We start from the raw sequence: 54,843 nt of genomic DNA, 5'->3' as shown, positions 1-54,843 counted from the left end.
CATGTCCGTTACGGGCATCGCCGTGTCCACCACGCGTTGGTCAAGGCCGGTTGGCGGATCGCGAAGAAAACCGTGCTGAGTCTGATGCGAGGGCTCGGGTTGGTCTGCCGAGCCATCAGGCGGCGAGACCATGTGTCGATCGAGGTGACCCAGGCCAGATCGCCTCGAACCTGCTGTTCCAGAAATTCACCGCCGACGCGCCGAACCAGAAGTGGGTCGCTGACGTGACCGAGTTCCGCGTCGGAGACGACAAGCTCACCTTCAGTTAGCCAGTCCAACAACAGCGGACCAGTCCAGCCGGGGCGCCCCTCTTTTTCATTGTCCGGACCTACGAGCGGACCAGCCGCGCGATCGCGTCGGAGGCCTCGCGGACCTTCAGGTCGGCTTCCTCACCCCCGGCCGCGGCGGCCTGCACGACGCAGGTGGCCAGGTGCTCGTCGAGCAGTTCCAGCGAGAACGACTGCAGCGCCTTCGTGGCCGCCGACACCTGCGTGAGGATGTCGATGCAGTACTTGTCCTCCTCGACCATGCGCTGCAGGCCTCGGATCTGTCCCTCGATGCGGCGCAGACGCTTCAGATAGGCATCCCGCTCGTTGCCGTAGCCCGTCATCGCGCATCGTCCCCTTCGTTCGCACCTGTACGTCGTCCAGTATACCCACCCCACGTATCCGATACGGGGTATGCGTATTCACGCCCGGACGGCCACCGCGATGACGAGCCCGCCGACGTTCGTCGTGAAGTGGACCAGCACCGACGCCAGCACTCCCCGGCCGAAGTGCCGCCACGCGTGGAGGAAGACGCCCGCCGCCGCGGCCGCGACCATGGCGAGCACCTGCAGCAGCTGCGTCGGGATGCCGCCGAGCGCCGCGTGCACGGCCGCGTTGCGCCCGACGGCCAGCGCCGGCAGGAAGTGCCACAGCCCGAAGAACGCCGACGCCCCGAGGATCGGGCCCCACCGCCAGCGGTCGTCGCGCGCGCCGAGCAGCGCCGGCAGCACGCCGCGGAACGCGATCTCCTCGACGATCACCGTGCCGAACGTGATCCGCCCGAGCGTGAGCCACAGCAGTTGCGGCAGGTCGGGGTCGCCGACGCGCCCGTCGTCGTAGACGGTCCGCAACGCCGGCACCGCGGCCGCGATGCCGAAGACGACCAGGAACAACGCCGCCCCGATCAGCCCGGTGACGGCCGCCCGACCGAGCGTCGCGCGGCTGACGCCGAGGTCGGCCGGCGTGTACCCGGCACCGAACGCCAGCGCGAGCAGCACCGCCGCCGTCACGGCTCCGCAGACCGGGTACGCCCAGCCCGGCAAGACCCGGTTGGCGAGCGTGGTCGCCGTCGCCAGCACCACCACGCACACGACGACGAGCAGCAACCGCGTCGACGTCGTCCTCGGCCCGGTGATGGTCATGGCCCCAACTTAGGGGCGCGCGTGATCTCGGCGGGGCGCTCCACGCGGGGCCGGCGTGAAAAGCCGGGCCGGCGACCCCGTGTTCAGGCCGCTCGGCAGAAGTTGCAGGAGTGAGACAACCGCAGGTCAGCCGGTTGTGGTCGCCTCGGTGAGCGCCGGTTTGCGGCGCTGGACGGGTACGGCGGTGCTGGTGTCGTCGGGCCGCGGGTCCAGCGCGGCGGTCGCCGACGCCAGGAGCTCGCGGGTGCCGGTGAGCGCCGTTTTCAGGCGGTGGTGGATGGCTGTCAGCTCGGCGACGCGGTCGTCGGCCCGGGTGACGATGTCGTTGGCGTGCTCGGTCGCGCGGCGGACCCGGGTGTCGGCCTCCGTCTGCGCTTCCGCGGTCTGCGCGGCGAGTACCCGGTGGGTTTCCGTGCGCTGGTTCTCCAGGTCGCGCAGGGTCTCCGTGCGCTGGGCGGCCAGGTTGCGCAACGTCTCGGTGCGGTGGGCGTCGAGCTCGCGCAGCGTTTTCGTGCGTTGGATGTCCAGTTCGGTGATCGTCGCGGTGCGGCGCCGGTTCAGGGCCTCGGTGAGGTCTTCCTCCATGCGGCGGCGCCGCATCACGGCGGCCTCGTCGGCGGCGGCGCGTTCGGCGGCGGCGCGGCGCATGAACTCCTCGTGGGCGGCGTGCCCGCGGCGGCGATCTTCCTCGGTCGCGGCGACGAGCGCGCGTTCCTTCTCGGTGAGCCGCACGGCCTCGGCCTCCGCGTCGAGCCGCGTCTGCTCCGCTTTTTCCTTTGCCCGCGCGATGATTTCCGAAGCTTCTTCGCGAGTCAGCTCGATCATGCGCCGTGATCGTTCCTGGAGCGCGTCGGCTTCTATGGGCGTGCGGCTGATGCGGTCGATCGTCGCGTGCAGCTCGCGGTTGTGCTCCGCCAGCCGGGCCACGCGCCACATCGCCGCGTCGCGTTCGGCCGCCACCCGGCGGAGCTCTTCCTGGGCCCAGACCACGAATTCCTTGACCTGGCCTCGGTGAAAGCCGCGCCATGCCGGGTCGAAACGGGGCTCGACGGACATCAGGTCCTCGCCATCTTCGGGGGCCATGGCCTCACCTCCCATTTGGATGGTTTCTCCCCGGGCGCGATGTTTCCTTTGCCGCACCGAGGTTTCCGTGTGCCGTCCAGTGTGCCCGAAGACCGGGCCGCTGTGGGGGGCGGGCACTCGATCAATCTTCGAGCGGATCTTGCGCGCCCGTCGCGGTGCTCCGCACGCCGGGCAGTTCCGCAAGTTCGGCCGTCAATTCCGCAAGATCACCGCGGCCTTGCAACCGCAGCGTGACGACCGCGATCCGTTGCCCCTCTTCGGAAACCGTCTCCCTGTCGACCGCCACCTGGTGGACCACCCAGCCGCGTTCGGTACAGCCTGCGAGAACGTTTCGCAAAACTCCGTGCCCGTCGGAGTAACTCAGCCGCAGAATGGGTGGTTCGCGCCGATGCCGTGCCACGAACCGGGAAAGCGGCGGGAAACCGCGGGTGATCACGATCAGTCCCACGGTCGTCGCCACCGCGAGCACGGGCAGCCCCGCGCCGCATGCGACGCCGACCGCCGCCGCCAGCCACACCGTCGCGGCCGTCGTCAGCCCGCGCACGGCGTCGCGGCGCACGAAGATCAACCCGCCACCGACGAACCCGATGCCCGAGACGATCTGCGCCGCGATCCGCGACGGGTCGAGCGCCACGTGCTCGGTGTTCAGCAGGTCGGCGAACCCGTACTTCGACACGAGCATGAACACCGCCGACCCCACGCCGACCAGGGTGTGCGTGCGCAGGCCGGCCTGTTTGTTGCCGACCTCGCGTTCGAGGCCGATCGCCGTGCTCAGCACCAGCGCGAGCAGCACGGGGAGCAGCAGCGACCACTGTTCGTCCGTGGACCAAAGAGCGTGCACGTCGACACTTTGCCTCGCCGCTCGCTGGCGAGCCCGCCCGGCCCCCGAGGTGGATCACCCCTAAGCTCGCCGCATGGCCCGCTACTTCGACGTGCACCCGCAGAACCCGCAGCGGCGCTCGCTGGCCCAGGTCGTGGACCTGCTTCGCGAAGACGGGCTCATCGCGTACCCCACCGACTCCTGCTTCGCGCTCGGCTGCCGGCTCGGCAACCAGGAGGGCATGGAGCGGATCCGGGCGATCCGCAAGCTCGACCACCGGCACCACTTCACGCTCGTCTGCCAGGACTTCGCCCAGCTCGGGCAGTTCGTGCACGTGGACAACACGGTGTTCCGGGCGATCAAGGCCACCACACCCGGGCCGTACACGTTCATCCTCCCCGCGACCAAGGAAGTGCCGCGGCGGCTGATGCACGCGAAGAAGAAGACCGTCGGCGTGCGCATCCCGGAGCACGTGGTCACGCAGGCGTTGCTGGCCGAGCTGGGGGAGCCGATCCTGTCGAGCACGCTGCTGCTGCCCGATTCCGGCGAGCCACTCACCCAGGGCTGGGAGATCAAGGAAGAGCTCGATCACCAGCTCGACGCGGTGCTCGACTCGGGCGACTGCGGCGTCGAGCCGACCACGGTGGTCGACTTCTCGTCCGGCGAGGCGGAGATCGTCCGCTACGGCGCGGGCGACGCCACGCGGTTCGAGTGAGCTCAGTACCCCACGAGGTAGCGCTGCAGGGTCGGCCCGAGCCAGCGCACGGCCTCGTCCTCGGTCATCTGGGCGACCGGCGGTAGCCGCAGCACGAACCGGCACAGCGCCAGGCCCAGCACCTGCGACGAGATCAACCCGGCGCGCACCGGCGCCTCGGCGGGGTCCGGGCACACCTTCGCGACCTGCGGTCCGAGCTGGTCGGCGAAGATCGAGCGCATGCGTTCGGCCGCTGTCTCGTTCGTGACGCCCGCGCGCAGGAGCGCGAACAACGTCTCGTCCCCCGCCCAGCGCGCCAGCACGTGCCGAGCGAGCAGCGTGCCGGCTTCTTCGAGTGGCAGCTGTGTGAAGTCGGGCAGGCGCAGGTCGAAATGGGCTGCGGCCGCGAAGAGCTTCTCCTTGGAGCCGTAGTAGCGCATCACCATCGACGGATCGATGGCCGCGTCGGCCGCGATCGCGCGGATCGTCGCGCGCTCGTAGCCGTCCGCGGCGAAGCGCTCGCGGGCGGCGTCCAGGATCGCCGCGCGCGTCGCGTCGGAGCGGCGGGGTCGGGTCGAGGTCATGCCAACAACTGTAGGCCAACGAGTGTTGACATAGCTAGTACCAGGGCGTCTACTGGATGCCAACAGATGTTGGCAAACGAATGTTGACTTGGGGGTCGACATGGAATCGGAAGTGCTGGTCGTCGGAGCCGGACCCGTCGGGCTGCTGCTCGCGAGCGATCTCGCCGAAGCCGGCGTGGCCGTGACGGTGCTCGAACGGCGGACCACGGGATCGAACCTGACCAGGGCGTTCGGGGTCCACGCCCGCACGCTGGAGCACCTCGACGTGCGCGGCGTCGCCGACGAGCTGATCGCCACGGGCGCGCGGCTGGGCGAGCTGCGGCTGTTCGACCGGGTCGAGATCGATCTCGCGAAGCTGCCCTCGCGCTACGGCTACCTGCAGATCACGCCCCAGCCCCACACCGAGGAGATCCTGCGTTCGCGCGCCGAGCGGCTCGGCGCGAAGTTCGTGTGGGGCGCCGAGGTGCGCACGCTGGCCCAGGACCACGACGGCGTCGACGTCACCACCGCCGACGGCCAGCTCTACCGCGCCCGCTACCTCGTCGGCGCCGACGGGCTGCACAGCGTCGTGCGCCGGCAACTCGGCCTGCCGTTCCCCGGCCGTTCGGTACTGAAGTCGATCATGCTGGCCGACGTCCGGCTCGACTCGCCGCCCGAAGACCTCCTCATGGTCAACGGCGTCGGCGACGGCTTCGCGTTCGTCGCCCCCTTCGGCGACGGCTACTACCGCGTCTTCGCCTGGGACCGGCGCTCCCAGGTTCCGGACGACGCACCGCTCTCCCTCGACGAGGTCCGCGACATCACCCGCCGCTCCCTCGGCACCGACCTCGGCATGCACGACGCGCGCTGGCTCTCGCGCTTCCACAGCGACGAGCGCCAGGCCCCGCACTACCGCTCCGGCCACGTCTTCCTCGCCGGCGACGCCGCCCACGTCCACTCGCCCGCCGGCGGCCAGGGCATGAACACCGGTCTGCAGGACGCGGCCAACCTCAGCTGGAAGCTGGCCGAGGTGCTGGCCGGTCGAATGCCGGAGACCCTGCTCGACACCTACGAAGCCGAGCGCCACCCGGTCGGCCGCCTCGTCCTCCGCAGCAGCGGCGCGATCATCCGCCTGGCGATGATCAAGCCCCTCGTTCTCCGCGAAGCCCGCAACCGGCTCGTCGGCGCCGCCTTGTCCGCGGCTCCGCTCGCCCGCCGCGTCGCCGGCGTGATCTCGGGTGTCGGGATCCGCTATGCGCCGCCGGCTGGTGCTGACCGCCTTGTCGGCGCTCGTGCTGAGGACCGCGACCTCCCGCGCGGCCGGTTGTATGAACAGTTGCGGGGTGGCCGTTTCGTCTACGTCGGTGACCACCGTCCGGCCGGGTTGCCGGACCGGGTGGTGTTCGCGCGGGGTACGGGGGAGGTGCTGGTTCGGCCTGATGCGCATGTCGGCTGGGTGGGGGATCCGGTGGGGTACTTCGGGCGTTGAGTCCGGCTTGCCTGCTGGCCGCGTGCGCCGGCGGCCGCTGAGTCGGGCCGAGCGCGTCCCGGGTGAGTGATCACCCACCGACGGCCGCCGGTTGGCCGAGGATGCGGGCGCAGGCGTCGTCGAGGGGGGTGGTGCAGGACGAGTGCCATGCGACCACCGCGTCGGGGCGGAGGAGGAGGGCGCCGTCGGGTGTGAGGGCGACGGAGTCGAGCCAGGCGGGGTCGGGGACCGAAACAGTGCGGAGGCCGAGGTGGCGGGCCGTCGCTGTCCAGTGGGTGTCGCCGGGCGCGGTCAGGAGCGCGAAGTCCGGGCCGGCGAGGTCCACAGTGGACACCCCGGGCGAGACCCAGGCGTGGGGCACGCGGGTGCCGGGACGGCCGCCGGGGGCGTAGTGGTCGACGGGGGCGGAGCCGCGGTTGTCGGGGACGAAGGCGCCCTCGTCGTACTGCGCGCCGAACAACGCGGTGACCGGGTCGGCGGGGACCTCGCCGCTGGTCACGGACGCGATCATGGTGCCGAGGTGGCCGCTGACCCGGCTGGAGAACTCGGCCGTCGCGTAGCCGAGGGGGTGGCGTTCGGCGTGGTAGGTGTCGAGCTGTGCCGGTGACGCGGACCCGGCAAGCACGGCCGCGAGCTTCCACGTCAGGTTGTGGACGTCGCCGATCGCGGTGTTCGCGCCGGCCGCGGCCATGGGCGGCATGGCGTGCGCGGCGTCGCCGGCGAGGAAGACGCGGCCCTCGGCGTAGCGGTCGGCCACGTACATGCCCGACTCCCACGGCATCAGGCTCAGCACCTCCACGTCGAGGTCCGGCACGCCGACCGCGGCGCGCAGCAGGTCGCGCCAGCCGTCGTCGCCCAAGGTCCCGGAGCCGGGGAAGTCCGACGTGGAGAACAGCCAGCGGTCGGTGCCGTTCACCGACACGAACGCGCCCGACGCCGCCGGGTTCTCGATCTGGCACAGGTTGAACTTCTTGTCCCGCACCAGTTCCGTGAGGTCGGCGCGGAACGCGATGTCCAGGTTGTCCGCGAGGTGGCCGTAGCCGCTGCGCGGAATCCCCAGCGCCTCGCGGATCGGGCTGCGTGCCCCGTCGGCCGCGATCAGGTGGCGACGCCGAACACGACCCCGGCGAGCACTGCCAGAGCCGCCGTCGTTGCGCCACCGGTGGCCAGTTCCTTGATCCCCCACACCGCAGGCAGCACGGTGGCCAGCGAAAGTACAACGCTCGCCGGGTCGAGTTTCGCCCCATCAGCCCACCAGAGCCACCAGTGCCACCGGTCCCACGGTGCTCCGGAAGCACGAGCGGGCCGGCCACCAGCAGCAGGAGCATCACGGGCGCGCCGAGCAGGAACACCGAACCCCACCAGAAGTGCGCGAGCAGCACCCCGCCGAGTACCGGCCCCAGGGCCGCGCCGCCGAACTGGCACAACGCCCACAGCGAGATCGCCGTGCCGCGCTGCTTCACGTCGGGGAACAGGGTGCTGATCAAGGCGAGCGTCGAGTGCATCAACGTCGCGCCCGCGATGCCGAGCAACGCGCGGGTGACGATGAGCGTGCCGGCGTCGGGCGCGAACGCCGCCACGATCGACCGGGTGGCGGGCATTTCGGGTCCCCTTCCGAAAGGTGGTTTCGGGCGAGGGTCGGAGCCGCGAAGCGCTTCCGGACACGGTCGTTTCCGCTAGGTTGAGGCCGGTCAGGATCCGGCTCCTGGGGAGGACGACGTGAAGTTCCTGCTGACGATGCACATGAACCCCGAAGTCTGGGATGGACTTTCGAAGGAGACGAAGGACGCGGTGATGTCCGGGCACGGGGACTTCATCGCGAAGATCCGCGCGTCCGGGGAGATGATCAACACCCAGGCGCTCGGCGCGCCCGCGGACAGCGCCGTGGTGCGCGTGCGCGGCGGGGTTCCGGTCGTGACGGACGGGCCGTTCACCGAGTCGAAGGAGTTCCTCGCCGGCTTCTACCTCGTGGAGTGCGAGACCCGGGAACGCGCGCTCGCGGTCGCCGCGATGATCCCCGACGCCGGCATCGAAGGCCTCGGCATCGAGGTCCGCCCGGTCGCGTTCTTCGCCGGCGCCGAGGGCGACACCGAGCCCGGCTGATGGACGTGGACCTGCTCCGGTCGCTCGTGCCGCAGGTGCTCGGGGTACTGGTGCGCCGGTACGGCCAGTTCGAGGCCTGCGAGGACGCAGTGCAGGAGGCGCTGCTCGCGGCCGTCGAGCAGTGGGCCGACGGGGACGTGCCGGACAACCCGCGCGCGTGGCTGCTCACCGTCGCGGCCCGGCGGCTCACCGACCTGTGGCGCAGCGAGAGCGCTCGCCGCCGGCGCGAAGAGAACGTGGCCGTCCAGGAGGTCACACAGGCGGTGCCGGGGCCGGGGGAGGACCGCGCGCCGGAGCACGACGACACGTTGACGCTGCTGTTCCTCTGCTGCCACCCGGCGGTGACGCCGAGCTCGCAGGTCGCGTTGACGTTGCGCGCGGTCGGGGGCCTGACCACGGCGGAGATCGCGACGGCGTTCCTCGTGCCCGAGGCCACGATGACGCGGCGGATCACGCGCGCGAAGGAGAGCATCGCGGCCGCGGGGTCGACGTTCGCCGAGCCTTCGGCCGAGGACTGGCCTTCGCGGCTGCAGGTCGTGCTCCACGTGCTGTACCTGATCTTCAACGAGGGTTACACCGCGTCTTCGGGCGAGGAACTGCACCGCGTGGAGCTGACGGCGGAAGCGATCCGGCTGGCCCGCGCCGTGCACACGCTCCTGCCCGACGACGGTGAGGTCGCGGGCCTGCTCGCGCTGATGCTCCTCACCGACGCCCGCCGCCCCGCGCGGACGCACGAGGGCGCGCTGCTGCCCCTGGCCGACCAGGACCGTCGCTTGTGGACGGTGCCGCTGATCGTCGAGGGGGTCGAACTCGTGAGCCGCACGCTCGGGCGAGGACCCGTGGGCCCGTACCAGGTGCAGGCCGCGATCGCCGCGCTGCACGACCGCGCGGTGAGCACCGAGACCACCGACTGGCCGCAGATCGTCGAGCTCTACGACGTGCTGGCGGAGCTCGCGCCGAGCCCGGTCGTGACGCTCAACCGCGCGATCGCCGTCGCGATGGTCGACGGGCCGACCGCCGCGCTGGCCCTGCTCTCCACCGTCGAGGACGACAGCCGGCTCAAGCAGGGCCATCGCCTCGACGCCGTGCGGGCCCACCTGCTGGAGCTCGCGGGCGACACCGACGCGGCCCACACGCACTACCTTCGGGCGGCCAAACGGACGTCGAGCCTGCCCGAGCGCCGCTACCTGCAATCGCGAGCCGAAAAGTTTCTGCCGGCGCAGCGATGAGTTCCACGCGGCCAGCCGGTATGTCCCTGCGAAACCACTTCAGGGAAGGGACCACCACGATGACCACCACCGCCACCCCCGCCGAGATCCACGACCTGCTCACCAGCCTCTACGCCGCCTGGGCCGACAACGACGCCGACGCGTTCGCCGCGCTGTACACCGAGAACGCGACCGTGGTGATGCCAGGCGTCTTCCACCAGGGCCGCACCGCAGTGCGCGAGTACATGGGCGCCGCGTTCGCCGGCCCGCTCAAGGGTTCCCGCGGCGTCGACGAGCCGCAGGACGTGCGCGTCGACGGCGACACCGCGATCGTCGTCAGCCGCGCCGGGATCCTGTTCGCGGGCGAGGACTCGCTGCCCACCGAACGCGAGCGCATCGCCACCTGGGCCCTGAGCCGCGCCACCGGCTCGTGGTCGGTCGCCGCCTACAGCAACGCCCCGGCGCACTGACGTGCCCGACTTCGCGGCGAGCACCGGTCCGCACCGGGCCGAGCTGGTGGTGCACTGCTACCGCCTGCTCGGCTCGGTGCACGAGGCCGAGGACCTCGTGCAGGAGACGATGCTGCGCGCCTGGCGCGCGTGGGAACGCTACGACAGCACGCGCGCCTCGATCCGGACCTGGCTCTACCGCATCGCGACCAACGCGTGCCTCACCGCGCTCGAAGGCCGCGCCCGCCGTCCGCTGCCGACCGGGCTCGGCGGCCCGAGCGAAGATCCGCTGCAGCCGCTCGTGCCGGCGTTCGACGTGCCGTGGCTGCAGCCGCTGCCCGACGACCCGGCCGCCGTCACCGCCGCCCGCTCGGGCGTGCGGCTCGCGTTCGTCGCGGCGATGCAGCTGCTGCCCCCGCGTCAACGCGCGGTTCTCGTCTTGCGCGACGTGCTCGATTTCAGCGCCGCCGAGGTCGCGAACTTGCTCGGCACCACCACGGCCTCGGTGAACAGCGCTTTGCAACGCGCGCGAAGCGGGGTCGCCGGGGTGTCGGCCGACGAGCTCACCGAATCCGGCGAAGAGGTGATCGACGACTACGTCCGGGCTTTCGAGGAGGCGGACGTCGACGCGTTGGTGGCCTTGCTGACCGACGAGGTCGTGCTGGAGATGCCGCCCGTCCCGCTCTGGTACCGCGGCCGCGACGACTACGCCCGCTTCATGGCGCGCGTGTTCGAGATGCGCGGCACGCGCTGGCAGCTGCAGCGCACGCACGCCAACGGCCAGCCCGCCTTCGCCGCCTACTGCTGGGACGGCGCGGACTTCCGCCTGCACACGCTGCAGGTGTTCTCGATCGCGGACGGCCGCGTCGCGCACACCGTCGTGTTCCAGGACCCCGCGGTGTTCGAGGTGTTCGGCCTGGCGCCGGTGCTCACGCGCTGAGGCTCAGCCGCCGAGCAGCGGCCGGACCTCGACGCCGCCGTCGAGCACCGGGACGAAACGGCCGATCTCCACGGCGTGGTCGAGGTCGCGCGCGTCGACGATGAAGAAGCCGGCCATGGCCTCCGGGCTCACCGCGAAGGCGCCGGGGGCGACCGACGCGCCGCGAAGCGATCGCGTCATGGCCGAAGGCTGCGTGGCGTACCCGGCGATCAGCGTGCCGCCGGAAGCGGTGATGCGGTCCTCGACGCGGGCGTGCTCGTCGAGCAGCTCGGGCGGGAGATCCGCGACGCCGCCGGGTGTCTCGCGCTCGTAGATCAGGATCGCGTAGTGCGGCATCCGCCTCTCCTTCGCTCGGCCGAATGGCCCAAGCTACCGGGGCGAGAGGAGGAACACCCGGATTTCGCGATGGGCGGCGCGCACGGCGTAGGTGTCGTAGGCGGGCCAGTACCGGGCCACGGCGTCCCACATCTCCTGGCGCTCGTCGCCTTCGAGCAGCCGCGCGCGGACTGCAGTGGTGCGCCCGCGCATGCTGACGGTGGCGTCGGGCTGGGCGAGCAGGTTCGCCGACCACGCGGGTTGTTTCTCCCCGCCCCAGTTGGAGCCGATCACGACGTAGCCCCCGTCGCGTTCGACGTAGAGCAGCGGCACCTGGCGCGGCTCGCCGCTCGTGCGCCCGACCGTGGTCAGCAGCAGGGCCGGCAGTCCCAGCAGCGTGCCGACACCCAGGCGTCCGCCGGTCACGCGCAACATCACGCGGTCGGCCGGGACGAGGGCCCGCCCGAGCGCGGCGAACGCGGTGGTCTTGCCGAACCCGGTGAGGAGCTTTCGCAGTCCCATTTCGCGCACCCTACTGGGTGATCGCGAGGGTCTTGCGCAGTGCCGCCACGACGTCCGGAAGCCGTTCGGTGAGGTAGAAGTGGCCGCCGGCGTGGGTCGTGAAGTCGAAGCCGCCGGTGGTGTGGGCGGCCCAGGCGCGAACGTCTTCGGGGTCACGCGCGGGTCGTCGGCGCCGGCGTGCGCGTGGATCGGCGCGACCAGCGGCGGGGCGTCGGGGTGGGTGTGGGTTTCGACGGCGGTGTAGTCGGCGCGCAGCGCGGGGAGGACCACTGCGCGCAGTTCTTCGTCGGCGAGCACGCGCGGGTCGGTGCCGCTGAGATTCGCGACTTCGGCGAGCAGGGCGTTGTCGTCGAGCAGGTGTCGGGTGTCGTCGCCCGGGCGGGACGGGGCGCGGCGAGCCGAGACGACGACGGCGCGCGGCCCTGACCCGCGTGCTTCCAGCCGGAGGCCGACTTCGTACGCGAGAGTGGCGCCCATGCTGTGGCCGAAGAGCACCACGGGCACGTCGAGCCACGGCAGCAACGCCTGCGTGATCGCGTCGGCAAGGTCCGGGATCCGCGTGAGCGGGGGTTCGCCGAACCGGTCCTGCCGGCCGGGGTACTGCACGGCGAGCACATCGACGTCGGGCGAGAGCGCCTTCGAGAACGGGTGGAAGAACGACGCCGATCCGCCCGCGTGCGGGAGGAACACCAGCCGTGCCGGTGCGTCGTCCGCCGGGTGATAGCGCCGGATCCACCGGTCTTCGGTCATCGCCGTGCCCCCTTCTGCCCCGGCCCCGATCCTGCCGCACCCCCAGGCGCGGCAGGACCGAGGTGTGGGTCAGCGCACGTCGGTGAGCGGGATGCGCTGGAACACCACGCTTTCGTACGGGCCGGCGGTGCCCGTCTCGTAGAGCAGGCCGACGGTCGCCGGGTCGGCTTGCACGAGGTCGGAGTAGCCCGCCGGGTTGCTCGTCAGCGTGCGGCCCGCGCGCCACGTGCACCCGCCGTCGGAGCTGAGCCGCAGCTGCATCACCGCGCGGGTGGCCGGGTCGGCCGGGCCGGAGTACAGCAGCAGCCAGGGGATCGTGGTCTGCAGCACGCTGCCTTCCACCTTCGTGCCGGAGATCCCCGGCTGCACCTGGTACGGCCGCACGAGCGTCTTCCCGCCGTCGAAGCTGTAGCCGTCGACGCGGTGGTCGGCGGCGGAGCCCTGGTTGCGGCTGGTGAAGTACAGCGCGCCCGTGGGCAGCTCGGTCATCGACGTCTCGTTGGCGGCGATCACGCCGTCGGTGCGGTCGTCGGTGAAGCCGATGTGCCAGGTGCGACCGTTGTCGTCGCTGTAGAGGTCGTGGCCGCCGTAGTACTTCGCCTCCGTGCCGACGTCGGTGGAGCCGGCGGGCGGAGCGCTGGAGTGGTTGGCGGGCACCACGATCCGACCGGCGTGCGGGCCGTGGCGCAGCAGCGTGGCGTGCCCTGGACCGGTGGCGTACCAACGCCAGGTGGGCAGTTTGGTTTCGGAGGTGATGTCGCGGGCCGGCGTCCAGGTGCGGCCGTTGTCGCGGCTGCTGGACACGAACACGCGACGGGTGTCCTGGGCGGATGCGGTGCCGGACATGATCTGCGCTTCGCTGACCGGTCCGTTGTGGACGGTCAGCAGCACGAGCTCGCCGTCGCGCGCCACGGCCGGTGTGGGGTTGCCGGCGGTGTTGTCGCCGTTGGTGTCCACGACGGTCAACGGGCCCCAGGTGCAGCCGCCGTCGCGTGAGGTTTTCGACACGGTCTGGATGGCGCCGGAGTCTCCGGCCGAATCGCGCCGGCCTTCGGCGAACGCCACGAGTGACCCGTCGGCGGCCCGCACCACCGCGGGGATGCGGAAGGTGTCGTAGCCCTCGGAGCCGGAGGTGAAGGGCACCGACGACGTGCAGCCGTGGTGCGCGGGTGCGGCCGTGGCCGCGGGGGTGAACGACAGCCCGAGTGCGGCTGCCGCGAGAAGAGTCGTCCCGAACCTGCGGATCGGTGACACGTTCCGCCTCCTCGTCAGTGGGGATGGGGGAGAGACACAGGACGTGGGATGTCCGACGTCCTATGTCCGGACAACCTAGGGAGCGGTGCGGGGTTCGTCAAGGTGTTGTCGCTGCCTACACTCGCGTAGGGTTCCGGCCATGACGGAGGCGCGCACCAGCTACCACCACGGCAACCTGCGGGCGGTGCTGCTCGAGAACGCCGAGCGGGTGCTGGAGGAGTCGGGGCCGGACGAGCTGTCGCTGCGGCAGCTGGCGCGCGACGCGGGAGTGAGCCACGGTGCGCCGCGCCAGCACTTCGCGGACAAGCGGGCGTTGCTCGACGCGCTCGCGGAGCGGGGTTTCGAGCAGCTGGGGCACGAGCTCGAGGTGGCGCGCGCGGACGACGGCGCGCCGTTCGCCGCCGCGCTGCTGGCCTTCGCCCGTGCGTGGGTCGGGTTCGCGACGCGGCGGCCGGCACTGCTGGACCTGATGTTCGCGGCGAAGAACCGCGAGGACGCCCGTGAGCTGCAGGCGGTGGCAGATCGGACGTTCGCCACGACGTCGGCGATGATCGCTCGCGCGCAGGCGGACGGCGACGTGGTGGGGGGTGAGCACGTGGCGTTCGCGATCTTCGCGACGCTGCAGGGGCTCGCGTCCCTGGTGACCAGCGGCATGAGCGGGGCGCGGCCGGTGGCGCAGCTGGTGGACGAGACCATCGCGACACTCGTCGACGGGCTGCGGCCGCGCGGAGCTGTCGCTATTTGAGACCGCCGCGGCTCGTGGTGCGTGCCATCGTCCCGGGCGTGGACGTCGATCTCACGGTGACCGCCGGGAACTACCGCTTCGACGGGGTGTCGTTCGCCGTCGACACGAACATCTGGCTCCTCGGCGACGAGGAGGAGGTGCTGGTGGTCGACGCCGGGTTCGACGCGACTGCCATCGCCGCCGCGATCGACGGGCGCGACGTGCTGGGCATCCTGTGCACCCACGCGCACAACGACCACGCCGACGCCGCGCTCACCCTGGCCGACGCGACGGGTGCGCCCGTGCTGCTGCACCCGGGCGACGCCAAGCTGTGGGCCACGGTTTACCCCGGCCGCCGCCCCGACGCCGAGCTGGCCGACGGGCAGGTGCTCACCGTCGCCGGCTCACCGGTGGTCGTGCTGCACACCCCGGGTCACACAGCGGGTTCGGTGTGTTTGCACCTGCCCGACGAAGGCCTGCTCTTCAGCGGCGACACGCTCCTGTCCGGCGGCCCGGGCATGACCGGCGACGTGATGTCGAGCCGATCGACGCTGCACGATTCTGTGCGCCGGAAATTGCTCGTGCTGCCCGATGAAACGGTGGTGCACCCGGGTCACGGATACGACACCGACATCGGGACCGAGCGCGTGGAATCGTGGGCCGGAAACATTTGAGCGGGCGTGGTCAGATTCTTTCGCAGGCGATCGTGAGGTCCACGCCGTAGAGCACGTAGAAACACTCGTGCGACGCGTGCTCGGCGTCGGTTTCCGTACAGGCCAACGGGAAACCGAGCACGTCGATGGAACAGTAGGCGTAGAACCGGTCCGGGTTGCCCGGCACCTGGTCGGCCGCCGCGGGCAGGGCTGTGGCCACCAGTCCGCCGCACACGAGTGCGCCGGCCGTGGCCCAGGAAGTGATTCGGGTTTTCATCCTCGCCGTCCTTTCCTTCGAACGCGGGGTTTCCGCTATTCGGGAAATTCCCGGATTCCGGTGGTTCCACCCCTCGAGTCACCCCAACGTGTCATGGAGTCCGTGGTCGGGCTGTCGTGGGCGTCACGGTCGTCGACGGCGAAAAGATGATGGTCGTCATATATCATGGGGAGAGGTTTACTTAGGAGGACGCATGGGACGCGTGTCGCGAGCCGAGGCCGATCGGCACCGCAGTGAGGTTGTCACGGCAGCCGCGCGGCTGTTCCGCGAGCGGGGTGTCGGCGGCGTCAGTGTCGCCGAACTGATGGGCGAAGTGGGCCTCACGCAGGGCGGGTTCTACCGGCAGTTCGCCTCGAAGGAGGCGCTGGCCGGGGAGGCGGCGGCGGAGGCGTTCGAACAGCTCGCGGCGGAGCTGCGGCAGATCCCGGAGGCGTCGGTGAGCGAGCGTCGCGCGGAGCTGGCGGCTTCGTACATGTCGCAGGAATCCCGGGACGCGCCTGGTGAAGGCTGTCCCGCCACGGCGCTCGGCGGTGAGGCGGCGCGGGACGAGCAGGGGAGCCCGCTGCGCAAGTCGTATGCCGACGGCGTGCGGACGTTCCTCGACGTGCTCGCCGAGTTCGACGGTGAGTCCGCCACGCGGGAGGACCACATGGCGACGCTGGCGACGTTGGTGGGCGCGCTGTACCTGGCCAGGGGGACGGCGGGGGATCCGCTGTCCGACGAGATCCTGGAAGCCGCGCGCCGGCGGGTGGTCGAGACCGCGCACAAGTGAGACCTTTGTGGAGTCTTGTTTGACCGAACGACAATGGTCCGGCACGGTGGTGCCGGACCATTGTCTGTTGTGGAGGGTCAGCCGAGGAAGGCGTTGACGTCGCCGGCGAACTCGGTGGCGTAGTGGAACAGGAAGCCGTGGCCGGCGCCGGGGTAGATCGCGAGGCGGGCGTTGGGCAGGTGGTCCGCCAGGACCTTCGAGTTGGGCGTGGGGACCATGATGTCGTTGTCCCCGTTGGCGACCAGTGTCGGCTGCGTGATGGCGGCGAGGCGCGCGAGGCGGCTCGGGTCCGGGATGCCCCACGCCGTGATCGCGTCGAGCTGCGCGTCGCGGGTGGCGAGCGAGACGCCCTCGTCGCGATCCTCGGTGCGCGTGAAGATGCGCTGCACGAACTCCCAGCCCTTCGCGACGCCGGTCGGGGTCTTCGCGAAGAACAGGTGCAGCAGGTGCTCGGCGCCGGGCTCGTCGGATTTGGCGGCGTTGCCGGTCTCGCCGGTCCAGGTGTGGAAGCCGAAGCCGCCTTCGTGGCTGGTGCCGGCGAGGACGAGCCGGTTCACCAGCAGGGGTCGGATGAGGGTGAGTTCCTGGGCGACGAACCCGCCGAGCGAGAAGCCGAGCACGTCGACGTCGGTGAGCCCGAGCGCGTCGAGGAAGGCCAGCGCGTCGTGCGCCATGGCGGTGATGGTGCGCGGGGTAGCGCCCGAGCTGCCGCCGACGCCGGTGTTGTCGAAGAGGATCACCTCGCGCTCGGCCGCGATCGCGTCGACCAGCTGCGGGTCCCAGTTGTCGAGGTTGCCGCGGAAGTGCTGCAGGAACACGAGCGGGCGCACGTCGCGCTCGGTGTTGCCGAAGCGGCGGTAGGCGTAGGTGACACCGTTGCCGGCCTCGATGGTGAGGTTCGGGGTGGTCAGCTGGCTGGGGGTGATGGTCTGCGACATCTCCGGGACTCCTTCGAGCGGGTCGATCTCCTTGCTTAGATTATGTACCTCATCTATTTGAGAGTGATAGATGATGTGCATCACCTAAACGGGAGGTCTCGGGCTAGTCCAGGAATTCCAGGCGCAGCACGGTCGTGGCCCGGCCGTCCGGGAAGTTCGCGGTCTGAGCCCGGAGCACGGGCTGTGCTTCTTCGTCGCCGACGGGCCGGACTCGCCGGACGGTGTCGCGGTCTTGGGGCCCGTCGCGCTCCACGCGGCAGTACCCGGCGGCGTGCAGGTTGCGCACCCAGCCACGGCCGTCGGGAGCGCAGACGTACTGCCGGCCGTCCAGCTCCGTCACGTTCAGCACCACCGGCCGCGACTCCCCGGATCGCCGTCCGACGACGTCGACGACCCGGAGCACCGGCACCCCGTCCGCGTACGGTTCGACGGCGGCTTCCCGCACCTGCTCGACGTCCACGACCTCTCCCTTCGTCACTCGAAGATACGGTTCGCCTACGGTCGGGCGTCAGGCAGCGTCCGATGTGGACTGAGCGGTGGTTGTCCTGTCGCTCTTCGGTTCTTCTTCCGCGGCGAAGTCGAACACCAGCTGAACCGCGGGTGGTGTGCGGCGGCGTCGGCGCGGTGTGCCGCCGAGCGGGAACGGCGCGACCGGGTTTTCATTGTGCTGCTGCGGGTGATCGGCGAGGTAACGCAGCTTGAGCAGGTGCCACCGCACGAGCCCGACGCGGCGCGCCTCGTCGAACAACGCACGCGCCACCTGGTTCCCGGCGCGCCGCCGGTTTCGCGATTCGTTGTGGTTCGCGGGGTCCTCGATGGGTTCGTTGTGGCTGCGCGTGACCGCTCCGTCGCGCATTCCGCGTGGCGGCGCCAGATAACAAGCGTGTCTCAAGTGGAACTCGGCCCGGAGCTGTTGGCCCATTCGGACGCTGCGCGATCCGGCGTCCGGTCGTGTGGAAGATCGGCGGCCGCTGCGGGCCGTCCACAGTGGGCGCTCTCGACCGCGCCGACGCGACCCGTGGCGTGGCGCCGATTTCTCGGCCACGGCGAATGCCGCGCGCTGACTGCGCGCGGCATTTCCGCTGGTGGTGCCCCCGGCAGGACTCGAACCTGCGACCTAGAGATTAGAAGGCTCTTGCTCTATCCAGCTGAGCTACGAGGGCCCGGGTCGACGACGGTTGCCGATCTCCAGCACCGGCAGCTTAGTCGTCGCCATCCTCTCGATCGTTCGACACCGTCGAATCGTTTCAGGTCTCGTTCGCCGGATTCGCCGGATGCCGCGCCCCCGCCTGGTCCCCGCGCGGGTGATCTTGGTCGTTGCCGCGGCGGCCGGGCGGCGGCGCGTTCACCAGGGGTTCATCGGGCGCTCCGGGCTTCCCCGCGGCCGTTGCCCGCCCACGACATCTCGCTCGAACGGGTGGGATCGCCACGACCTCTTGTCGGCGTGCGCGGCAGGGGCCTCGGTGGGGTGGCGAGAGGCGTGGTTTCGGCAGGTCGTCGGGCGAGGGTCGGGGTGCATGGGGGAGTTCCTCTCGAGGTGAGGTCGGACTTCGGCCAGACGTGATGAATGGGGGGCTTGTCGGCGCACCGGGCTGGGGCGCTGGGACGGTCACGGTGGTCGAAATCGATCAGAGCGATCGACCGTGGCCGCCGCGGCTCCGGCTGCGACGCCCACCGCCCACCACCGCCCCCGGTCCGGCACCGGTCGCGAGGCGCGGCCGGAGCGCAGCGAAGGAGACGGGCGGAGATCGGAGCATCGGTGGCTGGATAGCGGTCGGGCAGCGGTGATGGGGTGGGCGGTATCTGCGGCCGCAGCGGATCTGGACCGGCGGTAGGCGGGGGACAGTGGCAGGGGCCGGGGAAGGCCCCGTGGGCGCGCTGGACACGGGGAAGGTGGCGCGCCCACGGGGGTGGGGCCGTTCGGGGGACGGCCCCGGGGGCCGGTGATCGGTGGGGCGGCGCGGTGGGGGCCGCGGGTGACCGATCAGCCGGTCCCGGTCGGGTGGTCGAGGTGGTGGAAGGTCCCGGGGCACGGTGGTGCGCGTGCCGCCAGGGTTGGTGGGCCGGGTGCGGCGGCTCCGGGGGATCAAGGCGGGCACGGGCACCTCGGGGTGAGGTCACTGGTGGGGAGCGCCGAGGAGCAGGCAAGTCGGGTGATGCGCCCCGGGTGATCGCCCGGGAGGTGGGTGAGCCCGGTGAGCACGCCGGATGAGTGCGCGTCGGGGTGGCCTCGCTGGTTGAGAGCGCCCCAGCGGCGAGGGAGCCGGGTGAGCTCGCCTCGAGGAGAACTCGTTGGTTGCCGTTGCCGTCCATGATCGTGCTGAGCGGCAGCTCGCCGGTCCCGGTCGCGGCGAAGTGCCACACCCGGTCGTGAGAGCGCCGAGGAGCGGGGCAAGTCGGGTGGGTGCGCCCCGGGGCGAGCGAGTCGGGTCAGGGCGCCCCGCAGTGAGCGAGCAGAGTGCGTGCGCCGTGGGGTGAGCACGCCGGATGAGGGCGTCCCGAGGCGGCAAACGGGGTGCCTGCGCCACGGGTGAGCACGCCTGATGAGGGTGCCCCGGGGCGGCGAGCAGAGTGCGTGCGCCGCGGGGTGAGCACGCCGGGTGCGTGTGCCCCGGGGCGGCAAGCGGGGTGCGTGCGCCCCGGGGTACGGCGCCCGCGTCAGTTCCAGATTTTGATGGCGCGAACCACGAAGGGGGATTGCGGAACGTAAGTGCCGCCACCCGGGTAGGTGGTGAAGTCTCCCTCGGTCGTGCATTCTTCGCTTTGGTAGACGGTGACGTCGCGGGTCAGGCGGTTGACGAAGGAATGCCCTTCGAATCCCTCGGGCAGGGGAATGCAGTCCTCGGGATTGGCGGTGCGGAGGTCGTAGTGCTGAGTGGTGCCGGAGTAGGTTTCGGTGTTCCAGAGGCACAGTTCGCCGACGGCGCAAGCCGGGTCGGAAGTGGCGGTCGGGGCCGGAATGGTGAGTGCCGGGCCCGGAGTCGCACGGGTGAGGTGCTCGGCCGCCGGGGAGGTGTGGGTGGCGCGGTGAGCCGACGCAGCGGCGGAACCGTGCACAGCCTGCCCGGAAGGTGCGGCAGAAGCCATCCCTGTCCCCGCCAGCAATCCGGCCGTCGCCAGGAGCAGGACGCGTGGCAGGCGCGCCGGCAAACCCGGCAGGCGGGACGGGGTCGTGGGCCGGCCGGAGTGGCCGGGGAACACGGGCAGCTTCGGCAGCAGGCGTCGGAACATCGTGGGAACTCCCCCCTCGGTGGCGGCCGGAGTGGGCCGCCGTGGAATGTGTGGTTCCTACGATGGCGGGTGGGGGTGAGTTTGTCTGCCCGCATTCCTACGTCTGTGGACAAGTAGTATTCCGTCGCTCGAACGGCGCGAGTTGTCCACAGATCGGTGAACGGTATTGCTAAACGGCGGCCGTGCTGTTTCGGCGGATCAACGACACCGGCAGCACCACCGGCGGAGGCGGATTCTCGCCGGCCATCAAGTGCAGGATCAGCTCGCCCGCAGTGCGCCCCTTTTCGGCGAGGTCCTGGCGGACGGTGGTCAGCGGCGGCTCTGCCCAGGCGGCCTGCGGGGTGTCGTCGAAGCCGACCACCGAGACGTCGTCCGGCACGCGCAGGCCCAGCTGCCGGGCGGCCGCGACGGCGGCCAGCGCCAGCTGGTCGGACATGCACAGCAGCGCCGTCGGCCGGGGCGTACCGGTCAGGAGCTCGGCCGCGCTCGCCCGGGCGGTGTCCGCCGACAGCCACGGCGCCTCGGACACCGCGACGTCGGTCACGCCCGCCGCGGAAAGCGTCGACAGGTAGCCCGCCAGGCGCTCGCGCGTGCCGTGGAACGAGCTCGCGCGCGCGGACTCCAGGCCGGACGGGCCGTCGGGCGACAGCCGCGGCGCGGACAGGATCGCGAAGCGTCGGTGCCCCAGTTCCAGCAGGTGCCGCGCCGCCAGCGCGGCCCCGCACCGGTCGTCGCAGCCGACGCGGGCGGTGCCGGGCAGCAGGGGCTGGTCGATCACCACCAGCGGCAGCCCCCGGTCGCGCACGGCCTCCAGCGCCGGGCTGCCGTCGGCCAGCGAGTAGGCCACCGCGATGTCCGCCTGCGCCGCCAGCACGCGCTCGGCAGGCGGCCCGCCGTGGGCTTCGCCGCCGGGCAACAGCAGCAGCGCGTGGCCGGTCGGCTCCACCGCCTTCGCGAGTGCGTCGAGCGTGATCGACAGCGCCGGGTCCGAGAAGGCCGCCGACAGCGATGCGTCGAGCAGGAACGCGATCGCGCCCGTCCGGCTCGTGGCGAGGCTGCGCGCGGTCGGGTTCGGTCCGGGGTAGCCGAGCTCCTTGGCCGCGCGCAGCACCTGCTCCCGCAGCTGCGCGGACAGCTGGTCAGGCCGGTTGTAGGCGTTCGAGACGGTCGCGCGGGACACCCCGACCGCCTCGGCGACGTCGTCCAGCGTCGGACGCCGGCGCCGGGTGCTCGTCATCGGCGGAGCATAGCGCGGCCTTGACCCTCTGAAGCGCTTAAGTCATTCTGGGCCAAGGGCTCCCCGGGCAGAGAGGCAGGCGGCGATGCGCGACCGGACGGCGGTGTTCGCGGTCTTCGCGCTCAACGGGGCGGCCCTCGGTTCGTGGGCTCCGCGCACGCCCGCCATCGCCGCCCATGTGCACGCCGTGCCGGGTGTCTTCGGGCTCGCGCTGCTCGGCGCGAGTGTCGGGATGCTCTGTGCCGCACCGGTTTCCGGCCGGATCACCGAACGCGTGGGTGCCCGCGCGGCCGTCGCGGGCAGCACCGTGGTGGCCGCCGTCGCGCTCGCGCTCGTCGGGTTCGCGCCGAATGTGCCGTTGCTCGCCGGTGCCCTGTTCGTGCTCGGCGCGGGTGTGGGTTCCCTCGACGTCGCCATGAACATCGCGGGCGTCGCCGTCGAGCGCCGCACCGGTCGCGCCGTGATGCCGACGCTGCACGCCGGGTTCAGCTTCGGCGCGCTCGGCGGCTCCCTGCTCGCGGGGCTGGCCGCGGGGCACGGCTGGTCGCCCGCGCGCCATCTCTCCGTGGCCGCCGTGGTGGCCCTGCTCGTGCTCGTCGCCGTGCTCAAGGCTGTGCCGGGGGACCGGCCGCCGAAGGAGACCAAGCCGCCGGAACGGGGGAAAGCGCCGATCCGCCGGCCCGCGCTGTGGCTGCTCGCGGCCGTCGCGCTGTGCTCGGCGATCGCCGAGGGCGCGAGTTCCGACTGGTCGGCCCTGCTCATGGTGACCGTCCACGGCGTCGGCCAGGGCGCGGCGGCGCTGGCCTACTCGGGGTTCTCGCTGGCCATGGCGCTCGCGCGGCTCGGCGGTGCGTGGAGCCAGGAACGCTTCGGCGCCACGCGTTCGCTCGCCGTCGGCGCGGGCGTCGCGGCGATCGGCCTCGTCTGCACCGCCGTGTTCACGCCGGCCGCCTTCGCGTACGTCGGCTTCGCGCTGGCCGGCGCCGGCCTCGCCGCGGCGTTCCCGCTGGCCCTCAGCCTGGCCGGCAGCGCCGGGAAACGCGCCGACGGCGGAGGCGGCGAACGCGAGCTGGCGTTCGTCAGCACCATCGCCTACTCCGGCTTCCTCGCCGGTCCGCCGATGATCGGCGGCATCGCGCAGGCGACGTCCTACTCCGTGTCGTTCGTGGTCGTCGGCCTCATCGCCGCGCTGATCGTGCCGGCCGCCCTCGTCGCAGCCCGTGCGCGCCGGCGTGAGGAGCTAGCCCTGGGTCTCCCCGTCCGGTGACTCGCGCCACTGCCCGAACGGCCGGTCGAGCGACCACTTGTCCCCGTCGTGCTCCAGCACTCGGTGCTCGCACGTGCGCAGGTTCGACAGAGACTCGAACAGATCCACGCTCCAGCCGAACAGCCGGCGGCACAGCAGCCGCAGCGTGAGGCCGTGGGAGACGATCAGCACGCTGCGCGGGTGAGTTCCGCCACTGTGCAGCAGCTCGGCGAGGAAACCGGCCACGCGATCGTCCACGTCGGCGCCCGACTCGCCGAACGGCAGCCGGTAGAAGAAGTGCCCGAACTCGTGCCGCCGCTGCCGCTGCACCTCCTGGTCCTGCGGGTCCTGCAGGTTGCCCCAGTCCTGTTCGCGCAGCCGCGGCTCCTGCACCACGCGGTCGCAGTCGCTGTCGATGCTCAGCAGCCGCAGCGTCTCGCGCGTACGCAGGTAGGGGCTCACGTACACGTCCGGACGCTCGCCCCGCAGCAGTTCCTTGATGACCGGTCCCGTCGCGACGGCCTCGGCCCGGCCGGTCTCCGTCAGCGGAATCGCGTGGTCCGGGATCCGGGTGTAGGCGAGTTGGTCGACGCTCCCGAGGGATTCGGCGTGACGCAGCAGGATGATCCGCACGAAACCATCATGCCCGTCCGCACCCCCGTGCCGCGGGAAACGGGACCGGCCTAGTCTCGAACGGTGAGCACGGACGCAGTGACGAAACCCGAACCGGCCGCGCGGCGCAGGACCAGCGTGCTGCCGCTGGTCTCGGTGGGCGTGGTGCTCGCCGCGGTCGTCGCGGTCGGGCTCGTCGCGCTCACCGGTGGCGCCGGCTACCTGATCACCGGTCTGCCCGACCCGGGCCTGGTCACGCGCTACGGCATCACGGTCGTCCGGGTGCTCGCCGAAGCCGCCTCCGTGGTCTGCGTCGGCGCGCTGCTGCTGGCCGCGTTCCTGGTGCCGCCGCAGAAGTCCGGCACGCTGGGGCCCGAGGGCTACGCCGCCGTGCGCGCGGGCGGCATCGCCGCCTGGGTCTGGTTCGCCTCGTCGCTGCTCTCGGTGGCCTTCACCGCGGCCGACGGCGCCGGCAAGCCGTTCCTGGAAGTCCTTTCGCCCCAGACGCTCCTGGACCTCGTCGACGCGATCGAGCAGCCCAAGGCGTGGCTGTGGACGGCGCTGATCGCGGTGCTGCTCGCGCTCGGCTGCCGGCTCGTGCTCACGTGGGGCTGGACGGCAGTGCTGTTCTTCGTGGCCGTCGCCGGCCTGGTCCCGGTGGCCGTCACGGGGCACTCCGCGAGCGGCGGCTCGCACGACATGGCCACCAACAGCCTGCTGTTCCACCTGATCGCGGCCGCGCTGTGGGTCGGCGGGCTCGTGGCGCTCCTGGCGCTCGGCTGGCGCCGGGGCGCGCACCTGTCGCTGGCCGCCCGGCGGTTCTCCAAGCTGGCCCTGGTCTGCTGGGTCGTGATGGCGATCTCCGGCGTGATCAACGCGCTGGTGCGCATCAACCTCGGCGACCTGTTCACCACCGACTACGGCTTGCTCGTGGTCGCGAAGGTCGTCGCGCTGCTGCTGCTCGGCGTATTCGGCCACCAGCAGCGCCAGCGCGGCGTACGGGACCTCGTCGACGGCAAGGGCGGAGGGCAGCTGCTGCGGCTGGCGGCCGTCGAGGTGCTGATCATGTTCGTGACACTCGGCATCGCGTCCGGCCTGGCCCGCACACCACCACCGGCCGACGCGGTCACGCAGCCCTCGACCACCGAGCTGCTCATCGGCTACAACCTCGACGGCGCGCCCACCTTCTGGCGCCTGCTCACCGACTGGCGCTTCGACCTCATCTACGGCACGGCCGCGATCGTCCTGGCCGGGCTCTATCTCGCCGGCGTATGGCGGCTGCGCAAACGCGGCGACTCGTGGCCCACCGGCCGGATCGTCGCGTGGCTCGCCGGCTGCCTGGTGCTCCTGATCGCCACGTCGTCGGGCATCGGCCGCTACTCGCCGGCGATGTTCAGCGTGCACATGGGCACGCACATGCTGCTGTCGATGGTCGTGCCCGTGCTGCTGGTGCTGGGCGGCCCCGTGACGCTCGCGTTGCGCGCCCTGCCGACCGCGGGTTCCGGCGCGCCTCCGGGGCCGCGTGAGTGGCTCCTGGCGGCCGTCCACTCGCCGGTGTCGCGGTTCCTGACGCACCCGGTCGTCGCGCTGCTGCTGTTCGTCGGCTCGTTCTACGCGCTGTACTTCTCCGGCCTGTTCGACGCCGCGCTGAACTACCACTGGGCGCACCTGGCGATGAACGCCCACTTCCTCCTCGCCGGCTACGTCTTCTACTGGCCGGTGATCGGCGTCGACCCGGCGCCGCGCAAGATCCCGCCGGTCGGGCGGCTCGGGATGATGTTCGCCGCGATGCCGTTCCACGCGTTCTTCGGCGTGATCCTGATGAACATGCAGGCCGTGATCGGCCAGGAGTTCTACACCTCACTGCGCCTGCCGTGGGTCGGCGACCTGCTCACCGACCAGCGACTCGGCGGCGGCATCGCGTGGGCCGCGGGCGAGGTGCCCGTGCTGCTGGTGCTGATCGCCTTGCTGGTGCAGTGGGCGCGCGCCGACGAGCGCGAGGCCAAGCGCAAGGACCGCCGCGAGGAGAACACGGGCGGCGAAGAGCTGGCCGCCTACAACGCGATGCTCAAGAACCTGGCCGACGGCAAACGGGCGGAATGACCGCGCCGATGATGTCGTCCGCGTGATGTGCGCATGACCCTCGGTAGCGCGGTGGTGACCGCCGTCGGGGCGCGGATCGGGCCACTCTACGATCGCTTTCATGGCCGAGTTCATCTACACCATGAAGAAGGTGCGCAAGACCGTCGGGGACAAGGTCATCCTCGACGACGTCAGCACCGCGTTCTACCCCGGCGCCAAGATCGGCGTGGTGGGGCCGAACGGTGCCGGTAAGTCCACCGTTCTCAAGATCATGGCGGGGATCGAGCAGGCCAGCAACGGCGAGGCGTTCCTGCAGCCGGGTGCCACGGTCGGCATCCTCATGCAGGAGCCGCAGCTGGACGACACGAAGACCGTCCGCCAGAACGTCGAGGAGGGCCTCGGCGAGACCAAGCAGAAGCTCGACCGGTACAACGAGATCGCCGAGCAGATGGCGACCGACTACACCGACGAGCTCATGGAAGAGATGGGCCAGCTCCAGGAGGAGCTCGACCACGCCGACGCGTGGGAGCTCGACTCCACGGTCGAGCAGGCGATGGACGCGCTGCGCTGCCCGCCTCCAGACGAGCCCGTCGACCACCTCTCCGGTGGTGAGCGCCGCCGTGTCGCGCTGTGCAAGCTGCTGCTGTCCGCGCCCGACCTGCTGCTGCTCGACGAGCCCACCAACCACCTGGACGCCGAGAGCGTGCTGTGGCTGGAGCAGTTCCTCATGAACTACGCCGGCGCCGTCCTGGCCGTGACCCACGACCGGTACTTCCTGGACAACGTCGCCGAGTGGATCATGGAGCTCGATCGCGGCCGCGTCGTCGGCTACGAGGGCAACTACTCCACCTACCTGGAGAAGAAGCGCGAGCGCCTCGAGGTCCAGGGCAAGAAGGACGCGAAGCTCGCCAAGCGCCTCAAGACCGAGCTCGAATGGGTGCGGTCCAACGCGAAGGCCCGCCAGACGAAGTCCCGCTCGCGCCTCGACCGCTACGAGGAGATGGCGGCGGAGGCCGACAAGCACCGCAAGCTCGACTTCGAAGAGATCCAGATCCCGCCGGGCCCGCGCCTGGGCAGCGTCGTGGTCGAGGTCGAGAAGCTGCGCAAGGGCTTCGACGACCGCGTGCTCATCGACGGGCTGTCGTTCGACCTGCCGCGCAACGGCATCGTCGGCGTGATCGGCCCCAACGGCGTCGGCAAGACCACGCTGTTCAAGACGATCGTGGGGCTCGAGGAGCCGGACGGCGGCACGGTCAAGATCGGCGAGACGGTCAAGCTGTCCTATGTGGACCAGAATCGCGCCGGCATCGACCCGAAGAAGACGGTGTGGGAGGTCGTGTCGGACAAGCTCGACTACATCCACGTCGGGCAGACCGAAATGCCTTCGCGCGCGTACGTGAGCGCGTTCGGCTTCAAGGGGCCGGACCAGCAGAAGCCGGCGGGCGTGCTCTCCGGTGGTGAGCGCAACCGGCTGAACCTGGCGCTGACGCTCAAGCAGGGCGGAAACCTGATCCTGCTGGACGAGCCGACCAACGACCTGGACGTGGAAACCCTGGGCTCGCTGGAGAACGCGCTGGAACAGTTCCCCGGGTGCGCCGTGGTCATCTCCCACGACCGGTGGTTCCTCGACCGGGTCGCCACGCACATCCTGGCATGGGAAGGCACGGACGAAGACCCGGCGAAGTGGTTCTGGTTCGAGGGCAACTTCGAGGGCTACGAGAAGAACAAGGTCGAGCGCCTCGGCGCCGAAGCGGCGCGGCCGCACCGGGTCACTCATCGCAAATTGAAGCGCGACTGACGCCGGGGGCCGGAGTGGAAGCCAGCAGGCACAACCGGTCGAGCTCGCCCGCACCCGCGGGCGGGCGGCTCGCTGCTGCCGGCGGAGCGACCCTCTCCGACCTCGGGCGGCTGATCGAGCGCGCGGACGCGCTGCACCTGCGCGCGCCCGAACTCGCCTTGGTGCTCGGCGAGCGCGCCGCCGCGCTCGCCGAGACCGCGGGCGCGGACGAGCAGTGGATCCGCGCCGAAAGTCTCGTGGTCGCGGCGCGCGTGCGCCTCGGCGGTCGCACGTCGACCGTCGGGCGCGCCGTCGCCGCCCTGCGGGCCGCGGAGCACGCCGGGTACACCGACACGGCCGCGCGGCTGCGGATCGACCTGGCCGTGTGCGCGCGCAGCCTCGGCACGCCGCTGACCGGGCTCGCCGCGCTGCGGCCCGTGCTGTCGGAGCCGGCGGTTTCGGCCGTGCACCGCGCGGAAGCGCTGTGCCACCTCGTGGGCTGCCTCGCGCAGTTCGGCCGCAAGCCGGAGCTCGACCGCGTGCTCGTGGAGGCCGACAAGCTGGTGGTCGCCGACGAGTCGCTCGACGCCGACACCCGGCTGCTCGTGCGGGCGTTGCTGCGCAACGGAGCCGCAGCCCACCGGCGTCGCCACGGTGACCTCACCGCGGCCGCCGACGCCGCCCGTACCGGCCTCGGTTTCCTGGAGAAGCTGGACAAACCCGACGACGACGGCGGCCTCGTTCGCGTGCGGCTCGTGCTGCAGCTCGTGAGCACGCTGCTCGACCGCGGCGACACCGCCATGGCGTACGACATCGCCGAACCCATGCTGAACGAGCCCGTGCGCGCGGCCGGTGTCGCGCCCACGGCGTGGCTGAGGCTGGCCGTCGCGACGCGCATCCACCTGCCGGCCGGCGCCGGCGACGCCGCGGCCGAGCTGGTGCGCGAAGCCGTGGCGAGCACCGATCGCCACGGGCTGTCCGCCGTCACCTCACGGCTGTGGCTGGAACTGGCGCAGATCGAGGAACGGTTCGGCAGCGCCGAGGAAGCCATCGCGTGCCTGCACCGCTCGCGCGCGGCGGAACACGTCCACTCGCGGGCGCGCCGCCAGGCGTGCGGGCTGCTCGCGGGCGAGTTCGGCGCGGACACGGTGGCGCCACTGGACCTCGACGACGTGATCGCGCGGTCGGCGCCGCAGGGTGGCCGTCCGGTGCCGATGGCCGTCGAGCCGCCGCTGCGCGATGTCGAGACGACGGCGTTGATCCGGGCGATCCCCGCGGAACCGGCTGCCCCGGAACCGGCCGCTGCGAAGCCGGCCGTGGCGAAGGTTCAGCGCGCGGAAACCCAGCCGCGGAAGGAAACCCGGTCGCGGGCGGAAACCCCGGCGCGTCCGGAAGCACAGCCGCGGCCGGCCGCTCCGGCGGAGACGACGTATGTGCGCGCGGCCGGTTCGGTGCCGGAGAAACCCGTGCGCAAGCCGGAGAAATCCGGCCCGAAGACGCCGACGTGGTCCTTCGGGAGAGCGGCCGCGGAGTCGGAGGTCGAACGGACGTCGGTGATCCCGGTGATCCGTGACGAGCCGGAACCCGCGGCGCCCGCCGAGCGATCCGAGGCCCCGGCCGAACAGGTCGCGCGCTTCACACTGTCCGCACCGCGCGCCGAGGCTCCGGAACGACCGCGCGTCGCCGAGCCGCCCGCGCCGTCGGCCAAGCGGCCCGTGAACGGGTCGCACTCGTCTTCCCGTCAGACTCGTGCGGAAACGGGCCGTCGGGCGGCACCCGAGCAGCCGGCGGCGTTGCCGGGCTGGGTCAAGCCGTTCAAGAAGCCGGAAGCCGTGCCGGCTCCGAAGCCGGAACCCGTGGCCGAAGTCGTGCGCGAAGAACCGGCGCCGCAGCGCCCGGCCGAGGGCCTGCCGCGGCTGTCGCTGCCGGACCTTTCGAACATTCTGCCCGAGCTGCCGATGGCCCCCGCGCCCGCGGACGATCCCGCCGCGCCGCTCTGGGAGGGCGACGAGTGGGCCCGCGAGGAACGCGCCCGCCGCGACGAGGTCTCCCGCGGCCGCAAGACCCGGCACGACGCGGAACACGGTTCTGTCGCGGCTCGGTCCGTGCTGGACCGTCTGGGTATCTCCACCGGCGGCGGTGGCGGTCGCCGACGCGCCGACGAGGCCGGGGCACGCGAGGAAACCGCGCGCACGGAGGAACCCGAGGCGGTCTCCGACGTGACGGACCCGCCGTGGAAGCGCGAGTCCCCGGACCTGGCGCCGGCGCCGCGTGACGAACAGGTGTCCGAGGAAGCCGTGGACCCGTGGCTGCCCCGGCTGCGGATGCCGCCGGCTCTGGACCCGCTCGAGGATTTCGACTCGTGGACGCCGACGTCGCAGCCCTTCCCGGAGAGCTACGCCCGCGCGATCGCCGAGGACGAGCCGCCGCCGGACGCCGGGCTGGCCGAGTTGCTGGCCCGCGCGCTGGCCGAACACCAGGCGGGAACGGCAAGTGCCGCCGCGCTGGTCAAGCGGCTGGGCTCGGAAGAGGACGACAAGAAGCGTCGCCCGGTCAACGGGCACGCGTCGGCGGAGCGCAACCGCAACGGGGACTGACGTCCTCGCCCGGACCACGAGCACCTTTGCGGCACCACGAAAACAGCGTTTGAGTGCCGTCGCTTTGGGGTACCTGAGCAACGGTGTCGCCCGTCCGGGCGGTTTCGGTGTGGGAATCCTCGCAGTCGGGCGAGGCAACCTTCTCCGGTTTGGCCGCCAGGCTCCGTGCGGCCTCCGGACGACTGAACCGATCACGAACCCGATCCCGCCGCCGCGGCCCCCGTCGCCCGGCGCCGCGGCGCGCCCGGTGCCAAGGGATTCCCCGGTGGACGAGGCCGTCCGGCGACCCGGCAGCTGAACCGATCAATACCGGGAAACCCCCAGTCACATAAGGTAAATTTAAGTCTGGACAACTCCTGGTCTTTGTCACGGACCCGGCGGGGTCGGATTAGTGTGGGGGTGTCCGCCACGTTGTGGTGACGGACGCGTCTCGATCTCGAAACTGGAGAGTTGCCTCACATGAGCTCGACGGGAGTCTCGTCCCCGCCCGGAACAGATGTCGGTGCCGAAGTCGGCGCGTTGCGTCGCTCGGCCAGCCCGGAGCAGCTCCGGGACGAGCTGATCGACGCCGCGGCGGCGTTGGCGCCCGAGATCGGTGACCTGATCCGCCTGTACTACCGCCACATCCCGGCGGAGGAGATCGTCGGTGACGACCCCGTGGCGCTCGTCGGCGCGGTGCGCTCGCACCTGCAGCTGGCGAAGCAGCGCATGCCGGGACGCCCGGCGGTCCGGCTGCTGAACCCCAACGCGCCGCAGGACGGCTGGACCCGCGAGGCCACCGTCGTGCAGGTGGTCACCGACGACATGCCCTACCTCGTCGACAGCGTGGCGGCCGAGTTCGCGCGCGACGGCGTGCAGGTGCACCGCATCGTCCACCCGATCGTCGTGGTCAGCCGCGACGTCACGGGCGAGCTCGCGGGCCTGCACCCCGACGCCGACCCGGCCAACCCGCCCGCGATGTCGGCGGCCGAGTCGTGGATGTACCTCGAGATCGACCTCGTCACGGACCCGAACCGCGCCCGCGAGCTGGACAACCGGCTGGCCTCGGTGCTGGGTGACGTCCGCGAGGTCGTCGAGGACGCCGACAAGATGGCGCAGACCGCGCGCTCGGTGGCGGAGTCGCTGGAGCAGAACCCGCCGAAGCTGCCCGACCCCACGCAGGTCGACGAGGGCGCCCGGCTGCTGCGCTGGCTCGCCGACGGCCACTTCACCTTCCTCGGCTACCGCCGCTACGAACTGGTCGAGAACCCGCACCGCGACTCCGACGAGCCGGCGTTGCGCGCGGTCCTCGCGTCCGGCCTCGGTGTGCTGCGCCAGGACAGCCTCGCCGCCCGCAGCCTCACCACGGGCCCGGACGCCTACGCCAGCGCGCTGTCCCCGACGCTGCTGGTGCTCACGCAGGCGAGCGCGCCCTCGACCGTGCACCGGCCGGTGTACCCGTACTACGTCGGCGTCAAGACGTTCGACGACGAGGGCAACGTGACCGGCGAGCACCGGTTCCTCGGCATGTTCACCACCACGGCGCTGCACGAGAACGTGCTCGACATCCCGGTGGTGTGCAAACGCGTGCGCGAGGTCATCCACCGCGCCGGCTTCCCGATGGAGTCCTTCTCCGGCCAGCGGATGCTGGAGGTGCTGCAGAACTGGCCGCGCGCCGACCTGTTCTCCGCCGACACGGATTCGCTCTACGCCACCACGACCGGTGCGATCACGCTGTCGGATCGCCGGCGGCTGCGGCTGTTCCTGCGCCGCGACCCGTACGGCCGCTTCTACTCCTGCCTGGTCTACCTGCCACGCGACCGCTACACCACGCGCTCGCGGCTGGCGATGCAGAAAGTGCTGCTGGAGGAGCTGGAAGGCACGCAGCTCGAGTACAGCGCACGCATCGGTGAAACCGTGCTCGCGCAGGTGCACTTCATCGTGCACACCGACCCGGCGCACCGGATCGAGCCCGACACCCTGCGGATCCAGGAACGCCTCAACACCGTGGTCCGCAGCTGGGACGACCGCATGGTCGAGGCGATCCTGGCCGAGCGCCGCGAACGCGCGGGCGACGGCCAGCCGATCGGCGTGATGGGCGAGGAGTCCGCCGTCGACCAGGGCCAGCGCTTCGCCGCGGTGTTCCCCGAGGGCTACAAGGAGGACTTCACCGCCGACGAGGCGCTCGCCGACCTGCGAAAGCTCGACACGCTGGACGACGAGGGCGACCTCGCGCTGTCGTTCTACCTGCCTGCCGACGCCGAGCCGGGCGAGCGCCGCTTCAAGCTCTACCTGCGCGGCGAAGGCGTCACGCTGTCGAAGGTTCTGCCGCTGCTGCAGGCCATGGGCGTCGAGGTCGTCGACGAGCGGCCGTACGAGCTGTTCCGCGAAGACGGCGGCGCCAGCTGGATCTACGACTTCGGCCTGCGCATCTCGGCGAAGTACCTCGACGAGAGCAGCACTGTCGCGCTCGACGCGCTGCGCGAGCGGTTCCAGGAGGCGTTCCACGCGGCGTGGCGCGGCGATGCGGAGGTCGACGGCTTCAACGGCCTCGTGCTGCGCGCCGGCCTCACGTGGCGCCAGGCCGCCGTGCTGCGCGCGTACTCGCGGTACCTGCAGCAGGTCCGCAGCCCGTTTTCCCAGGAATACATCCAGAACACGGTGCTCAAGCACACCGAAGTGGCCATGCGGCTGCTGAACCTGTTCGAGACGCGCTGCGATCCGCAACTGTCCGATGTGGACCGCAAGACGCGCGAGGACTCGCTCGTCGGCGAGATCACCGCGATGATCGACGAGGTCACGAGCCTCGACGAGGACCGCATCCTGCGCCGTCTCATGGCCGTGATCAACGCGACGCTGCGCACCAACTACCACGTGACCGGCGCGGACGGCGCCACGCGGCCCTACCTCGCGATCAAGCTCGACCCGAGCGGCGTGCCGGAGCTGCCGGAACCGCGCCCGAAGTTCGAGATCTTCGTGTACTCGCCGCGCGTGGAAGGTGTGCACCTGCGCTTCGGCGAGGTCGCGCGCGGTGGCCTGCGCTGGTCCGATCGGCGCGAGGACTTCCGCACGGAGGTGCTCGGCCTGGTCAAGGCGCAGGCGGTGAAGAACGCCGTGATCGTGCCCGTGGGCGCGAAGGGCGGCTTCGTGGTGAAGCGCCCGCCGGTCCCGACCGGCGACGCGAGCCTCGACCGCGACGCGCAGCTGACCGAGGGCATCGCGTGCTACCGCATGTTCATCTCGGGCCTGCTCGACCTCACCGACAACCGCGTCGAGGGCAAGACCGTGCCCGCGCCGGGCGTGGTGCGCCACGACGCCGACGACAGCTACCTCGTCGTCGCGGCCGACAAGGGCACCGCGAAGTTCTCCGACATCGCCAACGAGGTCTCGGGCCAGTACGGCTTCTGGCTCGGCGACGCGTTCGCCTCCGGCGGCTCGGTCGGCTACGACCACAAGGCCATGGGCATCACCGCCAAGGGCGCGTGGGAGAGCGTGAAGCGCCACTTCCGCGAGCTGGGCAAGGACACGCAGACCGAGGACTTCACGACCGTCGGCATCGGCGACATGATGGGCGACGTCTTCGGCAACGGCATGCTGCTGAGCGAGCACATCCGCCTCGTGGCCGCGTTCAACCACATGCACGTGTTCCTCGACCCGAACCCGGACGCCGCGGCGACCTTCGCGGAGCGGCGCCGTCTGTTCGACCTGCCGCGCAGCTCGTGGGACGACTACGACCGCTCGCTCATCAGCGAGGGCGGTGGCATCTACCCGCGCTCGGCCAAGACGATCCCGATCAGCCCGCAGGTGCGCGAGGCGCTCGGCATCGCCGAAGGCGTCACGCACCTGCCGCCGATGGAGCTCATCCAGGCGATCCTGCTGGCGCCGGTCGAACTGCTGTGGAACGGCGGTATCGGCACCTACGTCAAGGCGGAGACCGAGACCCACGGCGACGCGGGCGACAAGGCCAACGACGCGATCCGCGTCAACGGCAACCAGCTGCGCGTGAAGGTCGTGGGTGAAGGCGGCAACCTGGGCCTAACCCAGCTCGGCCGCATCGAGTTCGCGCGGGCCGGTGGCAAGATCAACACCGACGCGCTCGACAACTCCGCCGGCGTCGACTGCTCCGACCACGAGGTCAACATCAAGATCCTGCTCGACCACCTCGTGGCGACCGGGGACCTCGAGCACACGCGGCGCAACTCGTTGCTGGAGGAGATGACCGACGAAGTCTCCGACCTGGTGCTGGCCGACAACTACCGGCAGAACGCGGTGCTCGGCGTGAGCCGGGCCCACGCCGGCCCGATGGTGTCGGTGCACGCGCGGCAGGTGTCGTCGCTCGTGGCGAAGGGTGCCTTCGACCGCAACCTGGAAGCCCTGCCGAGCTCCTCGGAGTTCCGCGCGCTGGAGAAGGCGGGCGAAGGCCTGTCCTCGCCGGAGCTCGCGACGCTGCTGGCCCACGTGAAGCTCGACCTCAAGGACGAGCTGCTCGCCAGCGAGCTGGTCGACTCCGAGGTGTTCACGCGCAGGCTGCCCGAGTACTTCCCGAAGCCGCTGCGCGAGCAGTTCACCGACGCGATCTCGCAGCACCCGCTGAGCCGCCAGATCATCACCACGCTCGTGACCAACGAGCTGGTAGACGGCGGTGGCATCTCGTTCGTCTTCCGCCTGATGGAGGAGATGAACGCGACGGCCACCGACGCGGTGCGCGCGTACGCGGTGGTCACCCACGTCTACGACCTGCCGACGCTGTGGGCCGAGATCGACGCGCTCGACAACGTGGTGCCCACCGCGGTCGCCGACGCGATGGTGCTGGAGACACGCCGGCTGCTCGACCGCGCCGCCCGCTGGTTCCTCACCAACCGGCCGCAGCCGCTCGCGCCGCTGGCCGAGATCAACCGGTTCGGCCCGGTCGTCGCGGAGCTCGGCCCGAAGCTGGGCGACCTGCTGCGCGGGCGCGAGCTGGAGTCCGTGGAGGAAGACGCCGGCAAGCTCGTGGCCGACGGCGTGCCCGCCGACCTCGCCCGCCGGGTGGCGCTGCTGCTGCACAGCTACGGCCTGCTCGACGTGGTCGAGGTCACCGAGCTGGCCGAGCAGCAGGTGGGGCTCGACGCGCTGCACAGCCCGGCCGACACCGCCGAGCTGTACTTCGCGCTCTCGGACCACCTGGACATCGACAAGATGCTCACCGAGATCAGCAAGCTCGAACGCGGCAACCGCTGGCACGCCCTCGCCCGGCTCTCGCTGCGCGACGACGTGTACGGCTCGCTGCGTGCCATCACGCTCGACGCGCTGCGCCACAGCGACCAGGACGTGGAGGCCGACGCCCAGATCGCGCAGTGGGAGAAGACCAACGCGTCGCGGCTGTCGCGCGCCCGCGTGGCGCTCGACGAGATCACCCGCTCCGGGCGCCTCGACCTCGCGACGCTGTCGGTGGCGGCGCGCCAGATCAGGAGCACGGTGCGGTGACCTACGTTTCGCACGTCCGGCCGCGCTGGTCGGACATGGACGTGTACGGGCACGTCAACCACGCGAACATGGTGACGCTCCTGGAAGAGGCGCGGATCCCGGTGCTGTTCGGCGACGCGGTGAAAGCCGGTCTCACCGAGCTGCCCAAGGGCGTGGTCGTGGTGAAGCTCGGCGTGCACTACCGCGCGCCGATCGTCGTCACGCCCGAGACGACGGTGCGGGTGGAGATCACGCTCACCGAGGTGGGGGCGGCAAGCATCACGCTTGCCTACGTCGTGCACACCGGGCCCGAGGAGTCGGACCCGGTGGCCGTGACCGCCGAGACCGTGCTGGCGCCGTACGACACCGTCAAGCTGCGGCCGCGGCGCCTCTCCGCCGAGGAGACCGAGTTCCTCAAGAAGGTGTTCGCCGATGCCTGAGCTGCGCATTCCCGACGCGGGCGACCGCGACACGCTCGGCGCGTTCGTCGCCCGCGCGGTGCGGCTCGACGGCAACACCGCCGTACGCCTGCGCAACCGCCCCGACGGTGGCAGCGGTACCGGCACTGTCGAAGCGTGGACGGCCACGCCGTTCGAGGTCCTCGCCACCCGCGCGGTGGCGGGGACCGTGACCCCGGCCGACATCACGGTGTCGGGCAACGAGCTGCTGGCGGCCCTCACGGTCGCCGGCGGCGAGGTCATGGACCCGGGCCCCGCGCGCGACCTGCTCTGGCACGCGGAGCTGCCCGCGTCCGGCCGCTGGCAGCTCGTGGACGACCTGCCGGTCGGCGTAGTGTCCGACCTGGCCGACCGCGGCGTCACCCTGGCCCGCGACAACGTCGGCCCGCACGGCACGCCGCCGGCGTCGCTGATGGATCAGGCCGTGCTGACGGTGACCGGCGGCGAGCTCGAGGTGAAGGTGCAGCTGCGCTGCCTGTTCGCCTTGTCCGGCATGGGGTTGTTCGACTCTTCCATCACCGGTGACGTGGTCCGCGTGACGGCCACGGACTCGTGGCTGCGGCTGGACGCGCGGTATGGGGCGGTGCTGAAGCGAAGGCACGCGTTGTTGCCGCTTCTGTTCTGAAAAATCGTTGCGTGATTCCTGGGGTGAGCCTCGCCATTCCGCGGGGCTCGCCCCAGTCACATTGCCTGTTCGCTTTGTCTGGAATTGCGCGCAGCAGGCACCCGCCATTGCCCCTTCGCTTCTGATTTTCTTGCGATTTCCTTGTGGCCGTGGTGCATTCCCGGCGACAGTGCGAGGGTGGGGACATGACCGACCCCGACGGCGACCCGACGGCAGATTTCCTCGCCGACGTGCGTGCCGAGCAGACGCCGTGGCGAACCGACCGCCCGGCCGACGCCGAGGGACCCGAGCAGGCGGGCAAAACCGCGCGGCCCGGCCGTTTTTCGCGGGTCGGCCGAGCCGTGGGTGAGGCCGCTCCGTATGTGCAGGCCGCATTGTTCGCGGCGTGGATCGCCACGTCCGTGGCCGATTCCGGCGACAGTTCGGGCGGGATGAACGGAGGTCAGAGCGGTTAGGCGGTCCCCGTGGACCGAAACTCCGGGTAGAGTCGGTGCCGGATCAGCCGCCGATGTCCGATTCGGCGCGACCTCGAACACCGCACCGCCGGTTGTCGTGGCTTTTTGCGCGCACGCGGTCCGAAGGCCGTTTCCGCCTGCCAGAGCCGAATTGCCGACGGTGGAGGGGAGACCCATGCTCCTGTCCGGTCCCGATCGTCTGACAACCGAAGCCGTACACGAAGACCCACTGGTGCTGAGACGGGCCCTGGTCGGCTACGTACGCGCGGTGGCCGAAGCCCTGGACGTCTCCGTGGAGGGAACGTCATGCGAGGTCGCCGACACGGTCACGGCCTACGTGGCGCTGAGCCGCCGCTCGCCGCGTTACCCCGGCCGTGACTTGATGTTGCTCTGGAATTACCGGCAGGGCTGGACGCTTTCCGTCGAGACGAGGCCGGCCGAGCCGCCGCTCGTCGTCGCGCGCCTGGGCGGAGACGTCGTCCCGGAACCCGCCCTCGTGGGCCGGTTCGTCGCCGAGGTCGTCTCGGCTTCCGACAAGGGCGCGTGGATCACGCCGCCCAGCCGCACCGCCGCCGATCGGGGCGAGCTGGCGGCCCGGCTGGAACGACGTGCCCGTCCCGTCGTCAGGCGGTCTTGAGCTTTCGCGCCAGCCGCTCCGGGCGGGGCCAGCGAACCTGAGACGCCCAGTTCAGCTTCTCGAACAGCCAGATGAGCCGAGCTGACGTGTCCAGCTGGCCCCGGCCCACGCCGTGGCGGGCGCCGGTCGGGTCGGCGTGGTGGGAGTTGTGCCACGACTCGCCGAACGACAGGATCGCCAGCGGCCAGAAGTTGGCCGAGCGGTCCCGCGCCTCGAAGGGGCGCTCACCGATCATGTGGCACAGCGAGTTCACCGACCACGTCACGTGGTGCAGCGCCGCCACCCGCACGAGCCCGGCCCAGAAGAACGCCGTGAGCGCGCCCCACCAGCTCATCGTGGCGAGGCCGCCGATCAGCGCCGGCGCCAGCAGCGTCACGGCGGTCAGCACGGGGAAGAGGCTGTCGACGCGGCGGATGTCCGGATCGTCCAGCAGGTCCGGGGCGAAGCGGCGCGAGTTGGTCTTGTCGCGGTCGAACAGCCAGCCCATGTGCGCGTGCCAGAAACCCTTCGCCAGCGCCGCCGGAGTGGTGCCGTAGCGCCACGGGGAGTGCGGGTCGCCGTCGCGGTCGGAGTAGGCGTGGTGGCGGCGGTGGTCGGCGACCCACGAGATCACGGGGCCCTGCATCGCCATGCTGCCGGCCACGGCGAGCGCGATCCGCAGGCCGCGGCGGGCGCGGAACGAGCCGTGGGTGAAGTAGCGGTGGAAGCCGATCGTGATGCCGAGGCCGCTGAGGTAGTAGAAGCCGACGGCGAGGCCGATGTCGAGCCAGCTGAGTCCCCAGCCCCAGGCCAGGGGCACCGCGGCGACGACCGCCAGCAGGGGGAGCACGGCGAACAGCTTCACGAGGAAGGCTTCGGTGCCCGTCTTGCGGCCGGCGAGCATGGGCTCGGGTGCGGGCCGTTCGCGGAGGGCTGTCGCAGAGGGAGTGGGGGAGGGAAGGGTGGCGCGAGGGGTGTCGATGCTGAAACGCTCCTGTCGAGCTGGTCCGATCGCTGCACTCTGCAGGACCGAGGCCGGATCGAGGGTGTGCCCGGGCGCCATTGCCGTTGCGGGGGGATCACACCGTTCGTGCGGTCCGGCCCTCGCGGGCCGGCCGCGACCTCCTCTTTCAACGAACCGTTCTCAGGCAAGGTTCCCGGCGGAGAATTCCGGCAGTTCCCCGAGAACGGCCGAGGGGCCGGTGCACGTGGCACCGACCCCTCGGAGAAACCGTTGTGACGTCAGAGAATCGTGACGGAAGTGGCCTGCGGCCCCTTCTGGCCTTGGCCGATCTCGAACTCCACGCGCGCGTTCTCCTCCAGGCTACGGAAACCGTTGCCCTGGATCTCGGAGTAGTGCACGAACACGTCGCCACCGCCGTTGTCCGGCGTGATGAAGCCGAAGCCCTTTTCGGCGTTGAACCACTTCACGGTGCCTTGCGTCATAAATGTCTCCACCACTGAAAACGATCGAGGTGCCACTTCGGCACCCGGGTCGAAGACCGACGGTTTGATCTTCCGGTGACGGAGAACCACTACGCCCGCGCATCTTGCGAGCGTGGCTGCGGGGAGTACCCACCGCACGAACACAAAATATGACCGCGGCCAGTTAACCACGTCGGACGCGGTCGCACCAGCCCACTGATCAGGTGCGCCACGGCGGCCGGAACCAGTCCACACTGTCTGTCCCTTGTGGACCAAAGGCGGACCGGTGCCGGTGCTGACCAGTGCTTCATTGTGCCCGCGGGTGCACGTCGTGTAGCGTCGGTCACGTCGAGAGAGTTCCCCCGCGCGCCGGCAGCAGAGCCGGCGTCGTCTTCGGCCGACCGCGAGGCCCGAGCCGGCTGCTCGGTCCGGCCGTCGTCCCACTTGTATCTCGACGACTGTTTTTCACAGAGGAGCCTGATGCGCTCGGAACGCCGTCCGCTGTCCCCCGACACCAGTGAGTTCGCCCGAGCCCGCGTCTCCGCGGAGCTGGGCCTGCGCCACCAGCGCGACCAGGCGGCCCGGACCGTCGCCGGCCGTGCCCGCGACGTGGACGACCTGCGTGGCCTGCTGGCCATGCTCGGCCTCGAGGCCGGAGCCCGCGGCTAGCTTCCCGCTTCCCCACGCTCAGACCAGCCACGCCGCCGAGTCCGGTGGCAGCCTGCCGTCCACGAGCGGGCTGCTGGACACCAGCAGCTCGCCGGGCGGCAGGGCGATCGAGCTCGCCGACGTGTTGAGCGCACAGATCAGCCCGCCCTTGCCGCCGCGGCGGAACGCGAAGCAGCCGGCGGGCGCGCCGTACCACTCCAGCTCGTCCCCGGCGCGGAAAGCGGCTTGCGTCTTACGCAGCTCGACGGCTCGCCGGTACAGCGAGAGCGTGGACGACGCGTCTTCCAGCTGGCGTTCCGCGGTGAGCCCGGCCCACTCGGGCGGCATCGGCAGCCACGTCCGCGGGTTGCGCGAGAAGCCGAACGGCGGCAGCGAACCCTCCCACGGCATCGGTACGCGCTCCGGATCCCGGCTGAACTGCGAGCCTTGGCTGCGCGCCCGCGGATCGGCCATCGTCTCGGGCAGGATCTCGACGTTCGGCAGGCCCAGTTCTTCGCCGTTGTACAGGTAGACCGCACCCGGCAAGGCCAGTTCCACGAGCGCCATGGCCCGCGCGCGCCGCAGGCCGGCCGCGCCGCCGCCGTAGCGGCTCACGGTGCGCCACACGTCGTGGTTGGACAGCGTCCAGGTGGCGGGCGCGCCGGCTGCGCGCGGCACGGCCAGCGACCGCTCGATCGACGTGCGCATCGCGTCGGCGTCGAAGTGGGTGAGGACCAGGCGGAAGTTGAACGCCAGGTGCAGCTCGTCGGGCCGCAGGTAGCGCGCGAGGCGGTCCTCGTCGTGCACCCAGATCTCGCCGACGGCCATCGTGTCCGGGTACTCGTCGAGCACCTTGCGGATCATCTGGTGGACCTCGTGCACGCCGTCGTCGTCGAAGCGCGGGTCGAAGTGCTCGCCGCCGCCGAACCCGGACGCGCGCGGGTCCATGTCGGGCAGGCCGGGCGGCTTCGCCATGCCGTGGGCCACGTCGATGCGGAACCCGTCGACGCCGCGGTCGAGCCAGAAGCGCAGGGTGCGCTCGAGGTCGTAGCGCACGTCCGCGTTGCCGTAGTTGAGATCCGGCTGCTGCGAGGCGAACAGGTGCAGGTACCACTGCCCGTCGGGCACCCGTGTCCATGCGGGCCCGCCGAACACGGAAATCCAGTTGTTGGGCGGTTCCGAGCCGTCGGGGCCGCGGCCGTCGCGGAAGACGTAGCGGTCGCGCTCGGGGCTGCCGGGCGCGGCGGCCATCGCCGACTTGAACCACGAGTGCTGGTTGCTGGTGTGGTTCGGGACGATGTCCACGGTCACCTTGATGCCGCGCTCGTGCGCCTCGGTGAGCAGCACGTCGAAATCGCCGAGCGTGCCGAACATCGGGTCCACGTCACGCGGGTCGGACACGTCGTAGCCGTGGTCGGCCATGGGGGAGCGGTAGAACGGCGTGAGCCACAGCGCGTCGACGCCGAGCAGTTCCAGGTATCCCAGCCGGCTGCGGATGCCTTCGAGGTCGCCGACCCCGTCGGCGTCGGAGTCGGCGAACGAGCGCACGTAGACCTCGTAGAAGACGGCGTCGGACCACCACGCCGGGCGGGGCGGGCCCTCCGGGGGCCGGCGGTGCCCCGCCACCGGGCGTCTCATCAGACGAAGCTGTTCATCATGCTGTTTGCCGCCATCTCGAGGTAAGCCCACAGCTGCTCGCGGTACGGCTCGGGCAGGTTCTCCTCGTCGACCGCCACGCGGATCGCGCGCAGCCACGCGTCGCGCTCGATCGGGCCGATCTTGAACGGCGCGTGGCGCATCCGCAGCCGCGGGTGGCCGCGGCGGTCGGAGTAGGTGTGCGGGCCACCCCAGTACTGGATGAGGAACAGCCGGAAGCGCTCCTCGGCCGGGCCGAGGTCCTCTTCCGGGTACAGCGGGCGCAGGATCTCGTCGGTCGCCACTTCCTGGTAGAAGCGCGCGACGATTCGCCGGAACGTCGGTTCACCGCCCACGGCCTCGTAAAGGTTCGCCGGTTCGGAGCCACTCACAGTCGACACCCCTCCATCTTGCCCTTACCCCGGCTACTTGTCGGCGCCCGGTGCGGACAGGAACCGGCCCAGCGGCGGCTCGAAGCCGGCCTCCTCGAGCGCGGCGAGCAGGTGCGCACGCAGCGCCCGCTGCACGGCCCACTGCTTGCCGGGCCGCACCTTCACCGTCAGGCGCAGCAGGATGCCCTCCGGTGTGACCTTCTCCACGCCCAGCATCTCCGGTGGCTCCATCACGTTGGTGGCGAGCGCTTCGCTTTCGGAGGCCTTCGTGGCCGCGGCGGTGAGCACGGTCGTGGCGAGGTCGACGTCGGCGGAGTAGCCCAGCGGCACGTCGACCACGGCCACGGCGAAGCCCTGGCTGGAGTTGCCGACGCGCAGCACCTCGCCGTTGCGCACGTACCAGACGGTGCCCTGCAGGTCGCGCAGCGTGGTGATGCGCAGGCCCACGGCCTCGACCGTGCCGGTCGCGGCGCCGATGTCGACGATGTCGCCGACGCCGTACTGGTCCTCGATCATCATGAAGATGCCGGACAGGAAGTCGCGCACCAGGTTCTGCGCGCCGAACCCGATCGCGACGCCGACGACGCCCGCGGACGCGATGATCGGCGCCAGGTTGATGCCCAGTTCGCCCAGCACGAGGATGAACGCCAGGCCGTAGATGAGGAACGTGGCCATCGACTTCAGCACCGAGCCGATCGTCGTGGCCCGCTGCCGGCGCCGCTCCACCACGGCCGGGCCGAGCACGTCGGGGGCGCGTTCGCGCAGCGGTCTCAACAGGGCGGGCAGCTTGCCGCTGCCGCCGCGCGGCAGCGTGGTCACGCGGTCGACGAGCCGGCGTGTGAGATACCGCACGAGGAACGCGAGCACCAGGATCAGGATGATCCGCAGCGGCTTGGTCACGAGCCAGCCCGCCGAACCGGCGACCCACTCGTTGTGCGTGATCGAAAAGACCTGTGAGCACCAGGTGCTGGGGTCGGAGATGCACGCTGGCGGGGCGCTGAGCACGGCGTTCACGGGGTCGAACAGTCCTTCCGTCGCTTCGGTTCACCCAACGGCAAGTGGATGTTGGGTCGCAGGCACGTGACACGTCACGTAACACACGTGCACTTTGGGGCTGATGTGTGGTCGACTATGCCTGCACCGGTGGAGGTGGTCGAGTGCCAGACCGACAACCCGTCCCCCTCGGCGGCGCCGGCCAAGCCATGGCCGAGCAGTCGCCGGAGACGGTCCTGCGCGCCTGCCCGGGAGGTTCCGCACCCGGCGGAACGAACCCGGCCGGGCCGGGGACCCGACCAGGGGGAGTTTCCCGTCCGCCCGGACAGCGTAGAGGCCGGGACCCGGCGACCCCGCCCTGGGGCCGCCGTCGCGTATTGCTGCTGAACGCCACCTTCGAGCCCCTCACCGCGTTGCCCATGCGGCGCGCGGTAGTGCTCGTGATGTGCGGCAAGGCGGAAGTCGTCCACGGCGACCCGGGTGGCGTGGAGTTGCACGCCGCGACCGTGTCGCTTCCCGTCCCGTCCGTGATCCGGCTCAGCACGTACGTGCGCGTGCCGTACCGCGCGAAGGTGCCGCTGACCCGGGCCGGGCTCATGCACCGCGATCGGTACCGCTGCGCCTACTGCGGCGGCCGGGCTGAGACGATCGACCACGTCCTGCCGCGCAGCCGCGGCGGACCGCACAGCTGGACCAACTGCGTGGCGTGCTGCGCCAAGTGCAACCACCGCAAGGCCGACAAGCTCCTCTCGGAGCTGGGCTGGCGCCTGCGCGTGGTGCCGAGGGCGCCCCACGGCCCGCACTGGCGCCTGCTGGCGCACTCCAAGGAGGCCGACCCGCTGTGGCGGCCGTACTTGGGTTCCGCGGCCTGACGGACTGTCTGACGGCCCGTTGGGAAGGCTCTGACACGTCGGCACCCCGGCTGCCTGTGCGGCGGCCGGGGCGAGCCGATGATTCGCTGAACGCTGCCGGTGCGTGGTCCGCGCGGCGGCTTCGTCTTCACGCGCGCGCCCTTGCCGGGTGCGCGCGTTCTGCTTTTCTCAGGCGGCCAGCGCGAAGTCGGCCTGGAAGGACACGCCGGTTCCCCGGGTGACGCGGGTGCCGTTGGTGACGCGGGTGCCGCGGGTGACTCGGGTGCCGCACGTGACTCGCGTGCCACGGGTCACGCGGGTGCCCTTCGTGACGCGGGTGCCGGCCGTCACGCGGGTGCCGTTGGTGACACGCGTGCCGCGGGTGACCCGGGTGCCCCGCGTGACTCGCGTGCCGCCGGTGACGCGGGTACCGCGAGTGACCCGAGTACCGCGGGTAACCCTTGTGCCGGACGTCACGCGCGTTCCGGGCAGGAATTCGGTCTCGCTGGGTGACGAAATGGGCTTGGTGATCGCCTGAGCGGGGGGCTGGACGCTCTGCATGAGGTGGCCTCCTGGGACCGGTGCGTGACCTGCTGGGCTGAGGAGCGGACCGCAAGGCCCGTACAGGTGAAAAAGCTACGAGGATTTCAGTGCGCCGACAAGACGGGGGTGACCGGTACGGCCGCCTGTACGTTGAGTTGCAACCTTTCGGCCCGCCCGGCTTCGCCCCAACGTTCCAGCGCGCGCGGGCCAAGCGGCCGACGGGCGCTCCCGCACGACAAGCGGTCACCTCTCGGCGCGGCGCCGCGCGGTGGCTGCCAGGGCCATCCGATACGCTCACCGGCGTGAACGTTGTCGAGACGATCCTGGTCTACGCGGTCATCCCCCTGGCCATCTACTTGGTGGTCGGTGCGGCCACCCTGCGGAAGAAGTTCTCGGGGACGCCGCGGTACCGGCCGGGACAGCCGTGGGAGTACCCCGCGATGTGGTGGACCGCCAACCCGGAGGGTGTCGGTGCGGGTCACCACGCCGTCGATCCGGACTCTGTGGTGCCCTCGGGCACCGTGACTGCTGCCGGAGGCGCACGTGGCAAGTGGTGAACTCGCGCACTCGGCCACCGCGGTCGATGTCGCGGAGAAGGACCTGGCCTTTGGCGAGGTGATCACCAACAGCGGCCGCCGTTCGGCGGCCAAGATGTACGAGCCCGGCGAGCCGACCAGCCCGTTCTCGGTTCAGCAGCTCGCTCGCCTGGACGAGGCGCTGACCTTCGCGACGCGCGAGTCCGGCGTCGCCTTCAGCGTGTACCTCGGCGACCTCGGCGAGGACACCCGCGCCGGAGCCGAGAAGCTGCTGGCCTCGACCGAGGACCCGGCCAACTCCGTGGTCCTCGCGGTCTCGCCCGCGCAGCGCGCGATCGAGATCGTGGTCGGCGAGCGCTCGCACGTCCGCCTGCCCGACCGCGGCGCCAACCTGGCCGTGGCGAGCATGGTCGCGTCGTTCAAGGAGGGTGACCTGGTCGGTGGCCTCGTCAACGCCCTGCGCATGCTGAGCGACCAGGCCGGGCCGGACCTGAAGCACTGACGTCCGCCTGACGCACCGAAGGGGGCCTCCTCGACTGTCGAGGAGGCCCCCTTCGGCGTTCACGGGTGTTTCCCGGCGTTCCCGGTGGTGCTCGGTCAGGACCTTGTACACACGGCGCGCTCCGGCACCCCCCAGGGATCAAGAAGGGCATGGTGGCGCACGCGGCGAGGGCGGCGGCGCTCGACCTCGCGCCGGCGCAAGCTCTTCGCGGCCGAGTACCTCGTCCCGGGCCGCACCGGCGTTGCCACGGACGGCCCGGGCACTGAGGTGTTGCGACGGGAGAGCGCAGTGCCGCCTGAGGGAACCAGGGTCACCTACTTTCGACGCGCCCGGCCGGGGTGTCGGGATCGCCGCCTCCGCCGCGGAGGCGACCGCTCAGGCGCTGGTCAGCGCGCTGGCGCGAGCGGCCGGCCGGTGACGCGACGCGGGGCTTCCCGCTCCCCTGGAGAACGGGAGCGGGAAGCCCCGCGCGGCAGAGCCGTCGGACTTCTCAGACCTGGCTGTCGAACTCCCGCGCCGCGAGCGCGCGGACGATGCCGGCGCGGCCTTCGGACACGAGCCGGCGCAGTGCGGCCGGGTGCTCGGTCTTGAGCCACTCGTCGGACGCGGTCACCGTGGCCGGCTCGACGGCCCACGAGGGGTAGAGCCCGATCACGGTCGGCTGGGCGCGCTCGCTGGAGCGGCGCGTCCACACCTCGTCGATGACCTCGAAGTAACGCTCGACGTAGCTGCCGAGCAGCTGCTTCTGGCCCGGGTGCGAGAAGCCCGAGATGAGGGCGTCGCTGACGGCGTTGGGAATCTCGTCGTCGTAGACGGCACGCTGCCACGCGTCGGCCTTGGCCTCGGCGGTCGGCTGCAGCGCGCGGCACCGCTCGGCGTGCCGGCGGCCCGCGGCCGTGTCGTCCTTCGCCAGCTCGGCTTCGATGTCCGCGGTGCCGGCCTTGCCGTGGGCCACGAGCGCCTGAAGCAGGCGCCAGCGCAGGTCGGTGTCCACGGTGAGGCCGGGCAGCGGCGCGGAGCCGTCGAGCCAGCTCGCGACGACACCCAGCGTCGCCTCGTCGAGCACGCCGCCGGCCAGCGAGTTCACGAACGCCAGCTGGTGGTCGGACCCGGCTTCGGCGCCCTGGGCGAGCTCCAGCAGCCGCCCGGTGAGCGCCGGCCAGCCCTGCTCGGCGGCCCACTTCTGGTCCGCGTACGAGTTCAGCGCCGTCTGCGCCTGAAGCAGCAGCCGCTGCACAACGCCGACCTCGCTCTCGGCGTGGATGCCGCGCGCCACCAGCGTCACGAAGTCGCGCGCCTTGAGCTCGGCCTCGCGCGTCATCTCCCACGCGGCCGACCAGCACAGCGTGCGGGGCAGCGGCTCGACGATGTCGGCGATCCGGTCGATCAGCGTGGTCAGCGACGCCGGGTCGAGGCGCATCGTGCAGTAGGTGAGGTCGTCGTCGTTGACCAGCACGAGCTTGCCCGCCGGCTTGCCGACCAGCGCCGGCACCTCGGTGCGGTCCCCGGACACGTCCAGCTCCACGCGTTCGGTGCGCACGACCTTGCCCGCGCCGTCTTCGTCGTACACGCCGACCGCGACGCGGTGCGTGCGCAGCTCACCGGCGCCCGGCTTCGCGCCCGTCTGCACCACGGCGAACGACGCGAACGTGCCGTCGGCCGCCACCTCGTAGCGCGGGCTGAGCGAGTTGAGGCCCGTGGTCTCGAGCCACTGCGCGCTCCACCACGACAGGTCGCGCCCGGACGCCTCTTCCAGCGCGGCCAGCAGGTCGGCCAGCGTGGCGTTGCCCCACGCGTGCTTTCCGAAGTAGACCTTCAAGCCGTCGAGGAAGTGCTCGATGCCCACGTAGGCCACGAGCTGCTTCAGGACGCTCGCGCCCTTGGCGTAGGTGATGCCATCGAAGTTCACCTCAACGGCGTGCAGGTCGACGATGTCGGCCGCGATCGGGTGCGTGGAGGGCAGCTGGTCCTGCCGGTAGGCCCACGACTTCTCGATGTTCGCGAAGCTGGTCCACGCGTTCTTGTACTCGGTGGCCTCGGCCTGCGCGAACACGCTCGCGAAGGTCGCGAACGACTCGTTGAGCCACAGGTCGTCCCACCAGCGCATGGTGACCAGGTCGCCGAACCACATGTGCGCCATTTCGTGCAGCAGCGTCTCGGCGCGGCGCTCGTAGGCGTAGCGCGTGACGCGGCTGCGGAAGACGTAGTCCTCCAGGAAGGTCACGGCGCCGGCGTTCTCCATCGCGCCCGCGTTGAACTCCGGCACGAACAGCTGGTCGTACTTGGAGAACGGGTAGGGCGTGCCGAACTTCTCGTGGAAGAAGCCGAAGCCCTGCTTGGTCTCGGCGAACAGGCGGTCGGCGTCCATGTGCTCCGCGAGCGACGCGCGGCAGTAAATACCGAGCGGGATCGTGCGGTGGGCGTCGGAGAACTCGTCGCGCCACTCGGCGTACGGGCCGGCGATGAGCGCGACCAGGTACGTCGAGATCCGTTCGGACACGGCGAAGTTCGTCACACGGGCGCCGTCGGGAGTGTCCTTTTCGGTCTCGACGAGCGCGTTGGACACGATCTTCCAGTCGCGCGGCGCGTGGACCGTGAGCTTGTACACCGACTTCAGGTCGGGCTGGTCGAAGCAGGCGAACATGCGCTTCGCGTCGGCGGTCTCGAACTGCGTGTAGAGGTACACGCCGTTGTCGACCGGGTCGACGAAGCGGTGCAGGCCTTCGCCGGTGTTCATGTACCGGCAGTCCGCGGTCACCACGAGTTCGTTGTCCGAGGCGAGCTCCGGCAGCGCGATGCCCTTGTCCTCGACGTAAGCGCTCACGTCGAGGTCGGTGCCGTTGAGCACGGCGGAGCGGACGCCCTCGGCGACGAGGTCGATCCACGACGACTCGCCCGGCCGGGTGGCGGAGAAGCGCACTGTGGTGGTGGAGAGGAAGGTCTTCTCACCGGGACCGCCGTGGCCATCGGTCAGGTCCAGCACGATGTCGTAGGACGCGACATCCAGCAGGCCGGAGCGCTGCTTGGCTTCGTCACGAGTCAGGTTGGGGGCGGGCACGGGCACCTCTGGTCTTCGATTACGGTTGCGGTTTTCGGGCTGTCGGTCATCCAATCATGCGAAGCGGTCCTCGGGCGACGGGGAACAACCGGGCCTATCGCGCGCGTTGGCGCTCAGTGTGGGTGACACCCACTCCGCAAAGGCATGCCTGCCGACGTCCAACCTCGCGAGGAGCTCGTTGAGATGACCGCTGCGTCCCAGCCCACCAAGGTGGACTTCTATTTCGACCCGATCTGTCCGTTCGCGTGGATCACCTCGCGGTGGATCCTCGAGGTCGAGAAGCACCGCGAGCTGGACCTGAACTTCCGGATCATGAGCCTGTCCGTGCTGAACTCGGGCCGGGAAGAGCTGCCGGAGCGCTACCAGGAACTGATGGACAAGGGCTGGCGCCCGGTCCGCGTGGCCACCGCGCTGGCCGCCGCGAAGGGCGAGGGGGCGCTGCGCGACTTCTACACGGAGTTCGGCACGCGCTACCACAACCAGGGCAACAAGGACTTCGACGTCGTCCTCAAGGAGGTCCTCGAAGTGATCGGCGCGCCGGCCGAGCTGATCGAGGCCGCCGACTCGACCGAATACGACGAGGCGTTGAAGAAGAGCCACCACGAGGGCATGGATCCGGTCGGCATGGACGTCGGCACGCCGACCATCCACATCGACGGCGTCGCGTTCTTCGGCCCGGTGCTCAGCTCGATCCCGCGCGGCGACGACGCGCTGAAGCTGTTCGACGGCGCCGTCGCGATGGCGAGCTACCCGGACTTCTTCGAGCTCAAGCGCACCCGCACGGGTGAGCTGAACTTCGACTGAGGTTTCACGGGGTCGCGAACGCGGCCCTCGTGACGCCGGCAGGGTAGGGCGAGGCCGCCACGGCCTCGTCCGCCCCACTGGCCCCGGCCGCCACGGCGGCCTTCAGCTCGTTGAGCCGGCGCAGTCCGTCGCGGTGCTCCCGGACGAACCCGGGGTCCACGGGCTCGCCGTGCCCGGGCACCACGATCCGCGGGTCGAGCGCGATGATCGCCTCGAGCGCGCCCGGCCACTCGCCGAGGTGGGTCTCGTCGCTGAACGAGTCCGCGGTGAAGCCCTTAGGCCCGTGCTCCACCACGTCGCCGGCGAACACGACGCCCGCGTCGGCCACGTGCACCACCAGGTCGTGGTCGGTGTGCGCGCGGCCCGGGTGCACGAGCGCGACGGTGCGGCCGCCGAGGTCGAGCTCGGCCCGGTCGATCACGAGCCGGTCGGGCGGCATGATGCCGGTGCGGTCGAGGGCGTCGGCGATCTCGGGCTTGCCCTCGGCGCGGTATTTCGCGCTCCGCTTGGCCTTCGTGGTGTCGCCGTGGTCCAGCAGCTCGCGCAGGCAGCGTTCGTGGGCCCAGACGTCGCACGGCAGGAACGGCGTGGTGCCGAAGCTGTGGTCGAAGTGCGCGTGCGTGTAGACGACGCTCCACGGCAGGTCCGTCAGCTCCCGCACGGCCGCGGCGAGCTCAGCGCCCTGGTCGACGTCGCCGCGGGTGTCGATCACCAGGCAGCGCTCGGCGCCGATCACCAGTCCCGTGGTCAGGTCGAGCTCTTCGTAGCGCCGCGCGTGCACGCCTTCGGCTACCTCGGTCCAAGTCATTCCGCCTCCAGGGTTTTCCCGCGCAGGGTGGGCGCAGTGGTGCTGACGTCAGTTTGCGCGGCGAGCTCGACGTCGCCGGGGTGGCCGGCCGCGGTCAGTTCGCGGCCGGACGAGCACGTGCGCAGGGCGTGCGAGAGGTCGGTGCCCGCGTAGGCCACGGCTGCGAGAGCGGCTTCCGCCGAGAGCGTGCGGCCGTGGCGGGCGAGGGCCGCGGCGATCGCGCCCGCGCCCAGTTGGTCTTCCACACAAGGGCGCAGGGGTCCGAAGTGCTTGCCCTCGCCGAGCAGGTCGATGCCCCAGCGTTCGCCGGCCGGGATCACGCCGACGGGCCGCCCGGCCGCCAGTTCGAGCGCCTTCGCCGCGACGGCCGATGCGTTGCGCAGGCAGCCCGCCAGCACGTGGGCGCCGGTGGCGGCGGCCGCGGCGGTCAGGGTGGCGCCGTTGGGCGAGGGCAGCGCGAGCAGCGTGCCGGACGGGATGTCCGTCACAGACGAGGGCCGCAGCGTCCACGCCGCCTCACCCGCGACGACGGCGCCCTCGGCTCGCGCTTCGGCGACGCCGCGTTCGTCGCGCCAGCGCACCGGCAGCACCCGGCCGCCGCGCGCGGCGACGAGATCCGTGGTGGTGCAGAAGGAAAGCACGTCGACCACCACGAGCACCGCGCACGCGCCGCCGAGCGCCGTGACGCCTTCGGCACCCCATTCGAGCCGCACGTCGTGTCCCGGCTGCTCCCACGTGTCCACCCCCAGAGCATGCCCGCCACCGGCGGTGATGGCAGACTCGCCGCTGTGCGTGTCTACTTGGGATCCGACCATGCCGGTTTCGAGCTGAAGAACCACCTGGCCAGCCACCTCGCGGGCCAGGGGCACGAAGTAGTCGACGTCGGTCCGCACACTTACGACCCGGTCGACGACTACCCCGCCTACTGCGTGGCCGCGGCGCTGCGCGTGTCCGGCGACGAGGGCAGCCTGGGCATCGTGATCGGCGGCTCGGGCAACGGCGAGCAGATCGCCGCCAACAAGGTGCCCGGCATCCGCGCGGGTCTCGGCTGGAGTGTCGAGACGGCGCAGTTGTGCCGCGAGCACAACCACGCGCAGGTGCTCGGCGTCGGCGCGCGCATGCACACCGTCGAGCAGGCCACGGAGATCGTCGAGGCCTTCCTGGCCACCGAGCCTTCGCCGGAGGAGCGCCACGGGCGCCGGATCCAGCAACTGCTCGACTACGAGCGCACCGGCACGCCCCCGCCCTTGCCGGAAGCCTGATGCCCGAAGGGCACACCCTCCACCGCCTCGCCCGTCTGCACAAACGCCGCTACGCCGGCGCGCCCGTCTCGGTGTCCAGCCCGCAGGGCCGGTTCGCCGAGGAAGCGGTGAAGCTCGACGGGCAGGTGCTGGAGTCCGCCGAGGCGTACGGCAAGCACCTGTTCCACGACTACGGTCCACACGGGACGGTGCACGTCCACCTCGGCCTGTACGGCACGTTCGGCGAAACGCCGCTGCCGGAGACCGAACCGGTCGGCCAAGTGCGGATGCGCCTGATCGGGCGCACGCACTGGACCGATCTGCGCGGTCCGACGCGGTGTGAGCTGCTCGATGCGGCCCAGGTGGACGCGATCAAGGCGCGGCTCGGGCCCGACCCGTTGCGCCGCGACGCCAAGCCCGATCTCGCGTGGGATCGGATCTCGCGTTCGCGCACGTCGGTGGCCGCGTTGCTGATGGACCAAGCGGTGCTCGCCGGTGTCGGCAACGTGTACCGCGCTGAGGTGCTGTTCCGCCACGGCGTCGCCCCGATGGTGCCCGGCCGCGCGCTCGATCGCGGGCTGTGGGACGAGATGTGGGCCGACCTGGTGACGTTGATGCGCCACGGCGTGCGCATCGGCCGCATCGACACGGTGGCGCCGGAGCACATGCCGGCCGCGCAGGGCCGCGCGCCGCGCGACGACCGGCACGGCGGCGAGGTGTACGTCTACCGGCGTGCCGGGATGCCGTGCCTGGTGTGCGGCACGCCGGTGGCGCACCAGGAGCTCGTGGGGCGCAACCTGTACTGGTGCCCGTCGTGTCAGCCCGCCTGAGTCACGCGGTGAGGCCGTCCAGCAGCAGGTCGAGTCGTTCGGCCAGCGCGGCGGCGAGGTCGAACGGCGGCGCCTCGTCGGTGAGCCAGCGGCGGAGGGTGTCGCCGTAGATCGCGGTGACCACTTCGGCGACGGTGCGCGGCGGGAGTTCCGAGCGCAGCTCGCCGCGGTCCTGGCCTTGGCGGATGGCGTCGATCGTCGCGTCGGGCACGGGGTGCTGGTGGGCGACGACCTCGTCGTGGCGCAGGCTCACGTGCAGCATCCGGGTGAGGGTGCGTTCGCGCTCGTTGATGCCCGCCAACGCGGTGAAGTAGCGGTGCAGTCGGGTGCGCGCGGATTCGTCGGAATCGTCGACGGTGAGCAGCTGGTCGCGACGGTCCTGGCCCCATTCGACGAGGAAATCGCGCTTGTGCGGGTAGTGGTTGAGCACCGTCTGGCGCGCGACGTCGGCCTCCGCGGCGATGTGGTCGATCGTCGTCGCTTCGTAGCCGCCCTCCTCGAACAGCTTGAGCGCGGCCGTGAGCAGGCGCGCCCGCATCCGGGCCCGGTTCGCCTCGCGTCGTCCTGTCACGGAGTCAGGGTACCGAAGTTTGGGTCGAAGGCTAAACTTAGCCTGGAGACCACACTTCAAAGGAGTGCACATGCAGGTGGACATCCGCGACAAGGTCATCGTCATCACCGGCGCGGCGCAGGGGCTCGGCCGCACGCTCGCGCTGGGGCTGGCCCGCGAGGGCGCGCGGATCGCGGTGCTCGCGCGCAGCTCGGCGAAGGCGGCGGGCACCGTGGACGAAATCGTGGCCGAGGTGCCGGACGCGCCGAAGCCGCTGGCGGTCGTGGCGGACGTGTCCGACGAGGACCAGGTCCGCGCCGCGGCCGCCGCCGTCGACGCGCACTGGGGCCGGGTCGACGCCCTGATCAGCAACGCCGGCTGGATGCCGCCCGCCGGCACGATGAAAGTGCTCGACTTCGAGCTGGCCGATCTGCGACGGATCCTCGACAGCAACCTCGTCGGCTGTTTCCTCGTGACCAAGCACTTCGCGCCGATCATGATCCGCGGGGGCGGCGGGCGGATCATCTACGTCGGCAGCATGGTCGGCACCCAGGCCGGTCCCGGCGCCGGTGCGTACGGCGCGTCGAAGGCCGGGGTGCACCTGCTGAGCAACGTGGTGCACCAGGAGCTGGCGGACCAGGGCATCCGTACGGTCGCGCTGGCTCCCGGGCTCACGGTCACACCGGGCATGCGCGTGGCGGCGAGCGAGGAGCACATAGCGCGGGTGAGTGCTCGCTACCCGGGTGGCCGCGTCGGGCAGCCGGAGGACATCGTGCCGTTCGCGGCCTTCCTGTGCAGCCCGGCGGCCGAACACCTGTCGGGGACGCTGGTGGGGATCCGGCCGATCACGGGGTGAGTCCGATGTGGACGGAGTGGTGGAACCTGCTGGTATGACTGGGGTTCTGTGTTTCCCCGCCGGCGTGCACTCGCGCTGAAAGCCGTGAAGGGCCCCGGGGGACTCGAAGTCCCTCGCGGAGCCCTTCACGGTGCTCGATCCTTGGTCGTGCGTGGGGTCAGAAGTCGAAGCCGCCGCCGCCGAATCCTCCGCCATCGAACCCGCCGCCGTCGAAGCCGCCGAAGTCCTGGCCGCCGCCGTCGCCGCCGTCGAAGCCGCCGCCGTCACCGCCATCGCCACCGTCGCCGCCCTGGTCGCCGGACTCGAGGGCGTCCTGCTGGCCGGCGTCGTAGCCCGACTCCCAGGCCGAGGCGCTGGCGATGCCGCCCATGCCGGAGAACATGGCGCTGAACAGGAACATCGAGCCCAGGCCCCACGCGCCGGCCACGAGCGCGGGCTTCCACCACGGCTCGCTGTACCAGCCCTGCGGCACCGGGCGCCCCGCCACGCGGCCGCCGGGGTAGTAGTACGGCGTGTCCTGGCCGGGGTCGGGCGAGGCCTCGTAGTGCTGGCCCTCGACGTCGACCTTGCGGTGCTCGGTCACCTTGCCGGCGCGCTCGCGCTCGGCCTCGTCCGGCAGCGCCGGGCCGGGGTCGAGGCCCATGGCGGTGCGGGCGGCGCGGACGTAGTAGAGGCCTTCGACGGCGGTGTCCTTCACCAGCCGAGCCTGTTCGACGGTCTGCGCCTGTTCCATCTGCGAGCCGGCGGCGTTGTAGCGCTCGCTGGCGTCGGCCATCGCCTGCTGTGAGGCCGTGTCGGTGCCGGAGATGTTGAGGACCTGCCCGCCGAGGCGTTCGACGAGGCGGCGCGCATCGGCCTTCGCGTCGTCGAGCTGCCGCTGCCGCGAAGCGGCCTGCGACCGGGCGAAGTAGAGCCCGCCCCCGACGATCACGAGGACGAGCACGATCAACAGGATCGCGGTGCCCATGGGTCACTCCACGTGTTGAGCTTGTCTCGGCGGCCCCGTGGCCGCCTTTGAACCGGACAACGCGGACAGTACGCTGAGGGTTCCCGAGAGGTGACGCGGAGCACCTCTGGCCGAGAAAAGTAGAACACGTTACAGTCGGGGGATGAAGTTCTCCCTGTCGATCGCGATGAACCCCCTCGATCAGCTGGGCGAGTTAGCCCGCGCCGCCGAGGAGGCCGGATTCTCCTCGATCGTCCTGCCGGATTCCCTGTTCTACTCGGAGAAGGTGTCCGCAGACTATCCGTACACGCCCGACGGCAGCCGGTTCTGGACCGAGGAGACGCCCTGGGTCGACCCGCTGGTGGCGGCCGCGTCGATGGGTGCGGTCACCGAGCGGCTCGAGTTCTACACGTCCGTGCTGAAGCTCGGCTCGCGCAACCCGGTCCTGCTCGCGCGTCAGGTGAACTCGGTGGCGGCCCTGACCGGCGGCCGGTTCGGCCTCGGGCTCGGCATCGGCTGGTCGCCGGAGGAGTTCGAGTGGTGCGGCGCCCCGTACGAGCGGCGCGGCAAGCGTTTCGACGAGGCCATCGAGGTGCTGCGCCTGATCCTCGACGGCGGCATGGTCGAGTTCCACGGCGAGTTCTTCGACTTCGACAAGCTGCGCATGAGCCCGACGCCGCCGAAGCGCGTGCCGTTCTACATCGGCGGCCACACCGACATCGCGCTGCGCCGGGCCGCGCGCGTGGGCGACGGCTGGTCGTCGGCGATGATGACGCTCGACCAGCTGCGCGACACGATCAAGCGGCTCAAGGAACTGCTGGCCGAGCGCGGGCGCGAGGCCGATCCGTTCGAGTTCCAGGCGGTGTGCGTCGACCGGTTCGGGCTCGACGGGTTCCGCGAGCA

Annotated in this window: 56 protein-coding genes, 1 tRNA gene and 1 pseudogene (2 of these 58 running past the window's edge); 29 read left to right on the top strand and 29 right to left on the bottom strand. The window is 71.1% G+C overall.

Translation table 11 applies throughout. The features are described 5' to 3' along the window. Window positions 1–228: the 3' portion of an IS3 family transposase gene (locus tag AB0M56_RS10805; protein ID WP_364173466.1), read on the top strand. The gene continues 69 nt to the left of window position 1, outside the view; only the last 228 of its 297 coding nucleotides appear in the window; the start codon falls outside the window, past its left edge; it ends in the stop codon at window positions 226–228. Between the two features lie 100 nt (window positions 229–328). Here the strand turns inward: AB0M56_RS10805 and AB0M56_RS10800 are convergent, their stop codons facing one another. The 4 genes from AB0M56_RS10800 to AB0M56_RS10785 all read right to left on the bottom strand — a co-directional run bounded on the left by AB0M56_RS10800 (window position 329) and on the right by AB0M56_RS10785 (window position 3,332). Beyond that, window positions 329–610 carry a metal-sensitive transcriptional regulator gene (locus tag AB0M56_RS10800; RefSeq protein WP_220243036.1) on the bottom strand — a complete coding sequence of 94 codons (282 nt, stop codon included), beginning with the start codon at window positions 608–610 and terminating at the stop codon, window positions 329–331. Window positions 611–688: 78 nt separating this feature from the next. Then, entirely contained in the window at window positions 689–1,408 is a 720-nt protein-coding gene (locus AB0M56_RS10795; RefSeq protein ID WP_364173464.1) for a CPBP family intramembrane glutamic endopeptidase, read from the bottom strand. Between the two features lie 126 nt (window positions 1,409–1,534). Next, window positions 1,535–2,491 carry a hypothetical protein gene (locus tag AB0M56_RS10790; RefSeq protein ID WP_364173461.1) on the bottom strand — a complete coding sequence of 319 codons (957 nt, stop codon included), beginning with the start codon at window positions 2,489–2,491 and terminating at the stop codon, window positions 1,535–1,537. Between the two features lie 121 nt (window positions 2,492–2,612). Further along, window positions 2,613–3,332 (bottom strand): MgtC/SapB family protein, encoded by a 720-nt coding sequence (locus AB0M56_RS10785; RefSeq protein WP_364173458.1) that lies wholly within the window; start codon window positions 3,330–3,332, stop codon window positions 2,613–2,615. Window positions 3,333–3,405: 73 nt separating this feature from the next. Here AB0M56_RS10785 and AB0M56_RS10780 point away from each other — a divergent pair, with 73 nt between their 5' ends. After that, window positions 3,406–4,026, top strand: coding sequence for an L-threonylcarbamoyladenylate synthase (locus AB0M56_RS10780; protein ID WP_220243032.1), 621 nt, complete (start codon window positions 3,406–3,408; stop codon window positions 4,024–4,026). 2 nt (window positions 4,027–4,028) lie between these two features. On the opposite strand, the gene AB0M56_RS10775 is transcribed toward AB0M56_RS10780, so the two are convergent. Beyond that, complete coding sequence (locus AB0M56_RS10775) at window positions 4,029–4,589, bottom strand: TetR family transcriptional regulator (protein ID WP_364173455.1); 561 nt, start codon at window positions 4,587–4,589, stop codon at window positions 4,029–4,031. Between the two features lie 112 nt (window positions 4,590–4,701). Between AB0M56_RS10775 and AB0M56_RS10770 the strand changes: the two genes are divergently transcribed. Then, window positions 4,702–6,057 (top strand): FAD-dependent monooxygenase, encoded by a 1,356-nt coding sequence (locus AB0M56_RS10770; protein ID WP_364173452.1) that lies wholly within the window; start codon window positions 4,702–4,704, stop codon window positions 6,055–6,057. Window positions 6,058–6,127: 70 nt separating this feature from the next. Here the strand turns inward: AB0M56_RS10770 and AB0M56_RS10765 are convergent, their stop codons facing one another. Further along, complete coding sequence (locus AB0M56_RS10765) at window positions 6,128–7,243, bottom strand: FAD-dependent monooxygenase (RefSeq protein ID WP_364173449.1); 1,116 nt, start codon at window positions 7,241–7,243, stop codon at window positions 6,128–6,130. A gap of 142 nt (window positions 7,244–7,385) precedes the next feature. Beyond that, window positions 7,386–7,589: pseudogene (locus AB0M56_RS10760) on the bottom strand (MFS transporter); the annotation flags it as partial. Between AB0M56_RS10760 and AB0M56_RS10755 the strand changes: the two are divergent. Genes AB0M56_RS10755 through AB0M56_RS10735 form a run of 5 tightly spaced genes read left to right on the top strand, consistent with a single transcriptional unit; the run spans window position 7,534 to window position 10,757 of the window. Next, window positions 7,534–7,737 (top strand): hypothetical protein, encoded by a 204-nt coding sequence (locus AB0M56_RS10755; RefSeq protein ID WP_364173446.1) that lies wholly within the window; start codon window positions 7,534–7,536, stop codon window positions 7,735–7,737. The pseudogene AB0M56_RS10760 and the gene AB0M56_RS10755 sit on opposite strands and share 56 nt — an antisense overlap. 39 nt (window positions 7,738–7,776) lie before the next feature. Next, window positions 7,777–8,160 (top strand): YciI family protein, encoded by a 384-nt coding sequence (locus tag AB0M56_RS10750; protein ID WP_364173443.1) that lies wholly within the window; start codon window positions 7,777–7,779, stop codon window positions 8,158–8,160. After that, a complete protein-coding gene (locus tag AB0M56_RS10745; RefSeq protein WP_364173441.1) occupies window positions 8,160–9,389 on the top strand; it encodes a sigma-70 family RNA polymerase sigma factor in 1,230 nt (409 codons plus the stop codon). The genes AB0M56_RS10750 and AB0M56_RS10745 overlap by 1 nt, the downstream gene beginning before the upstream one ends. A gap of 59 nt (window positions 9,390–9,448) precedes the next feature. Further along, complete coding sequence (locus tag AB0M56_RS10740) at window positions 9,449–9,838, top strand: SgcJ/EcaC family oxidoreductase (RefSeq protein WP_364173438.1); 390 nt, start codon at window positions 9,449–9,451, stop codon at window positions 9,836–9,838. Window position 9,839: 1 nt separating this feature from the next. After that, on the top strand, window positions 9,840–10,757 hold the full coding sequence (locus tag AB0M56_RS10735) for a sigma-70 family RNA polymerase sigma factor (RefSeq protein WP_364173436.1): 918 nt from the start codon (window positions 9,840–9,842) through the stop codon (window positions 10,755–10,757). Between the two features lie 3 nt (window positions 10,758–10,760). Here AB0M56_RS10735 and AB0M56_RS10730 read toward each other — a convergent pair whose 3' ends face one another. From AB0M56_RS10730 to AB0M56_RS10720, 3 genes are all read right to left on the bottom strand, one after another. Continuing rightward, entirely contained in the window at window positions 10,761–11,093 is a 333-nt protein-coding gene (locus tag AB0M56_RS10730; RefSeq protein WP_364173434.1) for a YciI family protein, read from the bottom strand. Window positions 11,094–11,126: 33 nt separating this feature from the next. Next, on the bottom strand, window positions 11,127–12,344 hold the full coding sequence (locus AB0M56_RS10725) for a nitroreductase family deazaflavin-dependent oxidoreductase (RefSeq protein WP_364173431.1): 1,218 nt from the start codon (window positions 12,342–12,344) through the stop codon (window positions 11,127–11,129). Window positions 12,345–12,413: 69 nt separating this feature from the next. After that, complete coding sequence (locus AB0M56_RS10720) at window positions 12,414–13,598, bottom strand: sialidase family protein (RefSeq protein WP_364173428.1); 1,185 nt, start codon at window positions 13,596–13,598, stop codon at window positions 12,414–12,416. 139 nt (window positions 13,599–13,737) lie between these two features. Here AB0M56_RS10720 and AB0M56_RS10715 point away from each other — a divergent pair, with 139 nt between their 5' ends. Continuing rightward, window positions 13,738–14,343, top strand: a complete 606-nt coding sequence (locus tag AB0M56_RS10715) for a TetR/AcrR family transcriptional regulator (RefSeq protein WP_364173426.1) — start codon at window positions 13,738–13,740, stop codon at window positions 14,341–14,343. Between the two features lie 38 nt (window positions 14,344–14,381). Continuing rightward, on the top strand, window positions 14,382–14,996 hold the full coding sequence (locus AB0M56_RS10710) for an MBL fold metallo-hydrolase (protein ID WP_364173423.1): 615 nt from the start codon (window positions 14,382–14,384) through the stop codon (window positions 14,994–14,996). 10 nt (window positions 14,997–15,006) lie between these two features. Here AB0M56_RS10710 and AB0M56_RS10705 read toward each other — a convergent pair whose 3' ends face one another. Continuing rightward, on the bottom strand, window positions 15,007–15,252 hold the full coding sequence (locus AB0M56_RS10705; RefSeq protein WP_364173421.1) for a hypothetical protein: 246 nt from the start codon (window positions 15,250–15,252) through the stop codon (window positions 15,007–15,009). 193 nt (window positions 15,253–15,445) lie between these two features. On the opposite strand from AB0M56_RS10705, the gene AB0M56_RS10700 reads away from it, so the two are divergent. Continuing rightward, window positions 15,446–16,024, top strand: a complete 579-nt coding sequence (locus tag AB0M56_RS10700) for a TetR/AcrR family transcriptional regulator (protein WP_364173418.1) — start codon at window positions 15,446–15,448, stop codon at window positions 16,022–16,024. 77 nt (window positions 16,025–16,101) lie between these two features. Here AB0M56_RS10700 and AB0M56_RS10695 read toward each other — a convergent pair whose 3' ends face one another. From AB0M56_RS10695 to AB0M56_RS10670, 6 genes are all read right to left on the bottom strand, one after another. After that, window positions 16,102–16,962, bottom strand: coding sequence for an alpha/beta hydrolase (locus tag AB0M56_RS10695; RefSeq protein ID WP_364173415.1), 861 nt, complete (start codon window positions 16,960–16,962; stop codon window positions 16,102–16,104). 103 nt (window positions 16,963–17,065) lie between these two features. Further along, window positions 17,066–17,440 (bottom strand): nitroreductase/quinone reductase family protein, encoded by a 375-nt coding sequence (locus AB0M56_RS10690; RefSeq protein ID WP_364173413.1) that lies wholly within the window; start codon window positions 17,438–17,440, stop codon window positions 17,066–17,068. 30 nt (window positions 17,441–17,470) lie between these two features. After that, window positions 17,471–17,818, bottom strand: a complete 348-nt coding sequence (locus tag AB0M56_RS10685; protein ID WP_364173410.1) for a hypothetical protein — start codon at window positions 17,816–17,818, stop codon at window positions 17,471–17,473. Between the two features lie 230 nt (window positions 17,819–18,048). Beyond that, window positions 18,049–18,125 (bottom strand) — tRNA-Arg (locus AB0M56_RS10680). A gap of 1,495 nt (window positions 18,126–19,620) precedes the next feature. After that, a complete protein-coding gene (locus AB0M56_RS10675; RefSeq protein WP_364173407.1) occupies window positions 19,621–20,049 on the bottom strand; it encodes a peptidase inhibitor family I36 protein in 429 nt (142 codons plus the stop codon). A gap of 313 nt (window positions 20,050–20,362) precedes the next feature. Continuing rightward, window positions 20,363–21,430, bottom strand: coding sequence for a LacI family DNA-binding transcriptional regulator (locus tag AB0M56_RS10670; protein WP_364173404.1), 1,068 nt, complete (start codon window positions 21,428–21,430; stop codon window positions 20,363–20,365). An 85-nt stretch (window positions 21,431–21,515) separates the two neighbouring features. Between AB0M56_RS10670 and AB0M56_RS10665 the strand changes: the two genes are divergently transcribed. Continuing rightward, window positions 21,516–22,697: an MFS transporter gene (locus AB0M56_RS10665; RefSeq protein ID WP_364173401.1), complete on the top strand. Its 1,182-nt coding sequence runs from the start codon at window positions 21,516–21,518 to the stop codon at window positions 22,695–22,697. Here the strand turns inward: AB0M56_RS10665 and AB0M56_RS10660 are convergent. Next, window positions 22,671–23,309, bottom strand: a complete 639-nt coding sequence (locus AB0M56_RS10660; protein ID WP_364173398.1) for a histidine phosphatase family protein — start codon at window positions 23,307–23,309, stop codon at window positions 22,671–22,673. The genes AB0M56_RS10665 and AB0M56_RS10660 overlap by 27 nt on opposite strands. Before the next feature lie 63 nt (window positions 23,310–23,372). Here AB0M56_RS10660 and AB0M56_RS10655 point away from each other — a divergent pair, with 63 nt between their 5' ends. The 8 genes from AB0M56_RS10655 (at window position 23,373) to AB0M56_RS10620 (ending at window position 37,343) form a co-directional block, all read left to right on the top strand. Next, entirely contained in the window at window positions 23,373–25,391 is a 2,019-nt protein-coding gene (locus AB0M56_RS10655) for a cytochrome c oxidase assembly protein (protein WP_364173395.1), read from the top strand. Window positions 25,392–25,491: 100 nt separating this feature from the next. Beyond that, window positions 25,492–27,168, top strand: a complete 1,677-nt coding sequence (gene ettA, locus AB0M56_RS10650) for an energy-dependent translational throttle protein EttA (RefSeq protein WP_364173392.1) — start codon at window positions 25,492–25,494, stop codon at window positions 27,166–27,168. Between the two features lie 14 nt (window positions 27,169–27,182). Continuing rightward, window positions 27,183–29,744 carry a hypothetical protein gene (locus AB0M56_RS10645; protein WP_364173389.1) on the top strand — a complete coding sequence of 854 codons (2,562 nt, stop codon included), beginning with the start codon at window positions 27,183–27,185 and terminating at the stop codon, window positions 29,742–29,744. 459 nt (window positions 29,745–30,203) lie between these two features. Continuing rightward, on the top strand, window positions 30,204–35,189 hold the full coding sequence (locus AB0M56_RS10640; protein ID WP_364173386.1) for an NAD-glutamate dehydrogenase: 4,986 nt from the start codon (window positions 30,204–30,206) through the stop codon (window positions 35,187–35,189). After that, window positions 35,186–35,608: a thioesterase family protein gene (locus AB0M56_RS10635; RefSeq protein ID WP_364173383.1), complete on the top strand. Its 423-nt coding sequence runs from the start codon at window positions 35,186–35,188 to the stop codon at window positions 35,606–35,608. Before AB0M56_RS10640 ends, AB0M56_RS10635 begins: the two co-directional genes overlap by 4 nt. After that, complete coding sequence (locus AB0M56_RS10630) at window positions 35,601–36,251, top strand: hypothetical protein (RefSeq protein ID WP_364173380.1); 651 nt, start codon at window positions 35,601–35,603, stop codon at window positions 36,249–36,251. The genes AB0M56_RS10635 and AB0M56_RS10630 overlap by 8 nt, the downstream gene beginning before the upstream one ends. Before the next feature lie 185 nt (window positions 36,252–36,436). After that, entirely contained in the window at window positions 36,437–36,706 is a 270-nt protein-coding gene (locus tag AB0M56_RS10625) for a hypothetical protein (protein WP_364173377.1), read from the top strand. A gap of 232 nt (window positions 36,707–36,938) precedes the next feature. Continuing rightward, window positions 36,939–37,343: a DUF6292 family protein gene (locus AB0M56_RS10620; protein WP_364173373.1), complete on the top strand. Its 405-nt coding sequence runs from the start codon at window positions 36,939–36,941 to the stop codon at window positions 37,341–37,343. On the opposite strand, the gene AB0M56_RS10615 is transcribed toward AB0M56_RS10620, so the two are convergent. Both AB0M56_RS10615 and AB0M56_RS10610 read right to left on the bottom strand, forming a co-directional pair. Further along, complete coding sequence (locus tag AB0M56_RS10615; protein ID WP_364055339.1) at window positions 37,330–38,226, bottom strand: fatty acid desaturase; 897 nt, start codon at window positions 38,224–38,226, stop codon at window positions 37,330–37,332. The two genes, AB0M56_RS10620 and AB0M56_RS10615, sit on opposite strands and share 14 nt — an antisense overlap. 338 nt (window positions 38,227–38,564) lie before the next feature. Next, window positions 38,565–38,768, bottom strand: coding sequence for a cold-shock protein (locus tag AB0M56_RS10610; RefSeq protein ID WP_220243000.1), 204 nt, complete (start codon window positions 38,766–38,768; stop codon window positions 38,565–38,567). Window positions 38,769–39,227: 459 nt separating this feature from the next. On the opposite strand from AB0M56_RS10610, the gene AB0M56_RS10605 reads away from it, so the two are divergent. Then, window positions 39,228–39,416: a hypothetical protein gene (locus tag AB0M56_RS10605; protein ID WP_220242999.1), complete on the top strand. Its 189-nt coding sequence runs from the start codon at window positions 39,228–39,230 to the stop codon at window positions 39,414–39,416. A gap of 18 nt (window positions 39,417–39,434) precedes the next feature. Here AB0M56_RS10605 and AB0M56_RS10600 read toward each other — a convergent pair whose 3' ends face one another. The 3 genes from AB0M56_RS10600 to AB0M56_RS10590 are packed head-to-tail and all read right to left on the bottom strand — an operon-like array spanning window position 39,435 to window position 42,436. After that, window positions 39,435–41,033 (bottom strand): glycoside hydrolase family 13 protein, encoded by a 1,599-nt coding sequence (locus AB0M56_RS10600; protein WP_364173370.1) that lies wholly within the window; start codon window positions 41,031–41,033, stop codon window positions 39,435–39,437. Beyond that, window positions 41,033–41,422: a globin gene (locus AB0M56_RS10595; RefSeq protein ID WP_285973727.1), complete on the bottom strand. Its 390-nt coding sequence runs from the start codon at window positions 41,420–41,422 to the stop codon at window positions 41,033–41,035. The genes AB0M56_RS10600 and AB0M56_RS10595 overlap by 1 nt, the downstream gene beginning before the upstream one ends. 33 nt (window positions 41,423–41,455) lie before the next feature. Continuing rightward, window positions 41,456–42,436, bottom strand: coding sequence for a mechanosensitive ion channel domain-containing protein (locus tag AB0M56_RS10590; protein ID WP_364173366.1), 981 nt, complete (start codon window positions 42,434–42,436; stop codon window positions 41,456–41,458). 398 nt (window positions 42,437–42,834) lie between these two features. Between AB0M56_RS10590 and AB0M56_RS10585 the strand changes: the two genes are divergently transcribed. Continuing rightward, the gene (locus AB0M56_RS10585; protein ID WP_220246993.1) at window positions 42,835–43,287 is read left to right on the top strand and encodes an HNH endonuclease; all 453 of its coding nucleotides are present in this window, start codon (window positions 42,835–42,837) and stop codon (window positions 43,285–43,287) included. A 168-nt stretch (window positions 43,288–43,455) separates the two neighbouring features. Here AB0M56_RS10585 and AB0M56_RS10580 read toward each other — a convergent pair whose 3' ends face one another. Further along, window positions 43,456–43,827 carry a hypothetical protein gene (locus AB0M56_RS10580; RefSeq protein ID WP_364173363.1) on the bottom strand — a complete coding sequence of 124 codons (372 nt, stop codon included), beginning with the start codon at window positions 43,825–43,827 and terminating at the stop codon, window positions 43,456–43,458. Between the two features lie 284 nt (window positions 43,828–44,111). Between AB0M56_RS10580 and AB0M56_RS10575 the strand changes: the two genes are divergently transcribed. Then, the gene (locus tag AB0M56_RS10575; RefSeq protein WP_220242995.1) at window positions 44,112–44,366 is read left to right on the top strand and encodes a hypothetical protein; all 255 of its coding nucleotides are present in this window, start codon (window positions 44,112–44,114) and stop codon (window positions 44,364–44,366) included. Continuing rightward, complete coding sequence (locus tag AB0M56_RS10570) at window positions 44,353–44,847, top strand: DUF5130 family protein (RefSeq protein WP_364173360.1); 495 nt, start codon at window positions 44,353–44,355, stop codon at window positions 44,845–44,847. The genes AB0M56_RS10575 and AB0M56_RS10570 overlap by 14 nt, the downstream gene beginning before the upstream one ends. Before the next feature lie 490 nt (window positions 44,848–45,337). Here AB0M56_RS10570 and pepN read toward each other — a convergent pair whose 3' ends face one another. Continuing rightward, window positions 45,338–47,905: an aminopeptidase N gene (pepN, locus tag AB0M56_RS10565; RefSeq protein WP_364173357.1), complete on the bottom strand. Its 2,568-nt coding sequence runs from the start codon at window positions 47,903–47,905 to the stop codon at window positions 45,338–45,340. A 183-nt stretch (window positions 47,906–48,088) separates the two neighbouring features. Here pepN and AB0M56_RS10560 point away from each other — a divergent pair, with 183 nt between their 5' ends. After that, window positions 48,089–48,709, top strand: a complete 621-nt coding sequence (locus AB0M56_RS10560; RefSeq protein WP_364173354.1) for a DsbA family protein — start codon at window positions 48,089–48,091, stop codon at window positions 48,707–48,709. Window positions 48,710–48,713: 4 nt separating this feature from the next. On the opposite strand, the gene AB0M56_RS10555 is transcribed toward AB0M56_RS10560, so the two are convergent. Together AB0M56_RS10555 and AB0M56_RS10550 are read right to left on the bottom strand one after the other, a co-directional pair. Then, window positions 48,714–49,517, bottom strand: a complete 804-nt coding sequence (locus AB0M56_RS10555) for an MBL fold metallo-hydrolase (RefSeq protein ID WP_364173351.1) — start codon at window positions 49,515–49,517, stop codon at window positions 48,714–48,716. After that, the gene (locus AB0M56_RS10550) at window positions 49,514–50,260 is read right to left on the bottom strand and encodes a 2-phosphosulfolactate phosphatase (protein ID WP_364173348.1); all 747 of its coding nucleotides are present in this window, start codon (window positions 50,258–50,260) and stop codon (window positions 49,514–49,516) included. Before AB0M56_RS10550 ends, AB0M56_RS10555 begins: the two co-directional genes overlap by 4 nt. Window positions 50,261–50,305: 45 nt before the next feature. Between AB0M56_RS10550 and AB0M56_RS10545 the strand changes: the two genes are divergently transcribed. Beyond that, window positions 50,306–50,779 carry a ribose-5-phosphate isomerase gene (locus AB0M56_RS10545; protein WP_364173345.1) on the top strand — a complete coding sequence of 158 codons (474 nt, stop codon included), beginning with the start codon at window positions 50,306–50,308 and terminating at the stop codon, window positions 50,777–50,779. Next, window positions 50,779–51,588, top strand: coding sequence for a DNA-formamidopyrimidine glycosylase family protein (locus AB0M56_RS10540; protein ID WP_364173341.1), 810 nt, complete (start codon window positions 50,779–50,781; stop codon window positions 51,586–51,588). Before AB0M56_RS10545 ends, AB0M56_RS10540 begins: the two co-directional genes overlap by 1 nt. Before the next feature lies 1 nt (window position 51,589). Here AB0M56_RS10540 and AB0M56_RS10535 read toward each other — a convergent pair whose 3' ends face one another. Further along, entirely contained in the window at window positions 51,590–52,159 is a 570-nt protein-coding gene (locus AB0M56_RS10535) for a TetR/AcrR family transcriptional regulator (RefSeq protein ID WP_364173338.1), read from the bottom strand. Between the two features lie 70 nt (window positions 52,160–52,229). Here AB0M56_RS10535 and AB0M56_RS10530 point away from each other — a divergent pair, with 70 nt between their 5' ends. Further along, window positions 52,230–52,994 carry an SDR family oxidoreductase gene (locus AB0M56_RS10530; RefSeq protein WP_220242986.1) on the top strand — a complete coding sequence of 255 codons (765 nt, stop codon included), beginning with the start codon at window positions 52,230–52,232 and terminating at the stop codon, window positions 52,992–52,994. 157 nt (window positions 52,995–53,151) lie between these two features. Here AB0M56_RS10530 and AB0M56_RS10525 read toward each other — a convergent pair whose 3' ends face one another. Beyond that, entirely contained in the window at window positions 53,152–53,961 is an 810-nt protein-coding gene (locus AB0M56_RS10525) for a hypothetical protein (RefSeq protein WP_364173335.1), read from the bottom strand. A 142-nt stretch (window positions 53,962–54,103) separates the two neighbouring features. Between AB0M56_RS10525 and AB0M56_RS10520 the strand changes: the two genes are divergently transcribed. Next, window positions 54,104–54,843, top strand: partial view of a TIGR03619 family F420-dependent LLM class oxidoreductase gene (locus tag AB0M56_RS10520; protein WP_364173332.1) — the 5' portion only. The gene runs 145 nt beyond the window's last position; the window shows 740 of its 885 coding nt (coding positions 1–740); its start codon is at window positions 54,104–54,106; its stop codon lies off the right edge, out of view.

It is taken from the genome of Amycolatopsis sp. NPDC051372, assembly GCF_040682095.1.
Lineage (GTDB): Bacteria > Actinomycetota > Actinomycetes > Mycobacteriales > Pseudonocardiaceae > Amycolatopsis.
Note: the sequence above shows the minus strand (reverse complement) of the source record. Positions and strands in the feature narration are given on the sequence as shown.

Bases quoted from the DNA above. Each gene is read 5' to 3' on its own strand.
- AB0M56_RS10800 (WP_220243036.1), bottom strand. From the start codon at position 610: ATGACGGGCTACGGCAACGAGCGGGATGCCTATCTGAAGCGTCTGCGC.
- AB0M56_RS10795 (WP_364173464.1), bottom strand. From the start codon at position 1,408: ATGACCATCACCGGGCCGAGGACGACGTCGACGCGGTTGCTGCTCGTC.
- AB0M56_RS10790 (WP_364173461.1), bottom strand. From the start codon at position 2,491: ATGGCCCCCGAAGATGGCGAGGACCTGATGTCCGTCGAGCCCCGTTTC.
- AB0M56_RS10780 (WP_220243032.1), top strand. From the start codon at position 3,406: ATGGCCCGCTACTTCGACGTGCACCCGCAGAACCCGCAGCGGCGCTCG.
- AB0M56_RS10775 (WP_364173455.1), bottom strand. From the start codon at position 4,589: ATGACCTCGACCCGACCCCGCCGCTCCGACGCGACGCGCGCGGCGATC.
- AB0M56_RS10745 (WP_364173441.1), top strand. From the start codon at position 8,160: ATGGACGTGGACCTGCTCCGGTCGCTCGTGCCGCAGGTGCTCGGGGTA.
- AB0M56_RS10740 (WP_364173438.1), top strand. From the start codon at position 9,449: ATGACCACCACCGCCACCCCCGCCGAGATCCACGACCTGCTCACCAGC.
- AB0M56_RS10730 (WP_364173434.1), bottom strand. From the start codon at position 11,093: ATGCCGCACTACGCGATCCTGATCTACGAGCGCGAGACACCCGGCGGC.
- AB0M56_RS10725 (WP_364173431.1), bottom strand. From the start codon at position 12,344: ATGACCGAAGACCGGTGGATCCGGCGCTATCACCCGGCGGACGACGCA.
- AB0M56_RS10715 (WP_364173426.1), top strand. From the start codon at position 13,738: ATGACGGAGGCGCGCACCAGCTACCACCACGGCAACCTGCGGGCGGTG.
- AB0M56_RS10705 (WP_364173421.1), bottom strand. From the start codon at position 15,252: ATGAAAACCCGAATCACTTCCTGGGCCACGGCCGGCGCACTCGTGTGC.
- AB0M56_RS10700 (WP_364173418.1), top strand. From the start codon at position 15,446: ATGGGACGCGTGTCGCGAGCCGAGGCCGATCGGCACCGCAGTGAGGTT.
- AB0M56_RS10695 (WP_364173415.1), bottom strand. From the start codon at position 16,962: ATGTCGCAGACCATCACCCCCAGCCAGCTGACCACCCCGAACCTCACC.
- AB0M56_RS10685 (WP_364173410.1), bottom strand. From the start codon at position 17,818: ATGCGCGACGGAGCGGTCACGCGCAGCCACAACGAACCCATCGAGGAC.
- AB0M56_RS10675 (WP_364173407.1), bottom strand. From the start codon at position 20,049: ATGGCTTCTGCCGCACCTTCCGGGCAGGCTGTGCACGGTTCCGCCGCT.
- AB0M56_RS10670 (WP_364173404.1), bottom strand. From the start codon at position 21,430: ATGACGAGCACCCGGCGCCGGCGTCCGACGCTGGACGACGTCGCCGAG.
- AB0M56_RS10665 (WP_364173401.1), top strand. From the start codon at position 21,516: ATGCGCGACCGGACGGCGGTGTTCGCGGTCTTCGCGCTCAACGGGGCG.
- ettA (WP_364173392.1), top strand. From the start codon at position 25,492: ATGGCCGAGTTCATCTACACCATGAAGAAGGTGCGCAAGACCGTCGGG.
- AB0M56_RS10640 (WP_364173386.1), top strand. From the start codon at position 30,204: ATGAGCTCGACGGGAGTCTCGTCCCCGCCCGGAACAGATGTCGGTGCC.
- AB0M56_RS10630 (WP_364173380.1), top strand. From the start codon at position 35,601: ATGCCTGAGCTGCGCATTCCCGACGCGGGCGACCGCGACACGCTCGGC.
- AB0M56_RS10625 (WP_364173377.1), top strand. From the start codon at position 36,437: ATGACCGACCCCGACGGCGACCCGACGGCAGATTTCCTCGCCGACGTG.
- AB0M56_RS10615 (WP_364055339.1), bottom strand. From the start codon at position 38,226: ATGCTCGCCGGCCGCAAGACGGGCACCGAAGCCTTCCTCGTGAAGCTG.
- AB0M56_RS10610 (WP_220243000.1), bottom strand. From the start codon at position 38,768: ATGACGCAAGGCACCGTGAAGTGGTTCAACGCCGAAAAGGGCTTCGGC.
- AB0M56_RS10605 (WP_220242999.1), top strand. From the start codon at position 39,228: ATGCGCTCGGAACGCCGTCCGCTGTCCCCCGACACCAGTGAGTTCGCC.
- AB0M56_RS10600 (WP_364173370.1), bottom strand. From the start codon at position 41,033: ATGAGACGCCCGGTGGCGGGGCACCGCCGGCCCCCGGAGGGCCCGCCC.
- AB0M56_RS10585 (WP_220246993.1), top strand. From the start codon at position 42,835: ATGCGGCGCGCGGTAGTGCTCGTGATGTGCGGCAAGGCGGAAGTCGTC.
- AB0M56_RS10580 (WP_364173363.1), bottom strand. From the start codon at position 43,827: ATGCAGAGCGTCCAGCCCCCCGCTCAGGCGATCACCAAGCCCATTTCG.
- AB0M56_RS10560 (WP_364173354.1), top strand. From the start codon at position 48,089: ATGACCGCTGCGTCCCAGCCCACCAAGGTGGACTTCTATTTCGACCCG.
- AB0M56_RS10555 (WP_364173351.1), bottom strand. From the start codon at position 49,517: ATGACTTGGACCGAGGTAGCCGAAGGCGTGCACGCGCGGCGCTACGAA.
- AB0M56_RS10540 (WP_364173341.1), top strand. From the start codon at position 50,779: ATGCCCGAAGGGCACACCCTCCACCGCCTCGCCCGTCTGCACAAACGC.
- AB0M56_RS10530 (WP_220242986.1), top strand. From the start codon at position 52,230: ATGCAGGTGGACATCCGCGACAAGGTCATCGTCATCACCGGCGCGGCG.
- AB0M56_RS10525 (WP_364173335.1), bottom strand. From the start codon at position 53,961: ATGGGCACCGCGATCCTGTTGATCGTGCTCGTCCTCGTGATCGTCGGG.